Below are 57671 nucleotides of genomic sequence, written 5' to 3' on the forward strand. Positions count from 1 at the left end.
GCGGACGTGGCGGAGGAACTGGTGCGCTTTCGCCGGCTGCCGGATGTGGAGTACCGGGAGGAGTGGGAGGGCGCGCGGGAGGTGCGGGCCGCCGCGGACGACTCCCGCCGCGGCCGCCTGGGTCTCGGTCCCTTCCGGCTACGAGAGGACGGCACCGGCTCCGAGAGTGGGAGCGGGCCGGGTGTGCAGTTGACGATCGACACCCAGGCCGACACCTACGAGCAGGCGGCTGCGGCGCTGCGGGCCGCGTACGGAAGGCCGCGCCCGTAGCCGCGTCCGCAGGCGTCACAGCGGGTAGGTCCCGGGGATGGCGAAGAAGAAGAGGACGAAGTCTGGCCCCTTAGCCGGGCCGGCCCGGCTGACACGCGAGCAGCTGTTGGACGGCGTACCCGGACCTGACGGAGTGTGGATCGGGGCCGCGGTGCCGGGGGAGGCCGGTACCGTGACCGCGCTGCTGAAGACAGCCGCCGACGACCTGGAGACCGGTCACCTTGAGGCGCTCGCCCGAGGAGCGTGCGGGACATGGCTGCTGGACGCTCTCGATGGCGCTGACCTGGGTGAACTGCTCGTGCGGGCAGCGACAGGTGGGGAACTTCAGCGGGCGGCGGGCGAACTGTCTCTGCCGCTGGTCGCGAGGGACAGCGAGAGCAACGTCGTCGGCGCGCTGCTTGGCGTTCCCTCGGGAACGGTCATCTCCGGGCTCGCCCGGCTGCCCGGCAGCCGGCAGGCCGTCCTGCTGTCGATGCTGGCGTACGCGAAGATCAAAGCGGTAGCCGTGTCCGAGGACGCCCGCCGACGTGGGATCGGGGCGGCACTGCTCGCGCGGTGCGTGCAGGTGTACTGGCAGCTGGACTACACGCTGCTGTTCGGCGAGTTCGACACCGAGCGGGACCTCGGGCCGTACTACACGAGGCAGGGCTTCAGCGTGCTGCAACCCGGGCAGGGCATCGAGGTCGGCACCCTGCTCACAGGCAACCCGCTTCATCTCGGAGCAGGGCCGGGCCTGACCTTCTTCCACCGATGGCGGCCGCAGGCGGTGTAACGGGGGCGTGAGGGCCGCCCGGCGGTCTCAGCCCGAAGGCTCGTTGGGCGGCTTCAGATCAGAAAGGGAGGGCTGGGGTGCCGAAGCGGTCGGTCCACGTTCTTCATCAGGGGCATCACCCGTTCATGGGTGTCTCCTGCACGGTCGAGCACCCTGACTTCCACGAAGAGGTCCTGGACCTCCTGCATCGCCCTCTCTGAGAGCCAGCCGATGCCGGTCAGGCGGTCCGCACTGATGAAGGCTCCGCGTCCCAAGTGCCTGAAGTCGAAGTGCTCGCCCTTCGCCAGCTGCCGGGTCTCGATGGCCGCCACCGTTTCCTCCTGGGACAGCCAGCGTCCGGGGTTGGCCGACCCGGCAGCGATCGCGACCGGGCTGAACACGATCCAGTACGCGACGTTCTTGATCACCGCCACGTCCTGTGATCCGTTGACGAGCTGGAACGCCCACACCAGCCCGCCCGCCGGGGCATGGTCGTACACGCCACCGACTGAACTGAGCGACGGCCTGACCGTCTGCGCGTACTGAGCGCGGGCGAGCGCGGCCCCTCCCGTCCCCAGCACCGCCGTCAAAGCGCTGCCGGTGTCCAGCAGGCGGAGCCTCCAGGGCCATGACCGTGCGACATGACCGGGAAGGTTCTCCTTGATCAAGCAGAAGACCAGAAGGACGACCGCGACGGCGGTCAGGACCCACAACAGCCGCGAAAACAACCAGCTCCGGTTCACCACACGCTGCTCCGTCTCCACCGATCCCTCCACTGTTTGCTCCGGCATGCCCGGTCCGTGTCCGGTTCCTAAGACGACCGCTGACACGATCCGGTTTTCCAACGGAGAGTCAGGGATGCTGGGGGCACGGGGGCGCTGGCTGTGTGAGGGCGACGGTCACCCTTCCTTCCGGTTGGCTGCTGCCCCTAGTCCTAGGTACTGGCGGCAAGTGTCAGGTCTTGGCTCGGAGAGGGGAGGAGGGGCCGGAGACCAGGGCGTGTGCGCTCAGCGCGTCGGCACTGTCACAGGCGATCGCCAGGCGAATCAAATCGATCACGCATGCCGTTGGGTCACGGCTCATTCGCAACAACCTGATTGTGATGAGTGTCAATCCGGTCAGCCCGCCGGGGTAACACAACCCGCAACGTGCAATTGCGAGATCGCATGAAATTGCACGCCCGCGCACCACACGGCGCCGTCACACCACGCACAAGCGCTCTGAAGCCTCCCACCCCCTGCCACGAGCGCTCAGACTTATGGGCGACCACATGCACCCCACGTCCATGCCCACGCCCCATTGACCTGGGCGGAGCGCGGGGCCCCCTCGCGCAGCGACAGCACCGGCACCCTGGCGTTCCTGGACCGGGAGATTCTCGAGGTCCTCGGGGGAGCGCCGGCCATCGGGATGGGCGCTGCAGAAACCGCGTGACGGCCGCGGCCCGGCCTGCTCCGTCTGCATACGCCGGACTGCGATGAAGCCCGGCGCACCAATCCTGGACCTCAGTCACGCCTTGGACACTGCGGAGCATCCCGGCACTCGGCCGTGTGTGCTGTGCGGCTGCGAGCTGGAACTCATGCCCCTGCTCGAAGGGTTCGGCCACATCGGCCGCCTCGAGACCGGCGACTCCTGACCCGCGGCGGTTTCGGGGACCGGCCTGCCTGTCTTGTGGCGGGCGACTTTCGGGTCAGTTTCTCGATCCTGCGCTGAACGGGGGCGTTGGCGACCCGGCGTGGTCGCTGGGGACGGCCTGGACGTGGATGACGGCCGGTCAGGGGGTGGTGTTGGTAGGGGCTGTGCGCGGTGTCGTGTGAGGGCCGGGTTCTGGGCGTGGGGGCTGGGGGCGGTGGTGCCAGGCGGCGAAGAGGCTGGCCAGGGCGGTGGTGTAGCCGGCGAGTGTCTGCGGGGAGATGTGCGCGACCAGGACGAGGATGCATCCAGTGACCAAGATCGCCAGAAAGACAATCAGATCAACAGGAAACGGGCCACGTACGGTCCGGCGGCTCGGCATGATGGTGCTCCTGAGTACATAGAGGCTTGGTCTCCACGCCGTGTGTGCTGTGTCCAGGTGCTTGCCTGGCGGCGTGTCTCCTCGAGAGTGACCTCCCCGGCAAAAGGTGCGCCACGGGCAACATCGTGTTTCCGCAACTGTCAACTGGGGGGTTGGTCTTGGCTCGTGTTGCTGAGGGAGAAACCGGCGAGGGCGATTCGCCTGCGCCGGCCAAACGCCTGGGTCCGCTCAAATCCGAGGCGTTGAAGAAGGACTATCCGCGAAAGCTGGCGCTCGTGGAGCAGCTCAGGATCCTCGTAGAGGGCACGGGCCGGACGTCCAAGTCCCTTGCCGCGCAGATCCACATCAGCGCGTCGTCCATGTCGAAGCTGCTGTCCGGGAGCCGGCTGCCGCCGCGTCCCGAGATCGAGCAGCTGGTGCGGGTGTGTCACGTGACCGACGAGGTCCGGGCCCAGCTGCTGCGCCTGCACACGGCCGCGCTCGCGGAAGCGCACCCCAGCCTCGCCGACCTGCTGGAGAAAGCCGACGCCTATGAGGAGATGGCTCTGGAGCAGCTGCGGCTGCAGGTCCGGCTGGAGGCGCTGACCACGCAGCAGCACGAGCGCCGGGTAGCCTACGACGTGCTGCGGGTGGAACACGAGGCCACCAGCCGCGCCCTTAACGACGCGCTCGCGCAGGTCCGCGCCCGCCAGGCCGAGTTCGACGCAGCCGGCGCCCGTGCTGCGGCCCTGCTCGAAGCGGAGCAGGAGGCTCGCCGGGCCGATCGGGAGGAACTGCGGCGGCTGCGCGAGCGGATGAGGCGGATGGAGGATCTCCGGCAGGAGGCAGACGAACTGCAGGAGCGGGTGCAGCAGCAGGACGACGAGATCTGCTTCCTTCGTCAGGAGCTGTCGCAGGGCGCTGAGGAACTGCATGCCGTGCGCGCGGACCGCGATCAGGCGCGCTGTGAAACGGTGCAGCTGCGTGAGTATCTGATCGGCCTGCAGTGGGAACTTGCCGCGGCCGAGCGCGGGCAGGCACGCCGTCACGATGAGGAGGGTCTGGTCCGGCAGACCGTCGATCACATTCTGGATCGGTGGGCGCAGCCGGTGTCCGAAGACGAGAGCCTTTCCACTCATCGGGCGGATGCTTTCGGCTGGACGGCGTCGGCAACCGGTCCGGACGGCGAGGACTGGGTGGTTTCCGAGGTGGAAACGGGTGACCTGGCGGCCCCGGCGACACCCGGCTTCGGACCCGGCACCGCAGCGTCCACCGCGCCGGCATGGTCCAGCAGGATCCGGTGGCGGCCGGTGGCGGTCTCGGCACTGTGGAGCGTCCTGGTGTCGGCGGTAGGAGCAGGAGCATGGGCCTTGATCACCCTCCTGCCGCCCCCGCCGGACTGGACCGTCCCGGTCGGCACCACCATGGTCGCCGGGCCCACCGCGACTCGCCGCACGGTGTACGCCGGCGGCACCAACGGCACCGTCTACGCCCTCAACGCCGCCACCGGCCACACCCGGTGGACGAGCCCCACGCACCTGATCCCTCACACGGCCCTCGCCGCCGATGACGACAGCGTGTTCGTCAGCAGTCAGGACGGGAACGTCTCCGCCCTCGACGCCGCCACCGGCCAACCCCGCTGGAGCACCCCCCTGGGCCCCGTCACCGGACCGGTGACGGCCAACGGACTGGTCTTCGCAGCCGACCACAACGGCCACATCCAGGCCCTGAACGCCACCACCGGGCGCCCCCGCTGGAGCGCCCCGGTTGACAAGGACGGGGTGGGCGCAGGCCCCGTTGTCTCCCACGGGATGGTCATCGCGGTCGGCCAGCACGGCCGCGTCCACGCCTTCAACGCGGCCACCGGCCGCAGAACCTGGTCTGCCACTGCCGCCGCCCCGGTGCGCAACGAGCTCACGACCGCGGGCAACAGGATCTTCCTCAGCAGCCAAGACGGGCGCGTCTACGCCCTGGACCTCGCCACCGGCCGCATCCGCTGGAACTCGCACACCGGTCCCGCGCACCTGACGGCGGATAAGGCATACGTCTACGCCTGCACGACAAGCGGAAAGGCCGTCGTGTCCGCACTGGAGGCGGACACCGGACACCAGGGGTGGCGCCACACCGTCTCCCAGCACGCCACCGACACCGCCATCGCGGTGACCGGCGACATCCTGTATGCCGCCGCCGATGGCGAAATCGACGTCCTGTACGCCCCCACGGGCGAATCCGGCTGGGGGCCCGACCTGCCCGCACCCCCCAAGAACAACCAGCACGTCAGCATGGTCCCCGTCGACGGCACCCTCTACGTCAACACCGCACACAGCGTGCGCGCCATCAACATGGGCAACGACCCCTTCCCCGCAGCCGTGCACGGATACGGAGCCGCCGGCCAATGACGGCTATCGGGGAGCTGCAGATACCCAGGCGACGCAATGGCCAACCGACGGAATTCGCTGGCCTGCTGAAACGCAGCTCCCGGAGCGTGGGCATCCCGCGAGGGCGTGTGGAATCTCCCGGTGAACCGCGGTACCTACGGTGCCGGTCAGGGGTCGAACTCGCGGCCGGGCAGGTGAAGGGACGTCGAACCCGGGGTCTGCGGAGGCTCCGGCAACTGCTCCTCCTCCAGGGTCGCGCGAGCAGGTCCGGGGCGATCCATGTTTCCGTCCTCCGACCTCAGACGGCGAGGGGGCTCGAGGTTCCTCCTGCGCGTTTTCGGCCGGCTGGCAGGCTCGAACATGCGCCGCTTTGTGCGCTTTTCGATCGGCATTGGCGGGTTCGTAGGGTTGGGTTCAGGCGCTGGTCCCTCGAAGGCTGTGGTCGGTTCCGTTGCCGGGTGGGATGGTTCGGCGGCGCCCGCGAAGTTTCGCACCGAGTCGGCCAGCTCCTGCAGGCGGTCCACGCTGATGTTGTGCACGGCCTTGCCGACGACACGGGTCGCGTCGTCGGCGAGGGTCAGGAAGGTGGGGTGCAGGATGTACTTGCCCAGTTTGACCGCCACCTCCCACTTCTCGTCGCCGCGGGCCAGGTCAGTGCAGATGGTGGCAGCCCAGCCTTCGGATGAAGCGTGCGGGAGCATGAGCCGCCCGAGGACGTCGAAGGCGTCGGCCGCCTGGCGCTCGCCAAGATGCGGTACCTCGGCCTGACCCGCCAGGCCGAGGTCGGCCTTTGTCCATCGGTGTGCCAGCGCGTGTACGGCGAGTTGGAGAGAGCTACAGACGAATTTCCTCTGCGCTGCGGCCCCGACTGGCGGGTGGGCTGGCCGGTCGAGATCCAGCATCGCGTGTGTCTGCCCCGCCAGGACACCGAGAGCCCATGTCAGCCGTTGCTGGTCTGGAGAGCGTCGCCGCAGTTCTCGGGTGGCGTCGCGGGCGGCCCTCAGCACCCCGCGAGCCAGCTGGTCGAAATGCTCAAGCGACGTGGCGGCCCACTGATTGGGGCCCGTCGGGTCGTCGGTATTCACTCTGCCCCCCTCCTCGGCCGGTCCGCAGTGCGAGCGGGAAAGGCCGGTAAGCCCAGGATGCCCCGTCTGATGCCGTTGTAGCCCCATCGGTGGCGGAACGGTGGGTAGCGCGCCCTGGACCGTCACCGCCTCGGTTCTGCACGGTCCGGCACCCGGACTTCAGCGAGAAGTGCTCGGCCTTCACAGCGGTAGATCAATGAACACACGGTGGCCGTACGGCCCGCTGACCCGGACCCGCCTATTCCGTCACCTCGGTAGCCGCATTTCGTCGGTTCTCCGTGGTGGCCAACCGACGGAATGCGCTGACCTGGTGAAACGCAGCCACTGCCAGGTGACGATCCCGCGTAGAGGCGTGGAGACTGCCGGTGAGGCGCCGTACGCCGACGCTGTTCCTCGTGCTGGGGCACGCGCAGACGTGGGCCCGGAGCTGAGTAACAGCAAACTCGCGGCGCGTCTGGCACGGATATTGCCTGATGTGGCGACGAGCGCGGCGGCTGCGGCTCGGGGGCCAGGGCGGGCAGGGTCTGGTTGCTGGAGGCCGGGTTCGCCGGGTGGATGATGGTTCGGCGGCCCGGCCCGGCACGGTCAGAAGTACTGGTGAGCGCCGGACCTGAGAGGCGGGCGTGGGGGTCAGCTGACGAGCGTGAATACCTGGTGGTCGCCGGGTGAGCCGTCGCCGTGTAGCACGACCGGGGCGAGGAATCCGCCGTGTCCCTCTTCGACGGTCAAGAACAGGTGGTTGACCTCGATGGCGACTTCGAGGTCGCCTAGGTCGTGGATTTGGAACTCCTGGATGGAGTAGCGGTCGTCGCAGTCCCCCTGCACGATGGTGTCGTCGACGGACGGATCACTGTCCAGGACTTCCAGGCACTTGCCGGCGAAGGTCTTGATCCTGACGGAGCCGTCTCCGTCTCCGGTGTCTTGCGTCGTGAAGAGCTGGTTGTCCGTGCCAAGGCAGCGGTACTGCTGGAGCGGGGCGCCGTTGTGCGTACTGGCGTCCGCGATTTCCAGGCATCCCCCGTTGTAAGTCTCGATCCGGAAGGAATCCTGTGCGGCTGCGGGATGTGCGGTGACGACGGTGAGTACGGCCGCGGCGATGAGGGCGGCAGTAGCGGCGAGTCGGTGACCGGCGCGCGTGCAGGCGAGGTTCATGAGGGGCCTTCCCATTCACAACAATTAGTGAATAACTGTACACGTAGAGTAACGGCGATCGTGTCTGGGCGTTCCCCGCGCCGCCGAGGGCGCACGAACGACCCCTTACCGGCACACAGTCCGCATCCAGCGTGCGTTCCCAATCTGGGAACCCAGCGGGGCACTAGCGCCGACGGACGCGCGGCGACCGCCCGGCCCCCTGACCCAGCCTGGGCATTCCGTCACCCCGTGAGCTGCATTTCGTCGGTTCCCCGCAATGGGCAGCAGTGTGACTGAGCACCATGTCGCCCCGCTGGCTCTGTAGCGAGCTCGACCACGGTGAGGCCGATGGGAGGTGAGCGCCCCACGAGCTGGTCGCTCATCCTCTGAGAGGCACCGCAACCGCAGATCTGCGGGCTGTGTCCTCTCCGACATGAGAGTCAACCGACGGCCACAACCGACGCCGGATGAGCGGGAGTTGCGGCTGTGGAAAGTCGGCCGCGCCCTGCTCGTCACCTTCGCCGCGGCCCTCCTGGTCTCCGCAGGAGTCTTCTACGGCCTGATGTACCTGCTGGACGTCCAGGAGATCGACCGCACCGCGAAGCTCGACGCCAGCACGCTCTTCGACCTGGTCAAGCTCTCCTTCGGAGTCGTCGCCGGTGCCGGTGCGCTCGTGGCCCTGGTCGTCGCCTACCGCCGCCAGCGCGTCGATGAAGCAGGCGCCCACCGCGACGCCACCCGCCTGCACACCGAACGCTTCTCCCAGGCCGTCGACAAACTCGGCTCCGACTCACCCGCCGTCCGCCTCGGCGGCGTCCACGCTCTGGCCGGCCTCGCCGACGACGCCCCCGACGACAACCTCCGCCAGACCTGCATCGACGTCCTGTGCGCCTACCTCCAGCTCCCCTTCACCCCCGACTCCGGCGCCGATCCCGCCCACGAGGAGGAACATTTTCGCTACCTGGCCCTGCGCAAGGTCCGCCACACCATCCTGCGCCTCATCGGCGACCACTACCGCCGCCCCAAGGGAACCCATGGCTCCTGGCAGGGCTGTGATCTCGACTTCACAGGCATCACCATTGACTGTGACGTGAGCTTTCAAGGTGCGAGGTTCTGCGGTGGCACGTTGAACTTCGCCCATGTCGTGTTCACCGGAGGCTCAGTGTTCTCTCGCGGGGAGGTGTCATTCAGCGGCGCGGTGTTCTCCGGCAGCGAGGTGTGGTTCGGTGATGCGGCATTCGCCGATGGCACCGTGTCCTTCAGCGATGCGACGTTCTCCGATGGCCTGGTGCATTTCGCCCGATCGAAGTTCTCTGGTGGCGTCGTGTCCTTCGACCGCGCAACGTTCTCCGGCGGCGATGTGTCCTTCAGTGATGCGGTGTTCTCCGGCGGTGCGGTGTCCTTCCGCCATGTGACGGGGTTGGCTCCAAGCGGGCTGCTCACTGCCGTCGGCACGCCTGCTCCTGCGACCGTCACCCTCCCTTCCTACTGGCCGATTCCATAGGTGCCGGGACGCATCGTCTCACCCCCGTCGTGGCTGGCTCCAGGGGACTCTGCTGCCGGGGTCCTGGACGGGGCGCCACACGGGCGCTGAAGGGCTGTCCTGAAGCAGGTCGGTCAACGCGGCCGCGAGGACGGGGACCTCGCGCAGGAAGGCGTACAGGGCCAGCTCTCGGGTGGCCGCGCGCAGGGCGCTGATCCGGTTCTCGATGCCGACAGGGCCGGTCCCGTCCAGGACGAACAGCAGCCGCGGGAACAGCGGATAGCGCCGCCGCCACTCCTCCACCCGCGGCTCCTGCACGGTGGGCTCGCGCCCCGGAAGCGCGGGGATGCAAGCGTGGAGGCGGGCGTACGAGGCGAGTTTGGCGGCGAGGCGCTCGGAGCCCATGGTGGCCCGGTCGACTTCCACGAACGCCCGCAGCATCGACCCGTCGCTGGAAGGGCCGTGCCGGTAGCATAGGAGGGCGTCGGGGATGACCGCGTGCCCGGTGCCGATCGAGTGGTGGACCTCGGTCATCCAGTCCAGGGGCCGGCACACATCGCCGCGGCGGCGGGCGTCTTGCAGGAAGGCCAGCCCTGTCTCGGTCACGGTGAGCCCGTGCCCGACGGCCAGACGCACCGCGGTCGGATCGGACGCCGCCCTGGAGGGCCGCCGCTCACGCAGTTCGGGCCACTCGCACGCGACCTTGCCCCCGTACGCGGTGGGAAACCACACCCGCCTGCGCCCGGTCTGCGGCAGCGTGATCCGCTCGATGAGTCCTTCCTGCCGTAGCCGGGCCAACCGCCGCCGCGTCTGCTCGATCCACACCCCCGGCGCGATCACCCAGTGCATCTGCTCCGTGGTCGCCATCCGGTACTGCACCAGCACCGCCAGCGCCAACCGATCCCCACCACCAACGTCCACACCGATCACCACAACCCTCGCTCCCCTTCCGGTACGGCGCCGGCCTCCTGCCCGCGCCGCGCATACCGGCAAGGTCAGCCGCCGTCCCCGACCACAAGGGCGACCACGAGGGCCCGACCACGGTCACGAAGCGACAACACCTCCGTCGACCAGGCCCACATCTTTTTTGACAATCCGACCGACAAGCCAGCGCACCCACTCGCATGCCCGCCCACAAACCCGCAGGCCACCACACTGGTTGGGCCGTGGTCGCCAGGCCGACATCCCCCTCTGCACACCCCCACACCCCCTAGACGAGAAGAACAGGAGAAAAAGGGAAGGGCGGGGACGGGGCGGCGCGCTTCAGGGGATCGGGGCGCCGTCCTCGCTGCTTGCGCGTCGGCGGGGCCTCCGCGCCGGCCGTCGAACCCCACCGACGGCCTCACCGGTCCGTCTGGTCTCGTGGTGTCACGGGGGTGAGCCGGACGGCGGATCGCTGTTCGCAGGTTCGAGCGGGGCCGACTCGCTTGCGGCCGTCGCGGCCTCGCGCTGTACCCGTTCGAGATGGTCCAGGCCCGTTCCCACATCGGTGACGGTGCCGAGGAGCCGGTCCTCGTGACGCCGGCGCATCGCTTCCGTACGAAAGCGGGAGATGCCGGTGAGTGTCTCGCCAAGGGCTCGGACCGCTGCCGACAACAGGCCGGGCAGTACGAAGGCGAGCGTGAGCCATACCGGGGCATCGCCCATCGCTGCCAGACCAGCGGCAGCGGTGTCGAGGACAGCAGGGAAGCGGGGCAGGGGCATCGTCGAAGCTCCAGAGAAGAAGGACAGCGGATACGAGGGCGGCTCTCGAGAGGGCGGCGCCGGACAGCAGCAGAAGCGGACTCGGCAGGCAATGTGCCGGGTGGCAGTGTTAGCGACGCAAGCCCGGCGATCGCACACCAACGCGGGTCCTGTTTTCGGGTTGGACCCTTCGGCGATCCGCAGCACACAGCGCCTGCCAGGCGGCACGGCCTCCTACGCGTAGGGCGCCTAGCCGCGCAACTAGTGCCTCACTGGTCTCCTGTCGTGTCGGTTAGCCCTTGGAGCCGTGTCGCTGGCGTCAGGCGGAGAGGCGACCACAGCCGGCGCGCGGCGAAAGTTAGAGCGGCCTCGGAGAAGAAAGACAGGACGTCGACGGCGAGCTCAGGGGCGAGGTCACCCATGCCGTGCCTCGCCGACGCGGGAATGCTTAGCTGAATGTGCGTGATTGAACGCGGAAGGTAGCCGTCGTTGGCCATGCTGGTCTCCTGCAGAGGTGCTGCCATCGGTGAACTGCCCGGTGCGGCACCACTGTTGGTGACCGGAAAATCTTGCACAAGGCTAAATAAATGCAGGTCAGCGAGGAAAGAATGCGGATGCTGGCGTGCGGTGGGGGAGCGGGATGGCCGCAGGGGGAGCGGACAGCGGGCCGGAGCAGCCGCAGGGGCGGCGGGGCCGGCCCCGCAAGGCGCTGGACGCACAGCGGCTGGATCCGCAGCGGCTGGCGTTCGTCGAGGCACTGCGCACAGTGTTCTTCGACCGGCTGAAGTCCGAGGGGATCACCTACGCCGACATCAGCCGCGAGCTGGGCAAGGGCGCCTTCAGCCCGACCACGTTGAGCCGGATCGCGGACGGGCAGAAGCTACCGCAGTACGACCAGTACATGGCATTGGTCGCGCTCGTGCCGGCGCTGGTGGGGCAGCCGCTGACCGAGAAGGCAGAAGAGCACCTGTGGCAGCTGTATCTACGGGCCGTTCAGGCCAGGGACCCCAAAGACGTGCCCTACTACCAGTACCTGCGCGACATCGACGACGTCCGCAGACGCCAGCACGCCATGCTGGTGCTCCGCAACTCCCAGCCCCTGCAGACGGACGGCGGCGTTGAAGATGACCCGGACGGCGAGCACCCCGCCGTCCGGTTGCGTGACGAAGCCGCCGCCCTCCTCAGCCAGGTAGCCCGCTCCGGCGTCTTCCTACCGCCCCAGCCGCTGGTGACGCCACCCCCAGGCGCGGTCCGGCCGCCAGCCGTGGACGCGCTCATGGAGCAGACCACGTTCTTGCTGGACGAAGCCGACCGCGCACTGCGCCGCCACCTCGCTCCCCGGCAGACTCCGGGCTTTGTTTCTCGTGACGAAACAACCCCTGACCAGCAACAACAGTCCCAACGTCCCAGGCCGGCACCCGACCCTTCCAGCCTGCTCCCCACCCCGGCAGCGCCGTCGCGAGCGGGGCAACTGCACGCACAGATCTGGTCGGTGGTCCTGGCCGTCGTCTGTGTCGTCCTCGCCGTCGGCTACCTGTTGGACCGCCTGGACTTCCAGCGCGCCCAGGACCCGCCGACCAGCACCAGTAGCTCTGCCGCCGCCACCGGTGGAGCACAACCCTCAAGCGGAGCAGCCGGCGGCGGTAGTGGTGGTGGACAGGCCGTGCCGAGCGACCAGGCCCCCAAGACAGGCACACCGACACCGACACGGAGACGAAGACCTCCCCCGGGACGAACACCAGCACCAGTGCGCCACCCGAGCCGGTCGTGGAGGACATGCAGATCACAGCCGACCCCAGCAGTGGCGTGGTCTTCTGCGAAACCGTCAAATTCACCCTCGCCGTCACCACGAACCAGGCCACCACCGTGGACATCACCTGGACACCCGACGACCGCCTGCAGCAGCAACGCGGCGCTCAGCCGGAAACCCGAACACTGTCCTTCTCCGCTGCGCAGACCGTCCAGGACGTATACACCGTCAACCTCGGCGTGGCACACACCGGGGAACAGCAGAAGGGGACCGTCACCGTGACCGTGTCGGCACCCCACTCAGACAGCGGCAAGCAGGCCACCGGCTCTTTCGATCTTCTCTGCGAACCTGGGTAAAACCGACTGCACCCATAGTCGAAACCATCATTCCCGGCTGCTCTGTGAAGCCCATGGATCATGGCCTTGCGACCATGGTGGCGCTGGAAGGAGGCGGGACGTCGATGGCCGATGCCCGCCGGCTCGCAGCCGACTTCCTGGCCCGCGTGCAGGCCGTGTACGGTCTGCCGGTTTCGCAGCGGGCTCTGGATGCGACCCGGCTGGTGGTCAGTGAGCTGGTCCCCTATTCCCTCATACGCGCCGGGCCCGGTGCTGCTGGATGTGCGGGTCGACGGCGATGTGATGGAGGTGGCGGTGTGGGACGGTGGTCCGGTGCTGCCGGTGGTCTGGGATGCCGACGTGGGCCGGGTGGGCCAGCACGGTCTGGAGATCGTGATGGCGGTCGCTCAGGGTTTTGCGGTGCAGCGGGAGCCGGTCGGTAAACGCATCACCGTCGCATCGCACTCTTTGTTAGTTCCTCCACGGCGTTCACCTCATCATCGGAGCAGGTTGAACGCCTTGCCTGTCTGCGCCCGGCCGGTACCGGTGGTGGAGCCCCCTACGCCTGTGGTCCCACGGGATGACGGCGCGGCCCCGCCGTTGCCGAACAAAGCTGACCTGTCAAGCGACGATGTGGCTCCATCGACTGAAATCGGGGCCAAGATCCCGAAGCTTGATGTCACCAGCCGCATCCATTCGTGCGGACGCAGCTTTCACGAAGGCCCCGGAATCGCTGCCGGCGCTGCTGTAGAGGAAGAGCTGGCTGCCTTCGTCGATAGGAATGGCACTCCAGGGTCGACCTAGCGCGACATTCTTCTTATGGTTGAACGCACCTGCGGCAGTGAATTGTCCAGTTGCCTGAGGGAACGACACCCCATCGCTGTACTGGAAGAGGGCCCAACGACCCGAGAGTGCCGTAATGCTCGACCATTTTCCGAACTGATTGACCGGGAAGCTCACAGTCTGGGAAAAGGCGCCGGAGGAATCGAATTTTCCGATCGCAGCCTGCGTCCCGGTCTCATCGGAAAAGTCGCCGTTGTAGAAAAATACTTCACCCGTCTCGAAGGGAACGATACTGTCCCATTTCCCAAATGTCCCGGCTGGGTAGTCCTTCAGGTTGGTGTAGTTCCCGCTCGTGTCGAATCTGCCGACTTTAGCGGCACCTGTGTCGTAGTTGTAGAAGAATACGCGACCTGCACCAAGTGGCACAACACGGAAGGACTTCGCGAACTGATTGAGTGCATAGTCCTTGAGGTGGAAAAAGCCACCGGCGCCGTCCACTCTGCCCGAAGCCGATACGACGTTTGTGCCCTCATCGTTGTAGAAGAAAAGCACTCCACAGCCCAGGGATGCGATTTGCGTCCACTTTCCGAATTGATTGACAGGGAATGTCTGCAAATGGATGTAGGCGCCGGAAGCGTCGACTTTTCCGGTCGCGGCGGACCTGGTGCTGTAGTCGTAGAAGAACATGATGCCACCTCTTCGAGTTCACGCGAGGGAATATTTTCTCGCGCTCGGAAAGTCGTGGCCGCCACAGTGGCAGTCATTCCGGGGGCATAAGCCTGGCGCTAGTTTTGACTGTACGTCTGCACCCAAATTCCTGCAACAGGTTCCAAATTCAGTTAAATCTGCAATAGATGAAATAGGAACGTTTCTTGCCCGCTGGTTTCTGTAAACTCTTATTAGTTAGTCCCTGCCGTGCGGGCCGGCCCAGCGGCACGGCCCGTCACCGCTTGCCCAGGAAGACCTTCGGCGGCGCGGCCGGAGCCGAGGCCTTCGGAGCAGCCGGGACATTGGCAGCGGGCTGCTTCGCTCGGGCCGCGTCCTCAGCACTCCACATCACGCCCCACCCTCCAAGGCAGCCCACTCCAGACCGAGTTCGGCCAGCTCGCCGCGCCGCTCCGCACTCATCGTGCCGATCCGGCGCCGCGCATTGTCCAGAAAAGCGCCGATCTTGTGCGGCACCCCGTCCACGACCTCCACCGCCTTGCGCGGCACCCGCACATGCCCCTTGCGGGTGCGGCCTTTCGGTGTGGGGTCGGTGGTGGTGAGAGTCGGTGTTGGTGGTCGGGTGGTTGGTGTATTGGTGCTGGTCAGTGGGGTGTTGGGGCGGGATCGGCACTGTCATGAGGTGAGAGGTTGATGGGTGGGATCGCTGTCGTGGGGCTTTATCGCATGACGGCTGATGGTGTCTCAGGTTCGTGAGTTCTTATGCGGTGGGGTGGGCCCGGTCGGTGTGATCGTGGGGTGGACCAAGAGGTAAGGGCCGGCCGGGGGGCTGTGCTGTCCAGGGGGTTGGTGGTGCGTCGTCTGCTGGAGCGGCAGCGGACGGGGGAGTTGTCGACGCGGCATGTGCGTGCGGTTGCTGAGACGGTGGGTGTTTCGGAGCGTACGGTCTGGCGCTGGCTGGAGCAGGCGAAGGCTTCCGGGCGGGTGGAGGCGCCGGTCCGGCAGGGGTATGCGGTGTCGGACGAGGTGTGGGAACTGCTGGGTGAGGCGGGGGCAATGTTTCGGAGCTGAGGCGTCGGCTGGTGGCTGGTGGTGGTGAGGTGCCGGTTCCGTCGATGTCGACGTTGTGCCGGGTGATCCGCAGGGACCGTCGGGCGGGGCGGGCTTTGCTGACCGGGTGGGAGCCGGAGGTGGCCGGGGCGCGCCGGCCGGATGCCCTCAGTGAGCTGGGCCTGAACGTGGTGGCCGAGAAAGGCGTCGGTGGGCAGGTGTTTCTGCGGGAGCAGAAGCACCTGGCGCAGGTCCCGGTCCTGGTTCCGGATGCCCAGGTGGTGCACACACCTGCCGTTCGGTCGGTACTGCGGACGGTCGCGCACGCGGCCGCGGTCGGGGCGGTGGTGTGTTTGTACGGCGACGCCGGCCAGGGCAAGACCGTCGCGCTGCAGTACGCCCTGTCCCAGCTGCCGCATCCGGCCCGGGTCCGTCGCGTCCACGTCGGTGTGCACCCGACGGTTCCCGAGCTGCGCCGAGTACTCGCGGACGCCCTCGAGCTGGGCAGGCGTCTGCCGCGCGGGGCGGGGGAGGCCGACCTGATGCTGGTGAACGCGCTCCGACAGCCCCGTGTGCTGGTACTGGACGAGGCACAGCGTCTTCCGGGGCCGGCACTGGAGTTTCTGCGCGGGCTGTGGGACCACCCGGACACGGACACGGCACTCGTGCTGGCGGGGGCGGGCAGCGAACGGGCGCTGCGCCGGGTGCCCGCGCTGGCCTCTCGGGTGCTGACCTGGGAGTTGGTGCCGCGCCTGAGCTCGCGAGAGGTGGCAACCGTCATGGCTGCCTTCCACCCGCTGTGGGAGGACGTGAGCGAGGACGATGTCGTGTGGGTGGACGAGCATGTGGGCCACGGCAATTTCCGGACGTGGGCGAAGCTGACCTCGCACCTGACCGCCGAGCTCTACGGCGTGAGCCGTCCGGTGGTGGACCGCCGGTTGCTGGAGCGGGCCTGCGCACGGCTCATGGGGCCGCTGTGACCGGCGCGGCGGCCGGGCCGGGAGAGGGCACTTCCCGCTCCGGCGTGCACGGGGACGGTCCGGACACGCGGGGAGGTCTGCCTTCTTCCTCCTTGTCGGCGCTGCGCGGCCCTGCCGTGCGCCGGCTGCTCGCCCTGCGGCAGGACCAGAAACTGACGACGCGGCATGTACGGCTGATGGCTCAGTCGTTGGAAGTGACCGAGCGCACGGTGTGGCGGTGGCTTGCCGCTGCCGAGCGGGATGAGTCCGCGGCCGCGGAGCCCGGGGCGCGGGCCCAGAGCAAAGACCGCTTCTCCGTCACCCCGGAAGTGCGCCGCCTGCTGGCCTTGTGGAAGGGCAACGTCGCGGCAGTCCATCGTGAGCTGATCGCTCGCGCGGCCAAGGGCGAGGGGGAGCCGCCTCCGTCGATTCCGACGCTGCACCGGGCGATCCGCCGGGACTTGACGCCGGGGGAGCGGGCGGGGCTCGCCGGTGGGGAGCGGGCGGCGCGCAAGCATGATGTGTTCCTGGCCCGGCCGCGGGGCTGGCGCAACCAGGTATGGGAGACCGACCACAAGCAGGTCCCGGTGCTGGTCGACGTCGACGGTAAGGCCCGCCGGCCGTGGATCACCTGGTTCACCGATTGCGCGACGAACGCGATCACCGGCGTCGCGGTCACGCCGGTGTATCCGTCGCGGGAGTCGGTGCTTTCCGCGCTGCGCTTCGCGGTCCTGCACGAGGAGCCCTATGGCCCCTTCGGGGGTCTGCCGGAGAAGGTACGGGTGGACCGGGGCAAGGACTTCCTGTCCCGGACGGTGACCGCCGCGTTCGATCTGCTGGACGTGACGGTGGAGGACCTGCCCGCCTACACCCCCCACCTCAAGGGCACCGTGGAGGGCCTGAACCGGGCGGTGGAGAGCATGTTCCTGGCCGCGCTGCCCGGCTACGCCCGCCAGCCGCGCCCCGGCAAACGCCCTTCCCGCCCCAAGGACGAGGCACTGCTCAGCTTCGAGGAGTTCACCGCCCGGCTGCTGGCCTGGACACGGTGGTGGAACACCGAACATCACCCCGCTCCGTTACGGGGCAAGACCCCGCTTGAGGCGTGGCAGGACGATCCCACCCCGCTGCGGGACGTGCCGGCCGCGGATCTGTGGACCTTCACCCTGGAGGATGCCGGCACCCGCACGCTGACCACCCGCGGCATCCGCTTCCGAAAACGCGACTACGTGGGTGCGTGGATGACCGGCCAGGCCGGCATCCAGGTCCGTATCCGCTTCATGCCCCACCACGACCACCGCATCGAGGTCTACCACGCGGCCACCGGCCGCTACCTGGGGCCGGCGGACCTGGCCGACCAGGCCACCGACGAACAGATCAGCGCCGTACGAAGAGCGCGGGCGGCCCGCTCCCGCCGCCTGAAAAAGGACCTTCAGGCCGTCCAGTACGAGCGCTACGCCGCGGTGAACCAGCCCGCCGCACCCCAGTTGCTGGGCGCGCTGACCGGTGCGCAGGCCGAGGCCGAACTCGCCCACGCCGCCGGCACCAGCCTGTCGGATCTGGCCCTGCCGGACCTCATCCCGCCCGCCGCACCCCCGGCCGACTGGCGCACCCCGCCGTCCCTCGCCACCCGCACCGCACCCGGCCGGCCTGCTTCCCACCCCTCCGAACCTGCCCCCGGGCACCTGCCCGGACACACCGCAGACCCTGCTGAACACGGAGACGCCTCGTGACCACGGCCAGCTACCAGTACGTCGCCCTGTCCGATGCGTCTGTGGTCACCACCCGCGCCCTGCTCACCGCCCGGGACAACATCGCCGACACCGTGGATGCCCGCGCCATGATGTGCATCCACGGCGGCGCCGGCTTCGGCAAGACCCTCGCCGTCAACATCTGCCTGCGCGAACTCGAGCATGAGGACGTCCGCAAGATCACCTTCCGAGCTCGTCCCACCGCCCGCGCGGTCCGCTACGAACTGTTCACCGCGCTCGACCTGGCCGGTGAACCACCGCGCCACCCCAGCGAGTTCGACCGCCTGCTGAAGACCGCCCTGGCCGAACGCCCCCGCACCTTCCTCGTGGACGAGGCCCAGTGGCTCAACGGGGAGGCATTCGAGTACTTCCGCTACCTGTGGGACGAACCCTCCACCCAGCTCGCGATCATCTTCGTCGGCGGCGAGGGCTGCCACACCGTGCTGCGCCGCGAACCGATGCTCTCCTCCCGCGTCTTCATCTGGCAGCACTTCACCCGCCTCACCCCCGGCGAGGTCCTCGAGGCCATCCCCCTGTTCCATCCGATCTGGGCCGACACCGACCCCGACGACATCACCTTCGCCGACCAGCACGCCGCACACGGCAACTTCCGTGCCTGGGCCCAGCTGACGGCCCACACCCGTACCGCACTCGCCCGCACCGGCCGTCCCCGGGCGGACCGGGACCTGCTGCGCTGGGCCTTCAGCCGCCTGGCATGACCGCCACGCCCCCTCTTCCCTGCCCGCCCCTACACCCGGGACCTCCGCCACCACCCGACGGAGCGCCTAACCGATGCTCACCTGCCCTCAACCGCCGCCCCCGATGGTGGTGTTCGACCCTGGCGACGACGCCGCACACACCCGCGCCGCCCTGTTCATGCATCATCCGGCAGCCGGCTGCGCCACGGTCCATCCCACTCCTGGCACCGATTCCACCCTCGCCCTCGCCCACAACGTTCTCGAAGCCCTCGGCAAGGCCACACCCGTCCCCGGCTACCGCGCCACCGATCCGGTCCCCGTCTGGACCCTCGCAGCGGCCTGGACTCTGGCATTGCCCGTCACCCACCTGACCGTGCTGCGCGCCCACCTCCTGTCCGCCCGCGCTCTCGGTGACCTGCTCGCCCTGCGCGTCCGTACCGGTGTGCGCCTCCACCTGGTCTGCCACCAGCCCAAGCTTTCCGCCGCCCTCGAGCGGGCCCTGGCACGCACCGGCTACGACATGGCCGACGCTGACGCCGTTCTGCGCCAGGACGACCTGGACCCACCGGACACGCCGCGGCCACGGCAAGCGGCCACGCACAGCGGGGAGTGGATCGACTTGCCGGCCCTGACCACCCTGACCTCCTACGAGTCCAGCCCCGCCTGCGTGTGCTCCCCACCCACCGCGGCCGAGCGTGGCTTCCGCCCACCGCTGCTTCCCATCCGTATCGCCACCCAGGTCGCGCAGCGCCTGTCCCGCACTCCCCACCCCCACATGGCCGCTCATCTCGCAGCAGCCGTCGTCACCGCCGCTTCCACGAGCCAGCTGGACACCGCCCGCGTCCTGGACCTCGCCCTCGACGGCACCACCCTGGCCCTCCACGACTGCCACAACGTGCGCCAAGGCTGCACCACCCACCCCGTACCCGTCTGGGCCCAACCCCTCCTGCGCGCCGCGGCGTTCACTCATCTCCTCGCCGCCGGCGAGCGCGGCAGCACACTGTTCGCCGACCCGCTCGGCGCCCGCGGCCTGCCTTCCTTGAGAGACTTCGCCGAGCACCTCAAGCTCCGTCCGCCCCAGCCCCCGCCTTCGCGGGGAAAGCCCCGCACAGGGCAACAGCAGACGGCCACGATCTGGCCTGTCAGCGGCGCGCACCACGCCCGGCGCTGGACCGCGGAGGAGAACATGCAGGGCTGCCCCCAGCCCCCGGGCTATCGAACCTAGTACTGCCCGGGTACCTCGCGGTGGTTGCTTCTTCTCAAGCAGCTCACGCGCAGCGTCCCTCGCGGTCTCGCAGAGCAGAAAGGGAAAGGGGCTCTTCCCAGCGGAGGTTGTGACCTGGGGTGCCGACCGAAGGTGGTGCGGGGTGGAGGGTGCGCTCTTTGCCGCGGGCTTGGTTCTGCCGATTGTCAGTGGTGCATGGGAGTCTTTGTGTACGTCACCGGCACAACGAGCGGAGAGTACTGAGGTGCATGCCATGACTGTGCGCGTTCGCCATGCAGGCCCTCCCGCGCCGTCGGGGTGCCGGTGGTGCGGTGAGGAGCAGAGCCGGCACGGGCGGCGCTGGGTGTCGTCCGTCGGGGTGCATGCGTGGGAGGAGCCTACGCGTGAGCAGCGCCTGAGCCGGATGCAAGCACGCCGTTCTCTGCGCCGTGGTCAACCCTCGGGCCAGTAGGCCAGACCTGCCTCCCGGGCAACCTTGATCGCATCCTCGAAGGACTTCACCAGGGGACGCGGGACGTCGGCTGCTGTGCGTAGCCGACGGGTGAGCTCGACGACCATGTCTTCCTTGCCGTTGGGCGAGGTGGTGGAGTACTGGCGCAGCAGGCCGTGCAGCGACTTGCTGAACTTCCCTGCCTGGCGCAGATTACCCACGTCCTGGGCGGCCCACTGCCGTTCGTCCTTGCGGGGCCACACGGCGTTCATGGTGTCGGCCCACTGTTCGTCGCTGAAGAGGTCCTCGAGCTCGTTGGGATCTCCGAGGAAGAGACAGTCGGCCTCGGTGAATCCCTGTTTCTTCAGACGGTCGATGTTGAACTGCTTCTGCTTGTCGCGCATCGTGTCGGCGTCGACCAGGAACACCACGGTGCGGTTGTGCTTTTTGAGGAACTTGGCGAAGCTCAGGGCTCCGTCGTTGCCCTTGCAGTCCCACAGGGCGATGCCTGCGGACTGGATGGGGTATCCGAACGCCAGCTTGAAGAGGATGGGCAGGGCTGCGTACTCCGTGGGGCCCTCCACACCGACGAAGCAGCGTTCGTGCAACAGGACACTGTTTCGAAAGCCCAGGGAGAGGGCCATGTTCGACATGAACCGGCGGGTGTCTTCGTCGTCGTCTTCCGCACCGAGGGACTGTACGTAGGCACGTCCGTCCCGGCTGTTGAGGTGCACGATGTCTTGGATGTCGACGCCGTCGATCAGGTTCAGTGAATGGGTGGCGACGATCACGGTGGATTGAGCGGCCGACGCCGACACCTTGATTATCTGCATGATGCGGCGCTGGTGGTCGTAGTCCAGATGGGTGTCGGGCTCGTCATAGGCGATGATCACGCCAGGGCCCTCGTCGGAATCCTCCGACAGCAGTTCCTGACTGGCTTCCCACAGCGCCAGAGAAACTCGGCGTGACCGGCCAGAGCCTGCTGCTGTCAACGACACGGCCCGCTGGCCTGGAGCCGCTGCGGTCAACGACAGGCTGTTGACGGTCGGCCGGAACTGGACGCCCGGATCCACGGTGAAGGCATCGAATGCGCACCGCTCCTCGACCAGCTTCTGCAACCGGATGACGTCGTCTTTGAGGAGAGCGGCAAACTCCTCCTCCAGATCCGTGATCTTCTTCCGGGTCTCCTCCCGCAACGTGTACTCACGCAGCTTGGCCGTCAGGATGCTGCGTACGACCGCTTCGGGAGACTCGGCCGCATCCCCCTTGAAATACAGCAACTGAGGAAGTGCAGAAGCGACCGCCTCGGGCGCCACGACCCAGTCGGTGACTTTGTCGTCGGTGCCGGCGGCGTGCTCCTTGAGCAGCTCTGCCCAGCTGTCCTTCACGTTCGGCTTGCCCTCGGGCAGCTTGAGCCCAAGCTCAGAGGCCAGGTCCCTCAACTCGCCGGCCTTCAGAGGGGCGATGTCCCGCAGGGCCGGATTTCGCGGCACCTCCGTCAACCACTCCAGACAGCTGCGCCCACCCTCCACATGGCGCCGGCGCACCCGCAGAAACGGTCCCGTGTCGAGCGCCTTCTCCTCCGCCGCAGAAAGAGCGAATCTGCCCTCGACCGTGACCGTGCGCTGTTCCTCGTCCTGGTCCGCGGGCAACGCTGCGCGCACGGGCTCGGCCTCGGCGAAATCGGAGATGTCGCTATCGATGATGCTGCGTTCACCGAGCAGGACCGCGATCGCATCCAGCGTCGCTGTCTTCCCACAGTCGTTGTGCCCGGTCAAGATCGTCTGCTTGTGGATCGGAATGCTCTCGACGTGGCCCAACGAACGGAAGTTGCTGACGCTGAGTTCGACGAGTCGCACGCTGCTCCCTTGCAGTACGGCACGAGCGCGTGCGGTGGGCAGCCAGCAACGCGTCGGTGTAACGCCCCCATTTACAACGAGATGGAACTCTAGCGCCTGCCGGGACGTGGGGGAGGGCCATCACTCGAAGGTGTGCTTGGTGGCTCTGGGCTAGGTGTTGCTCTCGAGCGGCAGTCGGGAAGCAACTGCCCATCTGGAGCGCCAAGTCGTCGAACCCACGCGAGTGACCAGAGGACGGAGATCTCCGGCGCGGATCGAAGCGTGATGCTGGAGGTGTGCCATTCGGTCAGGTGGATGAGCGGGTGGGGCCGGGGGCGCGGACGGTGGGGAGGTCGGTGCGTTCGTTGTCGGCGGTGAGGGCGTCGGCGGTGAGGCGCCGGTAGGCGTGGAGGAGTTCCGCTATGGCCTCGGGTGCGGTCTCGGCGGTGGCGACTAGGGCGGCGAGGATCTGGGAGCGGGAGGTTTGTTCGCCGGCGGCGGCTGCGGCGCGGACGAGTATGTCGAGGCGTTGGTTGATGTCGTGAGGCCAGGAGACGAGTGTGTTGCGGCGGGGCTGCTGCCACAGCAGGTCCACGGTTTCCCCCTTTGGCTGTGCCAACTGCCCTATATCAAATATATATTCAGTGCATGGTGACGCTGCTGCAAGGACGCCGGAGGCCGGAGGGCTCGGGAGCTGCTGCTGCGGCCGGGATCCGCATTGCGGGGCGGATACTGCACCCGACTCCCGTCTTCGACACGTACTGGCGCTTCGCTGCGGCACGTCAGGCGGTGTACGAGGCGCGGCTGTCCGGCGGGCCGGGGCCGTGGACGAGTGATCCGATCCTGTCCAGGTACCGGTTCACCAACTGCTACCGGGCCGCGGATCGGGTGAGCCAGGTGTTGATCGCCGATGTCATCTACGGCGGTGAGCAGGAGTGGGAGGAGGTCTTCTTCCGCACTCTGCTGTTCAAGGTCTTCAACAAGGAGTCCACGTGGCGGCTGCTGACCGGTGCGCTGGGCGAGGTGCGCTGGGACGGCTACGACCACCGGGCCTTTGACCGGGTGCTGTCGCGGGCGTTTGCGGCGGGGGAGCGGCTGTACTCGGCCGCCTACATCGTGCCGCCGCCGCAGCTGGGAGCGGAACGTAAGCACCGCAACCATCTGCGGCTGCTGGAGATGATGATGACCTCCGGTGCGCCGGAGAGGGTCCTGGCCGCGCCGACGCTGCGGGATGCCTACGAGGTGCTGCTGGGCTATCCGGCCATCGGCCCGTTCCTGGCGTATCAGTTCGTCATCGACCTCAACTACGCTTCCGCGATGCCGTTTTCGGAGATGGACTTCGTGGTCGCCGGGCCCGGCGCCAGGGACGGGATCCGCAAGTGCTTCGGCTCGGCGGCCGACGGCATCGAGGCCGAGGTCATCCGGTACATGGCCGACACCCAGGACGAGCACTTCGCCCGCCTGGGTTTGTCCTTCCCCGGTCTGCGGGGTCGGCCGCTGCAGCTGATCGACTGCCAGAACCTGTTCTGCGAGGTCGACAAGTACGCGCGTGTCGCCCATCCGGAGGTTGCCGGGATCAGCGGCCGCAGTCGCATCAAGCAGACCTACCGCTCTTCGTCGGTGCCGGTACCGGCCTGGTTTCCGCCCAAGTGGGGTATCAACGAAGCCTGTTGACGCGGGTCTCTACGCGGCCAGGGTCGGGGTGCCGCTCAGCAGCGGCCGGATGGCAGTGAGCGGCCCGTCCAGGTGGGCGTGGCCGGCCACGACGGTCAGTGTGCCGACGGCCAGGCCGGCCTGGGCCGAGATGTAGGCCAGGAGCCGGCCCAGGCCCAGGTAGTTGCCGTAGGCCCGTTCGAACATGTACTGGCTGCGGTAGAGCGCCGCGGCGTGCACCCGGCGATCGCGGTCCAGTTGGAAGGACACGTGGCTCAGGCAGGGAAAGCCCCGGTAGAGGTTGTCGCGGTCGGCGGCGTGCACGAGTAGTTCGGCCGGCACGTCGCCGTCGGCGGGGTGGGCGAGGTCGGCTTCGTAGGCGGCGGTCATCGGTCCCTTGCTTCCGGCCTGCTTGCGCAGCCGCCCGATGATGTTGCCTATCTGGTCGATGTCGGTCTTCTTCGCGCCCGGGTAGGCGACCAGGCGTCCGAAGTAGGTGCCGTGCGCGTTGCCGGGATAGCGCTTGATCCGCAGGTACATGGCCCGGTAGCGGGCCACGAGGCTGGCGTGGTCGGTGGCTCGGGCTGCGAGGTCGGCAGGGAAGAGGGTGCCGGCGACCGTCTCGATGGGCTCGTGCCGTTTGGCGATGCGCAGCCGGTCCAGTTCGGTGCGGAAGCCGGGGTCGTCGGCGGTGGGGTCGGCGATGCGCACCACGGTGTGCAGGCCGGTGCGCGACGGGTTGTCCTTGCGGTCCAGGGCGTTGCAGGCGGCGATCCAGGCGCGGGTGACGTCACCGCCGGTGACATCGAAGCTGATCATGAATCCTCCTGGCACGGTTGATAAGGGTTACCAAGGAGTCCGGCGCGGCAGGAGCGTCAGTCCGGCCAGACGTCGTGCACACCGGCGCGAGGCGCATCACGCACCACCGTCAGCTGCACCGGCTCCTTCCAGCCGGCTGCTGACACATCGAGCACCGCCGGCTCGGAAAGCTCGTCGGTCACCACGGCCGCAGCGGCCGGCTCGGCCGTTGGTGGCGCGTCCGTCCAGCGGGCCAGTCCCTTGGGCAGCGAGACGAACGCGGCCCCGGCGCCGCGGGCGATCAGCACATCACCGGCATCGGCGTGCACTCGCTGCAGGTGGGAAGCGGCGGTGACGACGTGGACCTGGGCATCCGCGGGCAGGGCCGCCCCGCCCGCCAGCGAGCTGCGGAGCGCGGCCGGGGAGATCTTCGCCCACTGGCGGGCCCGGTCGGCGTTCAGCAGACGAAGGTTCTGCAGGTGCCGCACCGTGCCCGCGTACGAGGTGCCCAGTTCCCTCGCCAGCCGGTACACGTGCTCCGGGCTGGCCGGCTGTCCCTGGCAGATCCGGTCGAGGCCGGCCAGCACCGCCGGGCGCGGCATGAGGAACCAGGCGGCGAACGCCTCGGCGGTCTTCTCCTCGTCCGGCCAGCTGCCGTTGCCCCATCGCAGCGCCGGACTGAGGTCGTCGTCGACCGCCGTGCGATGGTGCAGGATGTGATGCCCGAGTTCGTGAGCCGCGGTGTGCCGCTGGGTGACGATGTTCAGGTTGGCGTTGAGCAGCACGGCCGGCCCGTTGTCGGCGGGGGAGAAGTAGACGCCGAACAGGCGCGGCATCGGCTGCGCCATGCCCACCAACCCGGCCGTCTTCACCGCCTGGTGGACAGGCACGTAAGAATTACGGTCGATGCCCAGGTCGCGATGGGCCTGGGCGGCCGCGATCCCGGCTATACGATGCGCCACCCCCCAGTTCACCGCTCCGTGCCCTGGTTCTCGGAGCCTTCCTGTTCCTTCTCCGCCGCGCGTCGCAGCGAGAGGTACTCGGCGAACTCCATCACCGTCTTCTGATCGCCGTCGGTCAACTGGGCCAGCGCCCGGGGCAGTCCGGCCAGGGCGTACTCGCCGGCGTCCGCGTTCTCCTCCTCGGCCAGGAAGTAGGCGACCGGCTGCCGGTACAGGCGGGCCAGCTTCTTCAGCTCCAGGCTGTCCACCCGCCGTTCGCCGCGCTCGATGTCGCTGATCGCCGAACGGGGGATGCCGGTGTTGTCGGAGACGAACTGCTGCGACATGTTGAGGTAGTCACGGGTCCTCTTCAGCCGTTCGCCGAGCTGGGTGAGCTCGGGATCGCGAGCACGGGCATCGGAGGGGGAAGGGGTCATGATTGCTGCCTTTCGATGACGGCCTCCCGCACCGCGCGGGCGAAGGCCTGCACGGACCGGGTGGCCTCGGCCGACTGGCGGTCGGCAGGGATGGCGATGGAGTAGCGCTCCTCCACGCGCGTGAGGATCTCCACGATCAGGAGCGAGTCGACCGGCAACTCCGCTCCACCGTCCTCGAGTTCCGCCCTGACCTCGGCCGCGGACTTCTCCTGCAGCTCGGCCAGGAACTCGATGACGACCGAGACGATGTCGTCGATATCTGGTGTGACGGTACTCAGCGCTCCCCCAATCGTCTGCATTTCCAACGTCGTTGTCCTAGGATACGACAACGTCGGTGAATCCGACAGGCCTGTCCCAAGGTCAGACAAGGAGTGAGTGTGGACTTCCAGCGCTACCAACAAGCCGCCATCAAAACCCTCCAACCCCCCACCGAGGACACCGACCCCGTCCTCGTCCCCCTCCTCGGCCTCGCCGGCGAAGTCGGCTCCCTCACCACCGCCTACAAAAAACACCTGCGTGACGGACCCGCCCACGAGCAGGGCAAACACCAATTACGCGAAGAACTCGGCGACGTCCTGTGGTACATAGCCGCCCTCGCCCACCGCTTCGACCTCGACCTCGACGACATCGCCACCGCCAGCCTGGAAAAGACCAAAGACCGCTGGCGCACCACCCCCGACACCGAACACACCCACTTCGACGACCACTTCCCCGAACACGAACGCCTCCCGCGCCAGACCACCCTCACCTTCACCCCCACCACCCGCGACGACGGCCGCACCGTCATCGTCCTCACCCGCGAAGACGGCAGCCCCGCCGGAGACCCCCTCACCAGCGCCTCCCACATCGAAGACGACTACCGCTTCCACGACGCCTTCCACCTCGCCCACGCCACCGTCCTCGGCTGGTCCCCCGTCACCCGCTTCCTCCTCGACCGCAAACGCAAAAGCGACCCCCACACCGACGAAGCCGAAGACGGCGGCCGCGCCATCGCCATCGAAGAAGGCATCTCCGCCCTCGTCTTCTCCTACGCCGCCCGCCACCGCTACTTCGCCGACATCAAGCACATCGACAACGAACTCCTCACCACCATCAGCCACATGACGGCCCACCTCGAGGTCAGCATCTGCCGCGCCGCGGACTGGGAGCACGCCATCCTCACCGGCTACACCGCCTGGCGCCAGCTGCGTGAACAGAACGGCGGCATCATCCACCTGGACCTCGACCAGCGCCTTCTCACTGTTGACCCGCTCTAACAGGGGGGATGGCTTCGCCTGCCCTGAGCCATCTGGCATGCCAGCGGTCCTTCACAGCAGCCGCAGCAATGCCACCCCCGTAACCCTTCTGGAAGACCCGCAGTGGAGGAAGTGGCGCAAGGCTCTGCCCGCGACGTTGGCCCTGGCTGACACTCGTTCCGCCAGGAAGGCACCGGTGGTCCGGTCGCCGCGTCAGTACGGGCGCAGACAGCGAGGCGCAAGAGGCGGCTACCTAGCCGGCACGGCGCCCGGCATTGCGGTCAGGTACACCCGCTCCCGGGCTGGTGTGTAGTTGGCGTGCGGTACGGGCCCGTGACGGTTGGGCGGGAAGAGGGCGGGTCCGGGTGCGGACGCCGGACTGGACGGCTCCAAGCTGTGGGGCCTGACTCCGCTCGGTCTGGACGCCGCGGCTGAGGTTCTCTCGCGCCCGGCCGGGGAGATGGGCGGTACCGCCCGGGGCGCGGCCCGCTGGGGGCCCCGCACGCCATGGCCGTGAACGAGACGATCATCGCCATCACCCGCACCGTCCCGGAGCCGACCCGGCCCGTACGCCCGGTGGCTGCCGTCCTCATCGGGTCTAGGGAGCCGAATGCCGCAGGAGCAGGGATCAAGGCGGCGGGAGCACAGTGACGTGGGCCAGACCAAGCCGCGCAACCCAGCAGTCTGGGACGCATTCGTGACTGTCGAGTCGGATAGCTGGCGGGCTGTCTGGCCGTCGGCACACGAGCGAGGCCCGGACCGTTATGGTCCGAGCCTCGGGTTGTGCGCCGTCTTCCGTGTACAGCAGTTATGGGGGAATCCCGGCCGAATGTGACGCCGCAGCTTCTACCAGCGCATCCCCAAGTCGGTCAGGGAGCCGCGTCGTTCGGGACTGAGTTTGTCGGCCCGCCGTCGGGCGTTGGAGATGAACGACCCCAGCCCCACCAGCTCCCCGTCGACGTCCTCGCGGTGCTGGCGCGGAACGCGCAGATGCCCCTCCCGCGCGTGGAACTGTCGCGCGGCGGTCATGTTCCGCTCCCACAGCTCATCCTGCGAGCGCCGCACCGGCCCGACCACCTCGCCTTCCGCAGGCGGCTCGAGGCCGATGGTCTCCAGCAGGTACTGCTGCGCCGGCACGAGCCGGTCCCACCCGGCCCGCTGCCCGGTCACCCACGCCCCGAGGTCCCCGCCCTGGACGATCACCTCGCCCGGCCCACCGGGCAGCACGCCCCCGGCTTGGACGTGGGCGCGGGTGAGCCGATAACACCGCTGCCAGGCAACATCCCACCCCTCCGGCGCCCACCCCGGGTCGATCTCGTTGAGCGCCTCCATACGCGCCTCGGAGAGCTCCCCGGCATACGACAGACCGGTCTCCCCGTTCGCACGGCGCACGGCGTTCTCACGGGCCTTCTTGGCGCCAGCCCGAGCGTTCTTGAGAAATACCCCCAGTGGATAGCCGTCCCACACCACGGAGGCGCTGGCCAGGCAGTGGCCGTGGACGGCTGCGTAGTCGCGGGCGACGGCGAGGCCGGCGTCCCACGCGGACGCGTGCACCGCCCACACCATGCCGAACTGCTCCAGCTCGGTCACGCGCTTGGCGTCCAGGGTGCCCTCGCGGTAGTAGCGGCGTTGATCTGCGACCCACACTCCCAGTGGGTGCCCGCCGATGCCCGCTCCCCAGTCTTCAGGGGTGATGTACGTGTACGGCACCCGCAGCTCGCTCTCGCCCATCTCGCGCAGCCACCTTGTGGCGGCCTCGATACCGCGCCGCCAGTACGCGCCCTCGGGGTCGATGACCCGCAGCCGCACGAACTGCGCGAGGGCGGCCGAGTCGCGTTCCTCGCTGAACCGCAACACCCCCGCCGCCGAAGCTCCCACCGCCGGAACGATGTCCTGTGTCACGACCAGTAGTAGATGATGCTGAGTTCGCTTCTTGAAGGCCCCTGAACTGGGGCGCCTCAACTAGAGCCAGATAGCTTTCTTGTGTAGCTGACCTGCTGCTTCTCTGATTTAGGGCTCTCTGAGCTGGTACACCGCAACTTGATTCGGACGTACATCAAGTACTCATGGACGTGTTACGTAGCAGTGGCCGGTGGCCTGGCGTACTGCTTTTCCGGTGGGCAGGCGAGCACGCTGCGCCCTTCACGCACCTGCGACCGGGCATGGTTCCGAGCCCGACTGAACGTTTTGGCCGATCGATCCGACGCCAGTAGTGGTAGATGAACGGCGTTTTCCGAACTCCTTGACGAACTGCGCCAGGTCACCCCGGAGCGGATGACCTGACGAGCGTGGCAGCTCGAGATCGGCCACATCGCGGGATCCGTTCGGTGGGGTCCTGGCATCCGACGAGCGGCTTCCACGCGAGCTTGGCGTCCCAGGAGCGAGCATGCAGCAGTTGACAGGGAGAGCAATCAGCGGCCTCGGTGTGCCCCAGAAGCTGGGCGTGTCCGCGTCTACAGGTGTGAGGGCTTTGTGCTCGGTCCCGCTTGCAGCGATGATCTGCACAGCATGCCGATGGCCGGCCGCAAGTGCGGTGCCCCGACGCCTGGGAGATCGTGTCCTATGCCTGACCTGCCTGCCCCGAGTTCGACGGGTGTCCGTATCGCTGGTGACCGTTACCAGTGGCTGGTCGCCTGGCAGGGGTGTGTCGTCGCGGTGCGGGATGAGGCATTGCACGCGTCCAACCCAGTCGTGGCAGTCGGCGTCGAGGTCGACGACGCGGGAAACTTGGACGACGTCGTCCTGTACCGGCAGGTTCCGCCGCACACTTACATGCAGGTCAAGTACGCCGCCGACAGTTCCACCCCGGTCAACGAGGACTACCTGCTCAAGCCCAGTGACCGCGGTGGCCCGTCGATCCTGCGGAAGATGGCGCAGGCCTGGCAGCAGCTCACCCAGGACGGCACGCCGGTCGATCTCGCGTTGCTGAGCAACCGGTCCCCGGACGCCGAGGACCCGCTGATCTCGTTGAGGGATTCCCGCACCCAACTGCTCGTTCCGAAGGCGGCGCAGCAGGGCCCGAAATCCAAGAAGGGACAGGCGCGCGGGCGCTGGGCCGACGGTGCCGGGCTGAGCGAGGAGGCGCTGCTGGCCCTGCTGAAGGTACTGCGTTTCGACCTCGCGCGGGACGTGACCCACCTGCACGAGCACCTGCAGATGCTGATGTTCGCCGCAGGGCTGCGGTTCGACGAGGAGGCGATGCACTCCGGCGCCGACTGGGTTGCCCGCCAAGTCGCCGACGGGCAACGCACGTTGTCTCTGGCAGAAGTCAGAAAGGCGATCGGGTCTTTGCGTCTGGAAGCCGGGTCCTCACGTGCGGTGGTGTCCATCGCCACTCTGAAGCCCGACCCGATGGCCGAGGACGCCGACTACGCGGTGGACTGGACGGACCGCTTCGAGGGAGCCTCGGCCTACCTGAAGCGGCGTCCGCTGGCCCCGGCAACCTGGGCTCAACTGCAGGCGGACATCGAGGCCGCACCGCATCGGATGCCGCCCAACACCGCAGCGGTCGCCGTCACCGGCAGTCTTCGTCTGGCACCCGCGTTCGTGGTCGGGGCCGCCTTTCGCATGGTGGCCGGCGCGGACTTGGCCGTGGTCCAGAGGGGACAGCTGTGGTCATCCACTGAGGAGTACGAGACGCCGCTGGTGCCGGCTGTCGACGAGCACGCCCTCGATCTCGGACCGGACCTGGCCGTGGCCGTCGCGGTCGCCACTGACCCGACCCAGGACGTGCTGGACTTCCTGCGCGAACAGCAGGTGCCCGTCTCCCGGCTGCTGGTCCTGCGCCCGCCCGGCGGAGCAAGGGACAACTCCGTCCCGGACGCGGCAGTCGCCAACGCGCTGGCCGTCGGCATCCGGGACCTCCTGCGCCCTGCCTGCCGTGCACACCCCGTGATCCACCTCTTCCAGGCCGGGCCCATGGGCCTGTCCCTGCTGCTGGGCAACCGATGGAATCGGCTGCGCCCCACCACCGTGTACGAGGACGTCAACGCGCAGCAGGTGTACGAGAAGGCATTCACCATCGACGCCTGAGATCCCGGCACCCATCAAGAACCTGCCGTCGGCGGCGGTGCGCCCTGTGCCAGGTGCAGGCCGTGGTGGACCGGGGTGAGGCGATCACGGGTCGTCAGCCAGCCCAGTGCCACAGCGATGCAATGGGCTGCGGAAGAACAGCAGCCCCTCCACCGGGGTGGTGCTGTTGAGACACTGCGCCCACTCCTGCTTCCTCGCTGAGCTCGACTGGAGGGGGCCGAGGTCTCTGCCCACTGACCTCAAGCCGGGCTTCCGGCTGCTCCTTGCTGGCCTGCGCAGAGGGCTAGCCCGCGGTGAGATCACCGGAGAGGCTGATCTCGATGGGGCGCTTGAGCTTGCTGCCGTATTTCCAGTCCAGGATGCCGTCGTGCTGGAGGCGTCCGACGACGATGCCCGGGGCGATGCCGGCTCGGCGGGCGAAGGCTGTGATGTTGGTGAAGGGCATGGGGCGCTGGGCGAGTTGCTTGTAGGCGGCCGTGTGCTCGGGCGGGATGAGGGTTTCCCGGGCGAAGGCGTCTGCTTCGTCTTCGCTGCGGTCTCCTTCGGGGGTCGTGTCGTCGTCGCGGTTTGTGTTGTCGATGAAGGTGAGGCGTTTGCCGTGCAGGAGGACATGGCCGAGCTCGTGGAAGACGGTGAACCAGAAGTGGTCGTCCTTCTTGAACCGGCCGCTGAGGGCGACTCCGACCTTTTCCGGGGTGAGCCATCGGGTGACGCCGGAGACGCGGCTGTTGGGGGGCGCGGCAACGAACACCACCGCGACGCCGGCCTGGGCGCACAGACGCGGGATTTCGGTGCGCCAGACGGAGGGTTCCTCGACGGTCAGGGCGCGTAGCTGGGGGAGTAGCTCAAGCAGGGCCGCGCGGTCGTAGGGTGCGCAGGGGATTTCGCGTGCTCTGAGTTCGGCCTGGCGCAGCCAGACGGCGGTGGCGTAGTCGTCGGGTGTGAGGACGGTGGAGCGCCGGAAGGCGGTCCGGTAGCTGCCCCACACGTTCTCCGCGACCTCGGGGTCTGCGACACCGAAGAACGCCAGCAGCTGCTCGAGATTGTCCACCGTGCGCTCTTTGGTCGGCAGGATGCCCCGCTTGACCAGCTCCTGCAGGGAGAAACGGTCGAGCCAGTCGAGGCGGTGGCTGAGGGCTTCACGGCTCTGGGTGCGGCTGACGTGGGTGCGCCAGGCGGCCTCCATCTGGTTCCACAGCGAAGCCGGGATTCCGACGGCCCGCTCCAGCAGAAGGGCAGTCTCGGGGGTGAGGACGGCGCTGCCCTGGACGATCTGGTTGATGTGCTTGGTCGACAGCCCGGTGCGGCGGGCGAGGTCGGCCTGGGGGATGCCGAGGGCGTCGAGCTGTTCTTTCAGCGTGTCGCCCGGGGGCAGGACTTCATCCGGTGCGAACGGGTGCGGGGCGGAGGGCGGAGTCACGTGAGTGCCTCTCGGTCGGCGAGGCTGCGGGGCGGGCCTGGTGGCGGGGTCAGGGGCGGTGGATTGCTGCGACGATCACAGCGCGTACGGCGTGCTCGTTCAGGGTGCCGTCGTCGAGGGTGTCGGGCGGGTCGTCGCGCGGGCGGACCACGAGATCGCCGTGATCACCGAGCGACACCAGCAGAGTGAAGCAGTCCCCGTTGGCTGCGGGCCGCAGCCGCGCGGCCGCAACGTGCCGCAGGTCAGCCAGGTGGTGGGCGGCCGACATCTGGCCAAGACGCCGGAGCAGGGTGATCGCTCCGTCGGGGCCTAAACGGTCCCTGCGGGCGGGGCCGCTGTTGCAGACATGGGCGAGTTCGGCGTCCTCAAAGACGATCTCCACCAGCGACCTCAGAATCCCTTTCCGTGTACCTACTGCTTCCATGTTATCCTCCCGATCAAGGTCGACAAATTTCCATGTACCTACTGGGTAAAGGAAACTCTGGATTAGGGTGTGGCCTTTGTTCCGCAGGCCACCGCAGGAGAGATCGGAAGGACAGCTCATGGCAGGTAAGAGCAGCGCATCCAACGGTAAGCGGGGCCGCAGCGCCATCACGGGCCGGTTCGTGAAGCAGGCCACCGTGAAGCGGCACCCGAAGACAACGACCAATGAGAGCGCTGCCAAGGGCGGCAGGAAGAAGTAGGCCACCAGCCCCTTGCGACCGGCCTCGCATTGTCAGTGGTGTGAGGCAAGCTCAGCAGGCCAATGCAGACACAAACCACGATCGGAGGGCCCGATGGCTCACCTCAAGCAGCAGTTCAAGGACGCGCTGAGCTCCATCGAGCCCGGCGACGATAAGACCAATGCACCAGAGGCGCATCGCCTCGTCCGTGACGCCCTCGAGGCTGACTCCAAGCTCGCCGAGTACGGCGTCAGCCCGATCCTGATCGGCTCCTACAAGCGCAACGTGTCGATCCGCAGGATCAAGGACGTCGATGTGTTCGTGCGTCTTGCCGATGTCCCTAGGGATGTCACGTCGACGGACATCCTCGACAGGTTCTTCAAGGTCCTGCATGCGGAGTTCGGCACCGACTCCGACGGGCACCGGCGTACCAAGCGTCAGGACCGGAGTCTGCAGGTCTCCTTCCCGGCGTACGACCTCTATGTCGACGCGGTGCCCGCCCGTCCTTACGGTGACGGGACGTGGGAGATCCCGCAAAAGGGCGACGCGAACGAGTGGGTGCGCACTAACCCTGACGGGCTGACGGAGCTGTCGAGCGCGATGAATGCGGACCACGACGAGTACTACGTACCGACCGTCAAGCTGCTTCGCCAGACTCGTCGTGCCCTGCTCGGCACGAAGAAGCCCGGCGGATTCTTCATCGAGATGGCCGTCTACCAGGCGTTCGCCTCAGGAGCAGTCTCGGGCAACGACCAGGCGGAGTACTACGTCCGCGCACTCCGGGAGGTCAGCAGGATCATCGATGATTTCGTGACCTACGGCATCGCGGTGACCGACCCGACCCTGCCCGGGCACACCATCCGCATCCGGGCGACCGACGATGAACTGGACACCGCGCGTACGCGGTTCACCGACGCCGCTGCGTCGGCAGAAGCTGCGCTCACCGAGGAGGACGCGGGCCAGGCCGCGCTGGCGTTCCGGAAACTGCTGGGAACGAATGGCGATGGGGACACGGTCTTCCCGATGCCCCCCGGCTTCAACGAGGACGGCAGCAAGAAGGCATCCGCGATCTCGCCCGGCGCCCGCGTCGTGCCTGCCGGCAAGAGGACCTTCGGGTGACCTCTGTCGGCTTCGACGAGTACGTCGCCCACGCACGGCAGCACTTCGAGGAGGGCCTGATCCGCGCGGGATTCCGCGAGGTTGAAGCAGGATGGGAAGGGCCGGTCCCGCACTCGGCGGTCACGACCCGCGTCGTGATCGACCTGCCGCCCCGTTTCCCGTTTCGGCCGCCGAGGGTGGCGCCGGTCGACCACGACGCGGTGCCCTGGTCCTGGCACCGCGACCCTGACGGCGGTTTGTGCCTGGTCGCTGAAGATGATCATGAAGGGTTGTGGTGGATGGAGGCATCGGCGTTCCTGGAACACGTCACAGCGTGGTTCGAGCACGCGGACACCGGCTGGACGGACGATCGGCCCGACCTCGACCTTGACCGGTACTTCCATCAGTCTACGGACCGGCGCCTCTACCTCTACGACGACCTCGGCCAGTACCTCAACCGCTCTGTCCGCTTCAGCCCGGCCGGCAACAACACGATGCGGATCAGGCACGGCACCCGCCCCAGGAAGGCCCTCAAGCACAGCAAGGACCGCTTTGGGTACGTGGCCGACCTCGGCGAGGTGGACGTGCCGCCGCGAACCTGGGCAGACATCTCCGCCCGGCTCGACTCGAACGCGGAGCTGGACCGCATAATTCGTCAGCAGTCCGTCGCAGTCGTCGTGCTGGTCTACCGACGCGGTACCCACGAGGGCGCGATCGTGCTGGACGTAGCGCCCACGAAGGAGGACGGCACGGCCGTCACACGTCTGCGTTCGGGCGCAGACACCGAGGCCGCCCGCTCCGCTCGCGCAGGCGTCCTGGCCCCCGCACTGCGTGAATCCAGGGTCGCAGTGGTCGGCCTCGGCGCTTTGGGCTCGTTCATCGCCGACATGCTGGTGCGCTCCGGGGTCCGTCACCTCACTCTCATCGACGACGATGTCGTCATGCCGGGAAACCTCGTCCGCCACCTCGTGGGCCCCGATACGATCGGACTGCCGAAAGTCGAAGCGGTCAAGCGACACCTCGTCAGGCAGAACGAGGCGCTGGCCGGTGGCATCGTCATCATCAATGGCGCGCTTACCTCGGGCACCGACGCGGTGGACCATCTGCGGAACCACGACCTCGTCGTGAACGCCACCGCCGACTTCGCCACCACCGCCCTCCTGCACGTGAGCGCCCGGACAGTGGGCACACGGGTCCTGTCCGCAGCGCTTCAAAACGACGGCAGGACCTATCGCATCGACGTACTGCCACCGCTCGACGATGCCGCACCACTGCCGCCTTCGACGACCAGAGCCGACACCGAGGCACCGCCCCTGTTCGAAGCAGGCTGCGGAAGCCCTATCTCCCCAACGCCGCCCCACGCGGTGATCGAGGCAGCAGCGGTAACCGTCCGCCACGCCATCGGCCTCCTCGTGGACCGCCCTCTCCATCCTGCTGGGGAGACGCGGCACCTCCACTCCGCCTCACAAGGGAGCCACCAGTGACCCGGCCGGCACCACGGATCGAGCTGCGCCAGGAGGCATACGAGGTCATTGCGTCCGCGACCGCCCGGCATCTGCCGCGGGAAACGGGTGGCATCCTCCTCGGCTACCGGGAAGACGCCAACGTCGCTGTCACCCATGCCCTCGTGGTTGACGGACAAGGAGCGTCCACCCACCGGTACGTGCGCGATGACGTCAAGGCGAACGCGCTCCTCGCAGAGTTCCTTGCAGAGCGAGCGGATGACGATCCAACCGGCTACGTCGGCGAGTGGCACAGCCATCCCGCACCGTCCGGACCGAGTTCGACAGATGTTGCTGCGATGCGGGCGACGGCCCGGGAGCACGACGGCCCGGTCGCACTCCTCGTTTACGCTCCCGGCGGGGCGGATCCCTTCTCCGGGCTCATCATCCGGCGCCAACGATGGGGATACGTCACCAGCAAGGCAGCAACGGTCCTTCCGCCACCACAGAGATTCGAGGCGCTGGGGCCGCTACCCGAGGGCGCGGTTCGGCGTGATGGCGCGGTGTTCATCTCCTACCGGCAGTCGGACGGCTCCCCGCAGGCCGACTCGATCGAGAACTTGCTCAGGGCCGCCGGTCTCGTCGTGTGGAGAGACCGTACCGACCTGCGCCCAGGCACGACGATCGATCGCCTCGAGCAGGCCCTGACCACCGGGCTTTCGGCAGCCGTGCTCGTCGTGACACCGGAGATCGTCTACAGCGACATCGTTCGAGAACGTGAGCTGCCTCGGCTGCTCCAACTGGACGAGGACCCTGCCTTCAGCCTGTGCATCGCGAACAAGATCGCCAGAGCGGGAAGCGATGCACAGTGCGACTACAACGCACCGGATCGACTCCTGAGACTCGCTCCCTCCCGCATCCTCGCCGACAAGAAGCAAAGCAACATGCTCCAGCCGTCCGGCGAGAGCGAGATCGTGCGGGACCTGCTGATGCACCGAGTCGAACAGCGTAGGTCCGCCATCCGCAGCGAGAACCGCCCCTTCACGATCCGAGTCCAGACCCGCCCTGCACCCTTCGCCATAGACGCGGGCGAGGACGACCTGCACATCCGCATCAGATCCGCCGACGACGGCCGTCTGCCGTCACAAGAGGGACTCCAGCTCCTACAGACCACGCTGCCCCTGACCAGCGACGCCGTATATGCCACCGGCGCGCAAACGGTGCGCGTCTTCGGCGGAGCTCACCTGTCGGTAGCTCTGGCCTTGGGCGCCGCCCTGCCCGAGACCAGGATCGGCAATGTTGAGGTGGTCGATGCCCATGGCGCTCTGTGGACGTCCACCCAAGCTGGTGACGACCCACTGACCAGCGAACTTCATACGCAACCAGTTAATCTCGAACAAACGGATACCTGCGACAGCCACGACCGCGTCGCGATCTTTGTCAGTCTGACTGCTGCTCCAGATCAGACCGCATTCGAGCAGCTCCTGCACGAGTCCAGCGACGGCTTCGCGGCCGCCGCCGTAGTCTCCGTCGTCGGCGAGAACCGGCTCGACCCGCGCGAGGCCGCACGCCTCAGTGCGGCTGCCGCGCAACAGATCAAAGCGCTGGCCGCACGCAGCGGCCGTGCGGAGGTGCATCTCGCTTTCCACGGCCCGTACACGATGGCTCTACTCGTAGGGCGATACCTCAACACGCTGCGCACCGTCGTCTACGAGTGGGACGGTGCAACCCCTGGCAGGCCCCGCTACACCCCAGCTCTCGTGCTTGAGCCAGGTGTCACCGGCGGACCGATCACCGAGACCCTCCTCGGCCTCTAGGCGTGGCGTCGGGACAGACCCCCCGCGATGATCAGCCAGCCTTGGCCCGGGGGCGTTGTCAGTGGTGGGTCTTACGGTGGTGGACGAGCAGCCATCGATGCTTGTTGCGGTCGCGGCACCCGATCCGGGAGCCTGTGGCCGCGGCGTGCACCCGGGCTGGACGACACGCCCGAGGAGGCACGCCACCATGGGGATCGACGACGCATTCGACGCGTTCCAGAAGACCGTCAACGAGGACATCGACAAGACCAGACTGGCCCGCGAGCGCCGGGACCTGTTCAAGGCCGCCCTCGGCGGTGAACCGGATGTCCTGGAGACGTTCGGCTCGGGCTCGCTGAGCCGCAGCACGCAGCTCAAGCCCATCCACGACGTGGACATCATCGCCATCTACGATCCCGACGAGCACCCCGAGTGGGGAAACGACGGACCGAGCGCCGAAGACGCCCTCAAGCACATCCGCGGCCAGGTCAACCGGCTGCTGAGCCAGAGCAGCGGCACCCACGGCAACGTGGTGAGGCACACCCTGCTGCGCAACCACGCGGTCAAGTGCTTCCTCGACGACCCGGACGACCCGGAAGCCTTCACCGTCGACGTCATGGCCGCGCTGCGCCAGGCGGACGGCTCGCTGCTCATCCCCGAGAAACTCACCACCCGGTGGGTGCCGGCCGACCCGAAGTACCTCATCGCGCAGGTGGCCGACCACCACCGCGACTGGTCGCACTTCCGGCCGCTGGTGAGGGTGCTCAAGCAGTGGCGGCACACAGCCCCGGTCGAGGGGCGCATCAAGTCCCTCGTCATGGAGGTCCTCGCCCTGAACTGCATGCCCAGGTCCGGCAACCGGTCCGAGGGACTGAAGACGTTCTTCACCGCCGCCGCGGTCCAGGTCAACGAGGGCGTGTGGGATCCGGCTGGCCTGTGCGGGGAGATCCAGCCGGACCTGGACCGTGCGGGCCTGTCCGCGGCGTTCGCCGAGGCCGCGGACGTCGCCGAGCGGGCCTGTGCGGCGGCGGCCGAGGGCGACACCGACGACGCCCTGCGGCTGTGGCAGGCGATCCTTGGCGAGGACTTCCCGGCTCCCGCCGCTCCGGCCAAGGCCGCCACGCTGATCACCGCGCCCGCGCTCATCACCCCGCGCCCCATCAAGGACGCGCCCCAGGGATGACGACCGCGCCCACCCCCGCTGGCACTGCGCCCAACTACTCCTGGTGGGCCAGCGAACCGCGCCGGCTGCACCGCGACCGCGAGGAGATCGCCGCCCACTTCCCCGGCCTCGCCTGGAGTGAGGAAGGAGCTGGCAGCTGGGAGGGAACACTGCCACGGTGGCCGTTCGACCGGCCTGAGCCCGCGCACCTCACCAGCTGGATCGGCGAGGAAGGACTCAGGCTGCGTGTGGAGTACAGCCAGGCCTACCCCATGGTGGCGCCCCGGCTCGTCCCGCTGGACCCGCTGCCCAAACCGTATGAGTGGACCCAGACCCGCTGGCACGTCAACGGCGATGCCACCCTGTGCCTGCTCCGCGAGGCCGCCCTGTGGACCGGCCGCGACTCGATCGTTGACCTGCTGCTCAAGGCAGCAGGCTGGCGAGTCGAGTACGCCCTCATGAAACACAACAAGATCGAGCGGATGAGCGACAACGGCATCGTCGACGACGACCGCTTCGACCGCCTCCTCACCCAGCCTCCGGCCCCGCCCGACAACACCGAGCCCAGCGACCAGGCCACAGCCGGACAGGACGGCCCGGCATGCTGATCCTCATCCCACAGCAGGCCGCGGAAAAGGTGCGCTCTCTGGGATCGTGGGGGCGGTTGTCCCTGCGCATCAATGACCCGGAACAGTTTGCTGTTGTCCGGGGCCTGTCGCAGCAGGGCCAGGCGATCTTTCCGGTGGAACCGTCACCCGAGCACCGTCTGCTGGCCAGCTACCCGGCCGTCTCGACTGGCTGGTGGCTGAGCGTCAGTCCTGACCTGCACTTGATGTGGCTGGCCCTGATGGCACGACGCGGTACCTCTCTCACCCTCGACGCTTTCAGGGCCGCCGTGCCCAGCGGCTACAAGGCACCCGGAGCGCCGGGCTACCTAGCCATCACCCACGCCCCAGGGCTGAAGGACGCCTACCCCGAACACGGGCTCCCGGACCTCCTTGCCTGGCACGTCACGCCCGGCGGTGCGCAACCCATCGCCGTGTCCGTCGAACCCGACATCACCGGTATCCGGCAACTGGACGACCACTGGCCCGTGCACGAACTGCAGAGCAAGCGGATCATGCTCGTCGGAGCAGGAAGCATCGGCTCGGCCACCGCACACGCCCTCGCCGGCTACGGCATCGGCTCTCTCACCCTCATCGACCCCGACCGGCTCGCCTGGCACAACCTCGTCCGGCACACCAGCGCACGCAAGCACATCGGCCGGCACAAGGTCACCGCTCTCGCCGAGGAACTCACCGCTCTGCGCCCCGACACGAAAGTCGCCGCCCACGCCCTTGACGTCATCGAACACGCCGACCGGATCCGGGCCCTCCTCACGGACACCAACCTTGTCGTCTGCGCGGCAGACGGGGTGGCCGCGCGCCGTGTCACCGGCCACCTGGCCCGCCGCGCCGGTCTCACGGCCGTGCTCGCCTGTGTCCTGGAAGGCGGCGCCCTCGGCGAGATCCTCCGCCTGCGCCCCTGGCCGCATCACGGCTGCCTCACCTGCCAGCGCCACAACCTCGCCGACGCCGGTGGCCTCGATCCCGAGCCCACACTGGATGCCGGCTACGGCACCGGCACGACCCACCGGCCGATGACCGCCGTCGGCACCGACCTGCACCTGATCGCCCACCTCGCGGCCAAGACCGCCGTCGCAACACTCCTCGAACGCGCCGGACACCCCGACCAACGCCTGCCGGGCGAACACGCCCTGCTCGGCCTGCGCCGCCAACCCGACTGGGCCCCACCCTTCGACCTCGACCGCACTGCCGAACTGCGCTGGCTCGACGCCACCCCGCCCCGAACCGGTTGCCCCACCTGCGAAACACCATGACCCAGCAGCCCGTCACCACCGTCCACCTCACCGCGCAGGCCACCTCCGTCATCACCACGGAGCTGCGCACGGCCGACCACACCACAGAGACCGGAGGCATCCTGCTGGGACACCACACCCACGACACCGTCACCATCCACCACGCCGGGGCCCCCGGCCCCGACGCCGTCCGCACCCCCACCTACTTCCTGCGCGACCTGGCCCACGCGCAGGCCCTCGCCGACCGGGCGTTCACGGCCGACGGCAGTGTCTGGGTCGGCGAATGGCATACCCACCCCACCAGTCGGCCAGTCCCCAGCGCACGCGACATCGCCACCTACCGGCAACTCCTCGACGACCCGGAGCTCGGATTCCACAGCGTCATCGCGGTCATCCTCGCCCGTTCCGAACGCCGCTGGGTCGGCGCGGCCTGGACAGCCCGGCACGACCGGATCACGCCGGTGCAGCTGCGGCTCGACGATCCCGTCGGGTGATGCCCGCAGGACACCCCGCGGCTAGAGCGAGCGGCGCCGTACGGCACCACTCACGATCAGGATCTTGTGGACGGACCAGTCCGCGTGACAGGGCTCGCAGACCGTCTTGATCCAACCTCCGGGCAAGTCCTTGCGTGCCCGCTGGCCAACTGCCCCGCAGAATTCGCACGTGGCGGCCGCCTCCGTCACAGACGCCGCCACCAACGCCATCGCCGCGTCGGGCACGGACTGCGCGCCGGCGGTGACATGGATACGCAAGCCGCCGAGCTTCTCCGACACATCAGTGACCCGGTAACCGGGCACGGCCACGTTGAGCTGCGCGTGCAGGCGTTCCAGCAGAGGATGCCAGCCCGGTCCGACGGCACGCAGCCGCTCGGGGATCTGCGCTCCTGCCCCAGCGATCCGGTTCCCTTGGTCCTCCACGCAGGCATCATCTCTCACACGACCTGACCTGCAAGACAGCGCTACGGCAGGCTGGTTTCGCCGAACTGGATGAATCTCCGACTGCCAGCGCCAGGCGAAGTTCCGGTGCGACGCCGACAAGATCTGCCCAGGCACTGCTCGGCCTCTTGGCGAAGGTACGCGGGCGCGGTCGGCCAGCCCGGTGCGCGGCTGGTAGCACGAGCGGTTTGTGTCGACGTCCTTCGGCGCGCAGGGCGCAAAGCCGCCGGATGTCCTGCCGCCCTCATGATCCTTGTGGCGCCGGATGGGCTAGGACCAGTCGTCGTCGGAGTCGGTGCGGCCGACGAGCATGTCGTCGAGGAGCTCCTTGGTGATGGCTTCGGTCCCGTCCTCGATGGCCTGCTGGGCGGTCTGGCAAAGGAGTTGGTCGAGGGTGTCCATGTAGCCCCCGGTGCGCTCGTGGAGTTCCTCCTCGAACTCGAGGAGCGCTTCTGCGCCGGGCACGTGGTTGTAAAGGCGCAGGTTTTCGTCGTAGCGCAGCAGGACACTGCGCCAGTCTTCTTCCTCCCCTTTGGAGAAGGGGATGGGGCGGATCCACATCACGGGCAGGGTGCTGCGGAACTGCTCGGAGGTGCGGGGCCGTTCGCCGCGGCGGCGGTTGTGGAGGCCTTCGTTGACGATGTCGGTGGCGCCGCGGCCGCAGTAGATGATGGAAACCCGCAGGCGGGCCTGGAGGCAGTCGAAGTAGTCGAAGGCTGCGGCCAGGTCATTGTCGTGGATGCGGTTGATGCCGTCGATGAGGATCAGCGAGGTGCGGCTTTCCCGCATGGCGTGGACGACGGGCTCGGTCATGTCGGTGCTGCGGTAGGTGCGTTTGTCGAGGTTGATGGTGTGGTCCATGTCGAAGAAGTCCGCGAACGGCAGCGACCAGTCGAGATTGTGCTCGTGACGTGGAGGGACGTTGATATAGACGACGGGGGTCCATTCGTCATCCGGCCGCCGTTCCAGCTCCAGGATGCCCTGGTAGGCGCGGGCGATCTGCAGCAGCAGGGTGGTCTTGCCGGCGCACCCGTCGATGATCATGCTCATGCGCTTACCGGCGGGCCGGAACCGGTTGGTGCGCAGGGCGCGCCGGGCGTCCTTCAGGCCTCTCGTCACATCCGGGGTGGACACAGGCAGCAGTTCCCCGTGGTACATCATCCGCGGGTCGGTGTCGGTGACCTCCGTGCCCTGGGGCGCGCAGTCCTGCAGGTCTGGAGGCTCAAGGCGGCGGTGCACGAAGTCCATCAACCCCGCGCGCACCGTGAGCAGTTCGGGATCCAGCGGAGTGAACAGGGCAGACCGGGATGCGGAGGCGACCGGCTTTTGGATGGGGTGGGCCGTGTCCATTCAGTTCTCCTGAAGCTCGTCGCCGGATGATCCCGACTGGGTTTCGGGCTCGGACTCGGGTGTCTGGGGAGGGGGAGCGGAGAGTGCACGGAAGATGTCCCCGGCCGACCCTGCCAGGCTGTGTGGGCCGCCCGGAACCGGGCGGCGTCGTCGCAGCCGGGCCGGCGAGGTGGCGTCCTCCGGTGTCGACGCGGGCACGGGTGCAGTTGTGGGCAATGCGGCGCGCTGGCCGGGGAAGAGGTCCTTGGCAGCGATGTTCAGGGACGGCGCCGGCGTCACGCTGCCCGGAGTGGCCGGCACGATCCCGGCATACGGGCCGACGGGTGGTTCGGGTGCCGGGGCGGGCTGCGGGACGAACGCGGCCGCGGGAGTACTGCGGCGTGTGGAGGAGGGGCCGTTGCGGGCGCGGGTCAGCAACTCGTCCACGGCCCGGGCGATGTCCTCCTCGCTGTCCTCCCGCCCGGTGCGCTCCGTGACCAGGAGGGCGGCCTGCTCCCACAGATACTGAGTCCAGGCGTCGTTGATCAGATGCTGGTACTTGAAGTCGAAGGGCACCCACGGGCTGCGGGACGGCTCGTCTTTGACTGTGTGGTCATACAGCCACACCCGGCTGGGCTCGTAGGGGTTGTAGTAGACCGACCAGCGCCGACCCCGCCCCTTGATGCCGGTGCGGCGGTTTTTGAAGTCGCGAATGCGGTGGCTGACATAGGTCCGGTTGTCGATCTTGATGCCGTCGCGGGTGACGATGCGCTTGGCGTGGAGCAGCAGTTTGCGGCTCTCGTCGAGGGTGACCGGGCGCGGCACGCCGCCCTCCGTGGCCACCGCGGCCGCATACATCTGGTTCGGGGTGAGTACCAGGCCGGGCCAGAACGGTGAGCGCAGGCCTTCGTGCGGGCTTTGCTGATATTCGGTGGCCACCCACTCGTGCCACAGATCCTGTAGTTCGTTCAGCGACCACAGCCGTCCCTTGCCGACGTTCTTGCCCCGGGCGGTGGGGTGGTTGCCGGTGTAGTTGGCGACGAACTGGCAGAACTCGCTCTTGATCGTGGCGTTGGCACGCTCGATGACTGCCTTGTCGGTGGCGGTGCGTTCCCGGGCGGGCTCCACGTCGATCTGCAGCATGCTGCACGCGTCCCTGAAGTGACGGGACTTGAAGATCCTGGCGTTGTCGACGACGACCGTCTTGGGGCGGATTACCGGGCGGGCAGCGGCGCCGGCCATCCGCGGATCACTGGCCAGCATCCGGGCATACGGCAGGTCGGAATTCTCCGCCAGCGCTACGGGCGCCCAACCGGGGCGCGCGGCCAGCGGCGCCATCGCTTGCGCCAACAGCAGAGTGGCATCCAGCGCCTTGGTGCCGCGCCCGCCGCGGCGCCGACTGCCCGGTCCTTTCTTACGGCCCGGAGACTTCGGCACGATCATCCCGGCGCCGAAGCTGCGCGAGAGCACGTCGATGCCGTAGGTCAGCTCCACCGACACGGGACGTCCGTCGTCCCCGCGTGCGAGGACATCCAGGCCGGTGGAGTCGATCTGCACGCGTTCGCCCAGCAGCGTCACCGGCACCGGCGCGTAGGGAGGCTCCGGGGCATCGGCCTGCGTGCCGCCCGCGGCGTTCGACGAGGCCTTCGAGATTCCCATCCGCTTCAGCAGGTCGTAGAAGGTGGAGCGGGCCGGCATCAGGTCGCGGTACTCCTCCGGATAGCTGCGGCGCAGGGCCGCACGCACCCGCTTGCGCAGCCGGGACCACGTGCCCGCTGATTCGCCCTCCTGAGCCTTGTCCTCCTGGCGGATCACCTTCAGCACCCGCTCGTCCACGTTCCCGAACGGGCTGCCGGTGCGCAGCCACCGCCGGTCGATGAGACCGAGCAGCCCCTCCTTCTCGTAGGCCAGGCACTTGCGCTGCACGGTGGCGACGGATCCCGAAAGCCCGGCCGCCTGCAGCTCGGCGGCCTTCAACGCGTAACGCGCGGTGCGGGTGGTGACCGCCACGTCGTAGCCGCGCCGCGGCGTGAACGACCCCTCCGGAACCCGGACCGGGCGCCCAGTCAGCACCTCCCGGACGTGCCTCTCCCAGCAGCGCACATCCTTCAGCTGCTGGGGGGACAGACGGTCCAGCAGCGACAGATCTGCCACCGGCACCGGCTCCTGCGGCACCCCATGAACCATCAGCACCGCGAAGTCCGGGGCCGAGACGAGATGGGAGACCAGCGCCAGCGCGTCCTGCCCGGCCTCGTCCATCGCCGCCAGGTGCACGGTGGCGCCCTGCACCGCTCCCACCAGGTAGCGGCCGGACTTCCAGCGGACCGTCATCCCCGGCTGCAGCGTGGGCGCCGTCTGCGCCGGGGCATCCGCAGGCACGGCCCAGGGGGCTTTCATGCGGCCACTCCGGCCGCCCAGACCAGGCTGTCGGGCGTCAGCGGCTGCTCCCAGTGGGTCGTCAGCTCACCCGTCCACAGCAGGTGCCAGCTATAGGCCCGGCCATGTTCCGGCAAGAGATCCACCGCATCGGCGGCCTCGGCCACGGACAGCGGCCGGGCGAACGCCTCAAGCAGCAGGCTGCGCGCCCTGTCGTTGGCGCACTCGTCGTGGCGGAACTGGGAGACGAGATACACGTTGCGGCGCAGCTGGCCACCCGGGGCCAGGGCGACGTCCACCTGCCAGCCCGCCTCCGAAGCGGCTTCCCGCGCAGCGGTCACCTCGTGTGCGTCCGGCTCGGTACCGGAGGGGGAGTAAAGGTAGAGCAGCTGCTGCTTGTCGACCGTGCGGGCCATGAACGCCGGATGCACCACACCCGAATCCGACCCGTCCTGCCACTCGAGCTGCAGGCACGGCGCGGCCAGGTAGGCGATGCGCGGGTCGCGGTCGAGAAACATGGCCGCACAGGCGTGCTCCGCTGACCTGCAGCTGATGTCCTTCTTGGTGGTCGACGACCACCACTGCCGCACCTTCGACTTCCGCCCCTTGTAGGCCCGTTGCTCATGCAGCACCGGCCACTCCTCCACCGGAAGCCCCCGCAGAGCGCGGGCCGCCACGAGGTGCTCACGGCCGATGTCGTCGCGGTGACGTACCTGCACTTCCACCGGCTGCTCCCCTCGCACCGTGTCATACGGCTGGCGTCTTCGGCACGACACTCAAGCATCTGGGCGCGGCCGCCACGGCGTAGCCAAGAGACCGGTGTTCACTCGAACGGGTGGAGCGAGTTTGCGTTCTTGGTGCTGCGTGCGCTAACGCACGCAGCACCGGAGTGGCAAGGCCGTGGAGCTTCCCCTGGAATCCGCAGAGATCATCCAGCTCACCGATCTGCTGCTGTGCCAGGTCGACCGGGCCCAACGGCGCCTGCAGGAACGGGACCAAGAGCAAGGGGTAGCGGCTGGTCAGAGGAACAACCGGTCCATGGTGTTGGGTAGACGCACCCACGGCAGGCAGGAGAGCTCTTCCACCGCGGCCAGGCAGGACGGCAGTTCGTGCCCCGTAGCCCGCCGTACCACGTTGCTGGGAGGCGATTGATCGCTGAACAATTCCGGGATGCCGCGGCTCAGCGGCTGGTGCTGGCTGTGCCACTCCTTGAGTGGCCTCGCGAAGGTGAAGCCGTGCCGCCGGGTCGCCCGCTCCAGCCACTCCCGGTAGTCGGCTTGCCCGAGTTCTCCGTACAAGCGGCGCACCTCCAGCCAGGCCAGATCCTGCGTCAGCAGGGACAGCCGACTCAGCTGCGCCAGCGGCCGCACCCGCTGTTCACCCAACTGCTTTGCCAACGCGGCCCATTCCTCCGTCCGTGCCGGGTCCTCGAGGTAGCCAGAGCGCACAAGGATGGAGCAGGCGTCCGCGAACACCCACCGTGCGGCCGGGCCGAGATGCTTGCCAAGACGGTTGAGGCGCTGCTGCGCGCGGACGACGTCCTTGAGGTTGCTCAGATCGATGTACGGATGCTGTGTACTGCGGGAGTTGTCGGTCCAGCGGTGATGGCGCAGGCACACGTGCCAAGGGTCGGGCAGGATCAGCCAGGCGGGGGAGCGGGTGCCGCGCTGCGCCGCGCACAGCGAGCAGGCCTGGACGATGTAGCCGGCGCGCGCATCCCACGGCCACTCCCAGTCGTCCTTGTCACCGTCGGACATCAGGAACTCATCGCGCAGGCCGACCAGACGCTTTTGCATCTCGGCCACCGTGTACCCCGCCAGGTTGGCCAGGCGCTCGCGCGCATAGCGGCTCAGGTACATCTCGGTGTACTGCGGCTCGACCGGCAGCATCGGGCCGATGCCCATGCTGCGCAGCACGCCTTCCACCGGCAGATTGTTGCGGGCGGCCAGGCGCGTCACGTACGAGCCGGTGGACTCGCCGGCAAGGAAACGCAGCCGCAAGTGCAGGCGCCGCCGCCCCAGCCGTTCGTCCCGCTGCTCCGCCATGATGCACTCCCGGGAGTCCGCTGACCGGACTTCCATCCAACTCCCGTCGTCGGCACCGGACAGGGCAGGCACCGCAAACAATCGGAATCCGACTCAACCCGGCCTTCGTGCCAGTCTCATACGTGCAAATGCAGAGAAAGCAGAACAGCTGTGGTCAACATCGGCCGGGCCCTGGGGGGAAGCTGCCACGCTCGCTCTCATCAGCAGGCGCTGGGGGCCTCCTCCCGCTCCCTGGCAGAAGGAGGGAGACCGCGCGTCACATGTCCGACCGTGCTCAACTGCGCCCTCACCAAGAAGAAGCCGTCGGTGCAGGAGTGGATGCCTTGCTGCACAGAAGGCTGGCAGCCGCGACGATCATCGCTGCCTGCGGCACCGGTAAAACCCTCATCGGCAAGCGCATCGCCGAGCACTTCACCGCACGCGGCCCCGTTCTCGTCCTGGTCCCCACCCTGGAACTGCTGATCCAGACGGCAGCCCGCTGGCTCGCCGACGGCAGCTTCGACCAGCTCATCGGCATGTGCTCACTGCCCGGGATTCACGACCGCAGACTCCGCGGCCACCTCCTGCTCACCTCAGACCCACAGGCACTGGCACGCCGTGTCGCCAAGGGCGGCCGCACCGCCGTCTTCGCCACCTACGCATCGCTGCCCGCCATCGGCGACGCCCACCGCGCCCACGGTCTGCCACGGTGGCCGTTCGCCCTGGCCGATGAGGCCCACCGCACCAGCGGCGACTGGGACAAACGTTGGGGACTCATCCACGACGACCGCATCATCCCGACCGCGCACCGCCTGTACATGACCGCCACACCCCGCAACTGGCGCGCGCCCACCCGCACACAAGCACGCCCCCGCATCGAACGGCTCGCCTCGATGGACGACCCCACCGTCTACGGCCCCGTCGTCTACCGCCTGGACCTGGCCCAAGCGATCGAACGAGGCATCCTCGCCGACTACCAACTCGTCATCCCCGAAGTCCGCGACCCCAGGCTGCGCGACATCCTCCACGACTGCCGGCCCACCCCGCACCTGGACGGACTGCGCCTGGCCACGATGCAGGCAGCGCTGCTGACGGCCATGGCCGAACACGACGTGCGCCGGGTGTTGACCTTCCACGGCCGCATCGCCGCCGCCCGCGGCTTCGCCAACTCGCTGCCCGAGACCGCCGCGGCCCTCGCCGACCACACCGGCATCCGCAATCCCTGGGCGCGCGCCCTGTACTGCCGCCAGCCCGCCTGGCAACGCCAGCAGTACTTCCAGGAGTTCGCCCACTTCTCCGCCCTCGCCCCCGGCAGCGTCGCTGACAGCCACGATGGCGCCGTCCTGTCCAGCGTCCGCGTGCTGAGCGAGGGCGTCGACGCCCCCGACACCGACGGCATCTTCATCGCCGATCCCCGCCGCAGCCCCAGCACCATCGCCCAGACCGTCGGCCGGTCCCTGCGCAAACCCCCCGGCCAGGCCAAACGCGCCTCGATCTTCCTGCCCGTCTACATCGCTCCCGGCCAGCCCGTCCAAGAGGCCATGAAATCCTCCGAGTTCTCCGATTTCTGGGCATTCTTCAACGGACTGGCCGTCTATGACACCAAGCTCTACCAGCGGTTCGGCCTCCGCATGAAGAAACGGCCCCAGCCCATCCCGGCCCGCCCCCACCGCGCCGCCGAAGTCAACCGCACCCTGGCCCTGCGCACCCACCAGCCACCCCACAACGCCTACTGGAACGACGGCTGGCAGGCCGCCCAGGCCTTCCGCACCCACCACGGTCATCTGAACATCCCCAGCGAGCACGTCACCCATGACGGCCTGGCCCTGGGCCAGTGGATCGGCCAGCAGCGCTCCTTGTACGCCGCGGGCGCCCTGCCGGCAGCCCGCATCGCTGCCCTGACCAGCCTGGGCATCTCCTGGCCGCACCCGCCCGACAGCTTCGAACATCGCCTGAACCGGGCCACCGCCTACGCCACTCGCCACGGCACACTCGCCCTGGGTAAACACGCCCACGGAGGCGACCGCGCCGTCGCCGCCTGGCTGGAGACCATGCGCCGCCGCGCGGATACCGGCCAGCTTGCCCCCGCCCGCATCGCTGCCCTCAACTCCGTGGACCCCTTCTGGAATCCACCGTGGAGCCTGCGCTGGCAATACACCTATGTCCAGATCCGCCACCGTCTGACGGGCAGCACGTGGCGATGCACCTACCACCGCAACGACAGCCTCGACTCTGCCTGGGACAGCTGGTTGGACCGGCAGATCACCAACTACCACCTGCTCGATGCGCAGCAAAAACACCTGCTGGATGCCCTGGCCCGGGCCTGCCCCGACGCACACCCGCACAGCATGCTGCTGACCCGGCCCCCCAGCCTGCGAGCCCGGGCCTTCAACCGCGGTCTGCGCGCGGCACGCCAGTACCACCAGCGGCATGGTCATCTCCAGGTACCGGCAGACCATGCCGAAGACGTAGACGGTGACGAGGTTATGCTCGGCACCTGGCTGGCACGACGCTGCCGCGACAGCGCACAAATGACCCCCGACCAGCGCACCGCCCTTGACGTCATGGGGTTTGAACTCCTGCCAGCCTTCCTGGCTCCCCTGCCCTGCGATGCCGCAGCGTGACACCTATGGCAGCAACCCGTCAGCGGCCCGATTGGCCCTGCGGCGCAGCATCGGCAACGAAGTAGAACACCCGGCTGCCCCGCTTGGCCCGCTGCACCCGACCCTGCTTCACCAGAGCTTCCAGGACATGCCGCATGGCAGGCTCCTTGATCCTGCGCTTGGGATGAGCCCGGCGCAGAACCGCAGCCACATCATTGGAAGAGCGAGGCACTCCGTGCCGCTGTAGCTCGCCGACGACCAGATTCCGCAGGGTCGGCTCCATCCCGGCCGGGCCGACGGGCTGCTCGCCAACGCCGCCGCGCGAAGCGCCGTCCTGGACGGGACCGGCCAGGACGGCAGCGTCGCCGTTGCCACCCTCCGCGACCGGAAACGGGGGCAGTTGTTCCTGCCTGCTCGACAGCCACGCCTGGTCACGTTCCAGGAGGCGAAGCTGATCCTGCAACGCGGCAACTTCCAGCTCGATTCGCTCACGTTCCTTCGCGATGAGCTCCAACTCTGCCGTCATCATGGCGGTGTACTTGGCGCGCAAGGACACAGGTTCCGGCATGAATCCGCCCTTCATGACGTTGCACGGTGCCGATCCGACGCTATCGGCGGCCACCGCGCCCGGGACCCGGAAGCACAGGGGAAGCCGTTTGGCGCCCGCATCGGCTCAACTTCGCTTCCTCAACCTGCTGCAGCATGCCGGTATTTGCACTACTCCTGTCACATTGAGGAAGAGTTGAGAGGCTGCAACTCTGCGCGTCCGTTGTGAGCTCGGGGGCGGGCATCGCCATAGGGGGCTGAGGACCGGCTAGCTCGCGACCGGGTTGGATGCATGCCTGGATTTTGGCGGTCTATCCTCAGCGTCGGCGGCGCCATACCGCTGGGTGCTCTGTGCGTAGGTGATTGCAGTGCAAGGAGAAGGCGGGGACGTGCGAGAGCTGCAATATCTGTCAATAGCGAAGCTCGATGACTTCTACGAGCCGTCGCGAAGGAAGCTCACCGATCGCGCCGTTGACGCCGAGGCCAGCGTGCTGGGTGTGAGCGCTCGCGTCGCCTTGGGGGATGGGACGCCGACGGAGCCAACGCCTGCCGAACGACTGGAGTCCGTCCTGGAGCATCTCAGCGAACAGTGCTGGGCGCGCACGTGGGAGCCCGCGGCCTGCGCGCACTTGGGACTCGACGCCTGGCTGGAGTTCCGGGGCCCGTTCCGCTACGGCGCGGCAGTCAGCGATGTCGGATATGACGACCGCGGCGTGTTCGTCTACGCCTCACTGGAAGAACATCGCTGCCCGCACCGCGACGGCGAGTTCTGCCCTAACATCGAACTGCTGCTGTGCGGATCAATGCAGCACGTGAGAGACCACCGCGATCACCCGCCGACCAGGATGGGCTCCGGCTCGGACTGGCTGCATGACATGGCAGCCGAACTCGTCCAACGCGAGGCAGAGGGGGATACGGCGCCCCCCGAAGCATTGGCCTCCGCCAACCTGCATGATCAAGAGTTTGCAGCCAGGTCAGCCTTCTCCATGATCTCGCACTTCTACCGGACTCCTGGGTATCTACGCGGGCATGCCCGCGTGCTGTGCAACTTTCCCCCCGAGCGGCTGCGGCACCGGATGATCGTGGCCACCCCCTTGTACGTGGAGGCGGGCGTGCAGCCGGCTCCATCGACATCCCAGGTAGGGGTGCCTGAGCGTCGCAGGCGCTGGTGGCGACTGCCAGGCCTGCGCTCCGCCTCTCACGAATCGGATACCGTTTGAGCGTGTACTTCTGCCGTGGCGGACTCGAAGGTGATGGGATCGGGGACCTCGCTGAGGCGCTTGCGCATCCGTTCGCGACGCCAGCCAGTCCGATCTGAGTCCGGCAGGAGTGTGCACGCCGTCGCAGATCACCGGCCTTGCGGGCGCCTCGCGTCTCGAAGGTGGCGCTCTGCCCAGGCGCGCACTCCGGGCTGGACGAGCGGGTCGTGGGAGAGGATCTCCAGTGCTTGGAGCCCCCGCCAGTCGTGGCTTTCCGCGAGCACCATCGCGGCCTTGAGGCGTATTCCGGCGTGGGCCCGGTCTTCAAGGGCGGCCGCGGCTTTGTGGGTCTTTGCCGCCGGGCGGATGCGGGGACAGGATGAGGGCTGACTGACCGATGTCACCAGATGGGAGGACCGTATGCGGTGGACGACTGAGGAGCTGACCGCCATCCGCGAGCATGCCGCCGTCCTGGGTGTCTCGACGCAGGATTACATCCGGCAATCCGCCGTCAGCCGAGCTGTGGACTGGCAGCGGCAACAGGCCGCGTTCCGTGAGATGGCCCGACGGCGCGGGACGAGCGTCGAGCAGCTCCTTCAGCAGGGCATGCTCACAGACGACACCGTCTGACCGCTGCCCGGTAGGGGATAGCGCCGCCGGAGGCGGATGGCTGGTTCGTATCGTGCGAGCCACCACAGAAAAGGGTACACATGTTCTATTCAGGGGGAAGCTGTGACGGCCCGCGGCGACGGATGGTTGGATGCCATGTCTGGCGGCCTGAGGGCTCGTTGGACACGCCACAGGCTGAACGGCCAGGCCTGCGGGCGGCCGTGACCGCAGGGGAGGAGGAGCCGACGGGTGAGTGACCGCAGTTCGATCGAGTGGACCGAGGCGACGTGGAATCCCACGACCGGCTGCGACCGGGTCTCGGACGGATGCGACAACTGCTACGCCCTGACGCTGGCGAAGCGGCTCAAGGCCATGGGATCGGCGAAGTACCAGAACGACGGCGACCCCCGCACGTCCGGCCCCGGCTTCGGCCTCACCGTCCACCCCGACGCGCTGCGGGTGCCTCTGGGCTGGAAGGCGCCGCGCACAGTGTTCGTGAACTCGATGTCGGACCTCTTCCACGCCCACGTCCCGCTGGACTACGTCAAGCAGGTCTTCGACGTCATCGCACAGACCCCGCAGCACACCTATCAGGTACTCACGAAGCGGGCGCGCCGACTGCGGCAGGTCGCCGACCGGCTTGAGTGGCCGGCCAACCTGTGGATGGGCGTGTCCGTGGAGAGCGCGAAGGAACTGCCGCGCATCGACGACCTGCGGCAGGTTCCAGCCGCGGTGCGGTTCCTGTCGTGCGAGCCGCTGCTGGGGCCTTTGGACGGGCTGGACCTGACGGGCATTCACTGGGTGATCGCCGGAGGCGAGTCCGGCCCCCGCTTCCGCCCGATGGAGCAGGAGTGGGTCACACAGATCCGGGACGCCTGCCTGCAGGCCGATGTGGCCTTCTTCTTCAAACAGTGGGGCGGCCGGACCCCGAAGGCATCCGGCCGACACCTTCAGGGCCGGACCTGGGACCAGATGCCTATGCCCGAACCTGTGCCTGCAGGCTGATCCGGCTCTTCGTCGTGAGCTTGCCCGGCGACTGGACGGCGATCACACCGTCCTGCCGCATCTGCCGGGCCGCCTGCAAGGCGTGCTTCGGCATCCAGCGGGCGGTCTCCGCCAGCAGCCACTCGCCGATCGCCTCCACCGTGGTGGCCCCGGCACCCAGGCGCTGGGCGACCAGTTCGGCCAGCTCGTCGTCGATCAGACCCGCGGCCTGGAACAGGTCGAGCTGGCCGTCCGCTTTGGCACCTCGGGTACGGGGGTCGCGAAAGCTCTCGCCATCGAGGCCGTCGACCTTCCACATGGCGTCCTTCATCGCTTTCAGGCCCGCGGTGCTGCCGGTGCCGAAGACGAGGTAGAGGGGCTGCCCGGTGCGGGGGACGAGCTCGAACTGCAGCTGATAGCCGAACCCGGCCCGGCGCAGCGCGTCCCGGTAGGTGCGCAGCCACGCGCGCCACTTCTCGTCGGGGCCCAGCTCGTCGGCGGCCGCGGTCCAAAAGCCGCGGCCGCCGAAGACCGTGTCGAGGATGTCGGCGTTGAGCTCCTCGCGGCGGCTGAACCAGTTGGGGCCGAAGGTGGTGATGACTTCACTGGAGCGGTTGCGGGCGATGCGGGACATCACGTGCAGCGGCACGTTGACGCTGCCCCAGCTGTCGAAGATCCCCAGGATCGGATGGCCCCAGGCGCCGAGCTCGTCAAGGACCGCGAGGCTGTCGCGGCCTGCTTCACCGCGCCGGACCTCCACGCGTACCGGCAGATCCTTGAGCGGCCCGAAGCGGGAGACGAGTTCCGCCACGAGGTGCTCGTGGCGCGCGCGGTCCTTCTCGATGAATATCAAATGCACCCGCCGGGGACTGAGGTGCATGCGGTCGACCGCGTGATGACCGAGCAGGCGGTCCAGGATGAACACCGGTGAGCCCGGCTCGCCGTCCTCGTAGCGGCCCGGGCCGGCGAACGCGTCCAGGAGCGTGACCCGGGGCCGGGAGTAGCCGGTGCTCTGGGAGGTCTGCAGCAGGATCGGCCACCAGGCGTCCAGGTACCGCTGGTACAACCGGTGCTTGGCCGCGGTCGCCGGCTCCAGCTTCCATAAGACGCCCATCCGTGCCCCCTGTTCAGGATCGCCACGGTCGACGGCTGGCGCGTGCCAGTCGCATCCCCTGGTAACAGATGGTGTGCGCAACGACGTTCAGCGTAAAGACCGCGTATCAGCCGCTGGGGGAGCGGGGCTCGCTGGGATGAGACTGCCGCGACAGGCTGGACGCACATGTGGCTCTGATCACCTTCTGACCGGCCTGCGGCGCGCGGACGGGCCGACCACCACCCCTTGGCTACATTGATCGCGACCAAGATCTCCAGGGGGTAAGTGTGAGACCTGCCAGACTGGCTCTGCCCGCCATCGCAAGCGCACTCACTGTGCTTCTTTCACCGGCGACGGCGGTCAGCGCCACTGAGCCCACTTCATCTGACATCAACTACACGGCGACCTACACCCCGTTGGAACAAGCGGGTTCCCTTGCGGCTGAAGCGCAGGGCGCCGCTGGGGATGCCGCCCGCGCCTCAAACCCTCGTCCCCCGGGCGGGGGTGACTTCAACTATCACGACGTGACGCATGATGAGTGCGTCCGGCACGGCAACAGTGCGGGCAAGCCTGAATGGGTCAAGAACCACTTCGCTCTGTGCCGACGAGGAACCGTTCAGGTCGTCGGCATAGACCAGCGGACCGGCACGCCCGTGGGCACGCTCACCTATGTCGAGACGATCATCGGCTACGCCTACCAGGGTGAGCGGAGCATCTCCTTCGACCAGTACTTCGAAGACATCCAGACCACCGGCACCATCAAGGACTCGACGACGTTCCTGATCAACCGGTGGAACCAGTCGAGTGGCACCGGGCCCATCCTGCACAAGGGCCAGAAGCACGGGGGCGTCACGCAGATCTCGGGCGGCTTCCGCGGCGAGGTCGGGGCGGCGCAGGAAGACGCCAGCATCAAGGGCTGGAAGAGGGAAAGCATGGAGCTGCTGACCTTCGACGAGGACGCAGCGTCAGGAACCGGCCGGGACAAGGTCCACAAGTTCGATTTCGTGCCCGCAACGTTCTTCATCTCCCAGGACAAGAAGAACGTTCAGCTACCCGAGCCCAAGATCAGCGTCCGGTTCGACAGCGCCTCCTACGAGAAATACAAGAAGGGCAGCATCTTCACCAACACTCGCAGCACACTGACGTACGACCGCAGCAACGCCGCCGTCAACGAGACCGCCCAGCACATCTACGACGCGCAGAACCATCCCGAGAACACCGTCCCCGCCAAGACGGGCAAGAAGATCCCCGGCGCCCCCGCGGCGAAGCCCCTGCACCGGATCTTCTACGACACCACGCTGCGCAGGCAGAACCGCGACACGGCCCGAGCGGTCTGCCAGGCGAACTGGCCGAACTACTCCAGCCAAAGCAAGGACTGTGACGAGTACCCCTTCGCCACCACCAAGGAAGGGGCCTACAAGGCTCAGGGGAACTTCTCCGCACGAGCGCTGGACAAGACCGACAACCAGAAGGCCGGGTCTCAGCTCTCCGCCTGGTACAACGACGCTCGCATCCTCGATGGCGACGCCTTCTACGTACAAGTGAAGTAGCAGTCCGCGCAGGCGGGGCGGTTCCTTTAGGGAGCCCCGCCTGCGCGCTCAACGCCACAACTGGATCACGAACCGTTCGAAGAGCCGGTACGTCTCCAGCTCTTCCTCCGGATCCTCTTCTTGAGGCCCTACCCACACGCGCACTTGATACGGCCCTGCATCCGCCAGCTCGTACTCGTCCCCGGCGGGCTCACGCATCAGGTTGACCAGCTGGACCTGTTCAGAATCGAAACTGACCAGGGCTGCTTCTCCCATACTTCGAAACGCGTCCCCGGGGGACGCGTCCGGCGGCGAGTCCCATAGCTCCACTCTCACCCGGGCCATCTGGTCTTCGAGCACGGATGCAACCACGACAGAGCCTTCGTGGACGAGAAACGACGCGTTCTCCGGGATCCGGGAGAACGGATCCTCGATCTCAGGGTCGGTGTCGATCAACGCGAACAGGTGCCGTTCCATCAGCACCGTCGCGCCAAAGGAATCAACCAGCCCCACCTCGTACCTCCCGCCACTATGCGCAAGGGCAGTCTGCCAAGCACGTGACGGATCAGCCAAACGACGCCGATGCCGAGACAGGATCCTGCCGACTCTGCAACAGCCCGTCTGCGACGACACCGCCGGGCTCTCCGCGCTCCGCCGGGAGATCGTCCGGCTGGAAGGCGGCCGCCTCCAACATAAGCGCGGCGCACTGCAGATGCACTGCCTTGAAGGGGTCGGCGATGGCCGCGCAAAGCCGGGGTCCGTGAAGGGTTTCGTCCAGCCGATGAAGCTCTCGTGAACCGCTCCGGGTCTGATGGAGGCTCGATTCCCTGAGAAGATCGAGTCATGGCACGTCCGTCCCCTTACCCCGCTGAGCTTCGCGATGGTGCGGTGCGCATGGTTGCGGAAATCCGACCGAACTACCCGACCGAGTGGGCCGCGATGAAGGCAGTGGCGGCGAAGCTGGGTATCGGTGCGGCAGAGACGGTGCGGACCTGGGTCCGCAAGGCCGAGGTGGATGCCGGCCAGCGGCCCGGCACGACGTCCGAGGAGGCTGTAGAGATCAAGCGGCTGCGAGCCGAGAACGACGAGCTGCGTCGGGCGAACGAGATCCTCAAAGCGACCTCGGCTTTCTTCGCGGCCGAGCTCGACCGGACGTCTAAACGCTCGTAGCGTTCATCGACGTTCACCGCGAGGTGTTCGGAGTCGAGCCGATCTGCCGAGTCCTGACCAGCCACGGACTGAAGATCGCGACGAGCACCTACAACGCCGCCAAGAGCCGCAACCCCCACCGCCCGGTCGGTCCGTGACGCCGAGCTGAAAACGCAGATCAGCCGCGTCCACACGGAGAATTTCAGCGTCTACGGAGTGCGGAAGGTCTGGCGGCAGCTGCACCGCGAAGGCATACCGGCGGCCCGCTGCACGGTCGCCCGGCTGATGCGCGACCTCGGTCTCCAAGGCGCCCGACGCGGGAAGAAGATCCGCACCACTGTCCGCGACGACGGCCACGAGCGGGCCGCTGACCTGCTCAGGCGTGACTTCACCGCGTCTCGCCCGAGTGAGCGGTGGGTCGCCGACTTCACCTATGTCGCCACCTGGTCCGGGATCGTCTACGTCGCCTTCGTCGTGGACGTGTACTCCCGGGCGATCGTCGGCTGGT

The 57671-nt window shown here is 67.9% G+C and carries 50 protein-coding genes and 2 pseudogenes (2 of these 52 only partly in view); 28 read left to right on the plus strand and 24 right to left on the minus strand.

All coding sequences use genetic code 11. The features are described 5' to 3' along the window. On the plus strand, positions 1-270 hold the 3' portion of the coding sequence (locus D1369_RS42195; RefSeq protein ID WP_007379140.1) for a DUF6292 family protein. It extends 195 nt beyond the left edge of the window; 270 of the gene's 465 nt are visible here — the last part of the coding sequence; its start codon lies beyond the left edge, outside the window; the stop codon is at positions 268-270. 172 nt (positions 271-442) lie between these two features. Beyond that, on the plus strand, positions 443-1042 hold the full coding sequence (locus D1369_RS42200; protein ID WP_240436156.1) for a GNAT family N-acetyltransferase: 600 nt from the start codon (positions 443-445) through the stop codon (positions 1040-1042). A 53-nt stretch (positions 1043-1095) separates the two neighbouring features. Here D1369_RS42200 and D1369_RS42205 read toward each other — a convergent pair whose 3' ends face one another. Continuing rightward, positions 1096-1785: a hypothetical protein gene (locus D1369_RS42205; protein ID WP_037898519.1), complete on the minus strand. Its 690-nt coding sequence runs from the start codon at positions 1783-1785 to the stop codon at positions 1096-1098. 1372 nt (positions 1786-3157) lie between these two features. On the opposite strand from D1369_RS42205, the gene D1369_RS42210 reads away from it, so the two are divergent. Beyond that, positions 3158-5410, plus strand: a complete 2253-nt coding sequence (locus tag D1369_RS42210) for a PQQ-binding-like beta-propeller repeat protein (protein ID WP_162951056.1) — start codon at positions 3158-3160, stop codon at positions 5408-5410. A 146-nt stretch (positions 5411-5556) separates the two neighbouring features. Here the strand turns inward: D1369_RS42210 and D1369_RS42215 are convergent, their stop codons facing one another. Both D1369_RS42215 and D1369_RS42220 read right to left on the minus strand, forming a co-directional pair. Next, a complete protein-coding gene (locus tag D1369_RS42215; RefSeq protein WP_007379135.1) occupies positions 5557-6474 on the minus strand; it encodes a hypothetical protein in 918 nt (305 codons plus the stop codon). Between the two features lie 630 nt (positions 6475-7104). Continuing rightward, on the minus strand, positions 7105-7626 hold the full coding sequence (locus tag D1369_RS42220; protein ID WP_037898517.1) for an RICIN domain-containing protein: 522 nt from the start codon (positions 7624-7626) through the stop codon (positions 7105-7107). A gap of 541 nt (positions 7627-8167) precedes the next feature. Between D1369_RS42220 and D1369_RS42225 the strand changes: the two genes are divergently transcribed. Then, positions 8168-9109, plus strand: a complete 942-nt coding sequence (locus tag D1369_RS42225; protein ID WP_237557566.1) for a pentapeptide repeat-containing protein — start codon at positions 8168-8170, stop codon at positions 9107-9109. Positions 9110-9127: 18 nt separating this feature from the next. On the opposite strand, the gene D1369_RS42230 is transcribed toward D1369_RS42225, so the two are convergent. Then, positions 9128-10021 carry a replication-relaxation family protein gene (locus tag D1369_RS42230; protein WP_007379132.1) on the minus strand — a complete coding sequence of 298 codons (894 nt, stop codon included), beginning with the start codon at positions 10019-10021 and terminating at the stop codon, positions 9128-9130. Positions 10022-10456: 435 nt separating this feature from the next. Then, positions 10457-10792 carry a hypothetical protein gene (locus tag D1369_RS43340; RefSeq protein WP_007379131.1) on the minus strand — a complete coding sequence of 112 codons (336 nt, stop codon included), beginning with the start codon at positions 10790-10792 and terminating at the stop codon, positions 10457-10459. A 1746-nt stretch (positions 10793-12538) separates the two neighbouring features. Between D1369_RS43340 and D1369_RS42240 the strand changes: the two genes are divergently transcribed. Both D1369_RS42240 and D1369_RS44390 read left to right on the plus strand, forming a co-directional pair. Further along, positions 12539-12877 carry a hypothetical protein gene (locus D1369_RS42240; protein ID WP_118083090.1) on the plus strand — a complete coding sequence of 113 codons (339 nt, stop codon included), beginning with the start codon at positions 12539-12541 and terminating at the stop codon, positions 12875-12877. A 53-nt stretch (positions 12878-12930) separates the two neighbouring features. Beyond that, positions 12931-13309, plus strand: a pseudogene (locus D1369_RS44390) (ATP-binding protein); the annotation flags it as partial. Positions 13310-13477: 168 nt separating this feature from the next. Here D1369_RS44390 and D1369_RS43345 read toward each other — a convergent pair. Together D1369_RS43345 and D1369_RS42250 are read right to left on the minus strand one after the other, a co-directional pair. Further along, positions 13478-14326, minus strand: coding sequence for a hypothetical protein (locus D1369_RS43345; protein WP_162951058.1), 849 nt, complete (start codon positions 14324-14326; stop codon positions 13478-13480). A gap of 369 nt (positions 14327-14695) precedes the next feature. Next, positions 14696-14854 (minus strand): helicase, encoded by a 159-nt coding sequence (locus D1369_RS42250; protein ID WP_118083091.1) that lies wholly within the window; start codon positions 14852-14854, stop codon positions 14696-14698. Positions 14855-15157: 303 nt separating this feature from the next. Between D1369_RS42250 and D1369_RS42255 the strand changes: the two genes are divergently transcribed. The 5 genes from D1369_RS42255 to D1369_RS42275 all read left to right on the plus strand — a co-directional run bounded on the left by D1369_RS42255 (position 15158) and on the right by D1369_RS42275 (position 19985). Continuing rightward, positions 15158-15376 carry a helix-turn-helix domain-containing protein gene (locus D1369_RS42255; RefSeq protein WP_162951059.1) on the plus strand — a complete coding sequence of 73 codons (219 nt, stop codon included), beginning with the start codon at positions 15158-15160 and terminating at the stop codon, positions 15374-15376. Positions 15377-15495: 119 nt separating this feature from the next. Further along, positions 15496-16335: an ATP-binding protein gene (locus D1369_RS44675; protein WP_162951060.1), complete on the plus strand. Its 840-nt coding sequence runs from the start codon at positions 15496-15498 to the stop codon at positions 16333-16335. Positions 16336-16427: 92 nt separating this feature from the next. Beyond that, positions 16428-18044 carry a Mu transposase C-terminal domain-containing protein gene (locus D1369_RS42265; RefSeq protein ID WP_240436157.1) on the plus strand — a complete coding sequence of 539 codons (1617 nt, stop codon included), beginning with the start codon at positions 16428-16430 and terminating at the stop codon, positions 18042-18044. Further along, positions 18041-18781: an ATP-binding protein gene (locus D1369_RS42270; RefSeq protein WP_205574514.1), complete on the plus strand. Its 741-nt coding sequence runs from the start codon at positions 18041-18043 to the stop codon at positions 18779-18781. Before D1369_RS42265 ends, D1369_RS42270 begins: the two co-directional genes overlap by 4 nt. Before the next feature lie 73 nt (positions 18782-18854). Next, the gene (locus tag D1369_RS42275; protein ID WP_118083094.1) at positions 18855-19985 is read left to right on the plus strand and encodes a hypothetical protein; all 1131 of its coding nucleotides are present in this window, start codon (positions 18855-18857) and stop codon (positions 19983-19985) included. Between the two features lie 432 nt (positions 19986-20417). On the opposite strand, the gene D1369_RS42285 is transcribed toward D1369_RS42275, so the two are convergent. Continuing rightward, positions 20418-22274: an AAA family ATPase gene (locus D1369_RS42285; protein ID WP_007387205.1), complete on the minus strand. Its 1857-nt coding sequence runs from the start codon at positions 22272-22274 to the stop codon at positions 20418-20420. Between the two features lie 286 nt (positions 22275-22560). Then, positions 22561-22848: a hypothetical protein gene (locus D1369_RS42290; RefSeq protein ID WP_007387206.1), complete on the minus strand. Its 288-nt coding sequence runs from the start codon at positions 22846-22848 to the stop codon at positions 22561-22563. Between the two features lie 53 nt (positions 22849-22901). Here D1369_RS42290 and D1369_RS42295 point away from each other — a divergent pair, with 53 nt between their 5' ends. Next, a complete protein-coding gene (locus D1369_RS42295; RefSeq protein ID WP_007387207.1) occupies positions 22902-23927 on the plus strand; it encodes a nucleotide kinase domain-containing protein in 1026 nt (341 codons plus the stop codon). 9 nt (positions 23928-23936) lie between these two features. Here the strand turns inward: D1369_RS42295 and D1369_RS42300 are convergent, their stop codons facing one another. Genes D1369_RS42300 through D1369_RS42315 form a run of 4 tightly spaced genes read right to left on the minus strand, consistent with a single transcriptional unit; the run spans position 23937 to position 26381 of the window. Beyond that, positions 23937-24725 (minus strand): hypothetical protein, encoded by a 789-nt coding sequence (locus tag D1369_RS42300; RefSeq protein ID WP_037902667.1) that lies wholly within the window; start codon positions 24723-24725, stop codon positions 23937-23939. Between the two features lie 56 nt (positions 24726-24781). Next, positions 24782-25666 carry an ImmA/IrrE family metallo-endopeptidase gene (locus D1369_RS42305; protein ID WP_240436158.1) on the minus strand — a complete coding sequence of 295 codons (885 nt, stop codon included), beginning with the start codon at positions 25664-25666 and terminating at the stop codon, positions 24782-24784. A gap of 8 nt (positions 25667-25674) precedes the next feature. Further along, complete coding sequence (locus tag D1369_RS42310; RefSeq protein ID WP_007387210.1) at positions 25675-26082, minus strand: helix-turn-helix transcriptional regulator; 408 nt, start codon at positions 26080-26082, stop codon at positions 25675-25677. After that, positions 26079-26381, minus strand: coding sequence for a phosphopantetheine-binding protein (locus D1369_RS42315; RefSeq protein ID WP_037902669.1), 303 nt, complete (start codon positions 26379-26381; stop codon positions 26079-26081). Before D1369_RS42315 ends, D1369_RS42310 begins: the two co-directional genes overlap by 4 nt. A gap of 78 nt (positions 26382-26459) precedes the next feature. Here D1369_RS42315 and D1369_RS42320 point away from each other — a divergent pair, with 78 nt between their 5' ends. Continuing rightward, positions 26460-27338, plus strand: a complete 879-nt coding sequence (locus D1369_RS42320) for a nucleoside triphosphate pyrophosphohydrolase family protein (RefSeq protein ID WP_037902671.1) — start codon at positions 26460-26462, stop codon at positions 27336-27338. A gap of 492 nt (positions 27339-27830) precedes the next feature. After that, entirely contained in the window at positions 27831-27968 is a 138-nt protein-coding gene (locus D1369_RS43350; RefSeq protein ID WP_158680199.1) for a hypothetical protein, read from the plus strand. Positions 27969-28163: 195 nt separating this feature from the next. On the opposite strand, the gene D1369_RS42325 is transcribed toward D1369_RS43350, so the two are convergent. Beyond that, the gene (locus D1369_RS42325; RefSeq protein ID WP_240436159.1) at positions 28164-29219 is read right to left on the minus strand and encodes a helicase associated domain-containing protein; all 1056 of its coding nucleotides are present in this window, start codon (positions 29217-29219) and stop codon (positions 28164-28166) included. Positions 29220-29879: 660 nt separating this feature from the next. Between D1369_RS42325 and D1369_RS42330 the strand changes: the two genes are divergently transcribed. Continuing rightward, entirely contained in the window at positions 29880-31349 is a 1470-nt protein-coding gene (locus D1369_RS42330) for an SAVED domain-containing protein (protein ID WP_007387214.1), read from the plus strand. A gap of 283 nt (positions 31350-31632) precedes the next feature. On the opposite strand, the gene D1369_RS42335 is transcribed toward D1369_RS42330, so the two are convergent. Then, positions 31633-32769 (minus strand): ImmA/IrrE family metallo-endopeptidase, encoded by a 1137-nt coding sequence (locus D1369_RS42335; protein ID WP_007387215.1) that lies wholly within the window; start codon positions 32767-32769, stop codon positions 31633-31635. Positions 32770-32818: 49 nt separating this feature from the next. Then, entirely contained in the window at positions 32819-33457 is a 639-nt protein-coding gene (locus tag D1369_RS44405) for a hypothetical protein (protein WP_007387216.1), read from the minus strand. A gap of 88 nt (positions 33458-33545) precedes the next feature. On the opposite strand from D1369_RS44405, the gene D1369_RS42345 reads away from it, so the two are divergent. From D1369_RS42345 to D1369_RS42375, 7 genes are all read left to right on the plus strand, one after another. Beyond that, complete coding sequence (locus tag D1369_RS42345; RefSeq protein ID WP_037902679.1) at positions 33546-34550, plus strand: nucleotidyltransferase; 1005 nt, start codon at positions 33546-33548, stop codon at positions 34548-34550. 134 nt (positions 34551-34684) lie between these two features. Next, positions 34685-36013: a ThiF family adenylyltransferase gene (locus D1369_RS42350; RefSeq protein ID WP_240436160.1), complete on the plus strand. Its 1329-nt coding sequence runs from the start codon at positions 34685-34687 to the stop codon at positions 36011-36013. Continuing rightward, positions 36010-37788 carry an SAVED domain-containing protein gene (locus tag D1369_RS42355; RefSeq protein WP_007387219.1) on the plus strand — a complete coding sequence of 593 codons (1779 nt, stop codon included), beginning with the start codon at positions 36010-36012 and terminating at the stop codon, positions 37786-37788. The genes D1369_RS42350 and D1369_RS42355 overlap by 4 nt, the downstream gene beginning before the upstream one ends. A 187-nt stretch (positions 37789-37975) precedes the next feature. Beyond that, a complete protein-coding gene (locus D1369_RS42360) occupies positions 37976-38950 on the plus strand; it encodes a hypothetical protein (RefSeq protein WP_037902682.1) in 975 nt (324 codons plus the stop codon). Continuing rightward, positions 38947-39537: a hypothetical protein gene (locus D1369_RS42365; RefSeq protein ID WP_007387221.1), complete on the plus strand. Its 591-nt coding sequence runs from the start codon at positions 38947-38949 to the stop codon at positions 39535-39537. Before D1369_RS42360 ends, D1369_RS42365 begins: the two co-directional genes overlap by 4 nt. After that, complete coding sequence (locus D1369_RS42370; RefSeq protein ID WP_037902689.1) at positions 39531-40808, plus strand: ThiF family adenylyltransferase; 1278 nt, start codon at positions 39531-39533, stop codon at positions 40806-40808. Before D1369_RS42365 ends, D1369_RS42370 begins: the two co-directional genes overlap by 7 nt. After that, on the plus strand, positions 40805-41281 hold the full coding sequence (locus D1369_RS42375) for a Mov34/MPN/PAD-1 family protein (RefSeq protein ID WP_007387223.1): 477 nt from the start codon (positions 40805-40807) through the stop codon (positions 41279-41281). The genes D1369_RS42370 and D1369_RS42375 overlap by 4 nt, the downstream gene beginning before the upstream one ends. A 21-nt stretch (positions 41282-41302) precedes the next feature. Here the strand turns inward: D1369_RS42375 and D1369_RS42380 are convergent, their stop codons facing one another. From D1369_RS42380 to D1369_RS42400, 5 genes are all read right to left on the minus strand, one after another. Continuing rightward, positions 41303-41704, minus strand: coding sequence for a hypothetical protein (locus D1369_RS42380; RefSeq protein WP_007387224.1), 402 nt, complete (start codon positions 41702-41704; stop codon positions 41303-41305). 288 nt (positions 41705-41992) lie between these two features. Next, positions 41993-43072: a hypothetical protein gene (locus tag D1369_RS42385; RefSeq protein WP_007387225.1), complete on the minus strand. Its 1080-nt coding sequence runs from the start codon at positions 43070-43072 to the stop codon at positions 41993-41995. Next, complete coding sequence (locus D1369_RS42390) at positions 43073-45448, minus strand: Mu transposase C-terminal domain-containing protein (protein ID WP_063649659.1); 2376 nt, start codon at positions 45446-45448, stop codon at positions 43073-43075. After that, complete coding sequence (locus tag D1369_RS42395) at positions 45445-46152, minus strand: hypothetical protein (RefSeq protein WP_106433562.1); 708 nt, start codon at positions 46150-46152, stop codon at positions 45445-45447. The genes D1369_RS42390 and D1369_RS42395 overlap by 4 nt, the downstream gene beginning before the upstream one ends. Before the next feature lie 294 nt (positions 46153-46446). Then, the gene (locus D1369_RS42400; protein ID WP_237557726.1) at positions 46447-47472 is read right to left on the minus strand and encodes a TniQ family protein; all 1026 of its coding nucleotides are present in this window, start codon (positions 47470-47472) and stop codon (positions 46447-46449) included. Between the two features lie 260 nt (positions 47473-47732). On the opposite strand from D1369_RS42400, the gene D1369_RS42405 reads away from it, so the two are divergent. Beyond that, a complete protein-coding gene (locus D1369_RS42405; RefSeq protein WP_037902691.1) occupies positions 47733-50075 on the plus strand; it encodes a DEAD/DEAH box helicase in 2343 nt (780 codons plus the stop codon). 19 nt (positions 50076-50094) lie between these two features. Here the strand turns inward: D1369_RS42405 and D1369_RS43355 are convergent, their stop codons facing one another. After that, entirely contained in the window at positions 50095-50637 is a 543-nt protein-coding gene (locus D1369_RS43355; RefSeq protein ID WP_007387230.1) for a hypothetical protein, read from the minus strand. A 352-nt stretch (positions 50638-50989) separates the two neighbouring features. On the opposite strand from D1369_RS43355, the gene D1369_RS42415 reads away from it, so the two are divergent. The 3 genes from D1369_RS42415 to D1369_RS42425 all read left to right on the plus strand — a co-directional run bounded on the left by D1369_RS42415 (position 50990) and on the right by D1369_RS42425 (position 53413). Further along, positions 50990-51820 (plus strand): SAVMC3_10250 family protein, encoded by an 831-nt coding sequence (locus tag D1369_RS42415; protein WP_106433564.1) that lies wholly within the window; start codon positions 50990-50992, stop codon positions 51818-51820. Positions 51821-52219: 399 nt separating this feature from the next. Further along, positions 52220-52429 (plus strand): hypothetical protein, encoded by a 210-nt coding sequence (locus D1369_RS42420; protein WP_007387233.1) that lies wholly within the window; start codon positions 52220-52222, stop codon positions 52427-52429. A 228-nt stretch (positions 52430-52657) separates the two neighbouring features. Continuing rightward, positions 52658-53413: a phage Gp37/Gp68 family protein gene (locus D1369_RS42425; RefSeq protein WP_007387234.1), complete on the plus strand. Its 756-nt coding sequence runs from the start codon at positions 52658-52660 to the stop codon at positions 53411-53413. Here the strand turns inward: D1369_RS42425 and D1369_RS42430 are convergent. Then, positions 53385-54506 (minus strand): three-Cys-motif partner protein TcmP, encoded by a 1122-nt coding sequence (locus tag D1369_RS42430; protein ID WP_007387235.1) that lies wholly within the window; start codon positions 54504-54506, stop codon positions 53385-53387. The genes D1369_RS42425 and D1369_RS42430 overlap by 29 nt on opposite strands. 503 nt (positions 54507-55009) lie before the next feature. Here D1369_RS42430 and D1369_RS42435 point away from each other — a divergent pair. Further along, the gene (locus tag D1369_RS42435) at positions 55010-56035 is read left to right on the plus strand and encodes a NucA/NucB deoxyribonuclease domain-containing protein (RefSeq protein ID WP_158680200.1); all 1026 of its coding nucleotides are present in this window, start codon (positions 55010-55012) and stop codon (positions 56033-56035) included. 48 nt (positions 56036-56083) lie between these two features. Here D1369_RS42435 and D1369_RS42440 read toward each other — a convergent pair whose 3' ends face one another. Further along, positions 56084-56527 (minus strand): hypothetical protein, encoded by a 444-nt coding sequence (locus tag D1369_RS42440; RefSeq protein ID WP_007387237.1) that lies wholly within the window; start codon positions 56525-56527, stop codon positions 56084-56086. Positions 56528-56857: 330 nt separating this feature from the next. Here D1369_RS42440 and D1369_RS42445 point away from each other — a divergent pair. Beyond that, a pseudogene (locus tag D1369_RS42445) lies at positions 56858-57671 on the plus strand (IS3 family transposase) (it continues 430 nt past the right edge of the window).

This window comes from Streptomyces sp. CC0208, assembly GCF_003443735.1.
GTDB classification, from domain to species: Bacteria; Actinomycetota; Actinomycetes; order Streptomycetales; family Streptomycetaceae; genus Streptomyces; species Streptomyces sviceus.

Excerpts from the sequence above, each read along its gene's own strand:
- D1369_RS42220 (WP_037898517.1), bottom strand. The coding sequence starts at position 7,626 with ATGAACCTCGCCTGCACGCGCGCCGGTCACCGACTCGCCGCTACTGCC.
- D1369_RS42225 (WP_237557566.1), top strand. The coding sequence starts at position 8,168 with ATGTACCTGCTGGACGTCCAGGAGATCGACCGCACCGCGAAGCTCGAC.
- D1369_RS43340 (WP_007379131.1), bottom strand. The coding sequence starts at position 10,792 with ATGCCCCTGCCCCGCTTCCCTGCTGTCCTCGACACCGCTGCCGCTGGT.
- D1369_RS43345 (WP_162951058.1), bottom strand. The coding sequence starts at position 14,326 with ATGTTCTTCTACGACTACAGCACCAGGTCCGCCGCGACCGGAAAAGTC.
- D1369_RS42275 (WP_118083094.1), top strand. The coding sequence starts at position 18,855 with ATGCTCACCTGCCCTCAACCGCCGCCCCCGATGGTGGTGTTCGACCCT.
- D1369_RS42295 (WP_007387207.1), top strand. The coding sequence starts at position 22,902 with ATGGTGACGCTGCTGCAAGGACGCCGGAGGCCGGAGGGCTCGGGAGCT.
- D1369_RS42300 (WP_037902667.1), bottom strand. The coding sequence starts at position 24,725 with ATGATCAGCTTCGATGTCACCGGCGGTGACGTCACCCGCGCCTGGATC.
- D1369_RS42310 (WP_007387210.1), bottom strand. The coding sequence starts at position 26,082 with ATGACCCCTTCCCCCTCCGATGCCCGTGCTCGCGATCCCGAGCTCACC.
- D1369_RS42315 (WP_037902669.1), bottom strand. The coding sequence starts at position 26,381 with ATGCAGACGATTGGGGGAGCGCTGAGTACCGTCACACCAGATATCGAC.
- D1369_RS42330 (WP_007387214.1), top strand. The coding sequence starts at position 29,880 with ATGCCTGACCTGCCTGCCCCGAGTTCGACGGGTGTCCGTATCGCTGGT.
- D1369_RS42345 (WP_037902679.1), top strand. The coding sequence starts at position 33,546 with ATGGCTCACCTCAAGCAGCAGTTCAAGGACGCGCTGAGCTCCATCGAG.
- D1369_RS42360 (WP_037902682.1), top strand. The coding sequence starts at position 37,976 with ATGGGGATCGACGACGCATTCGACGCGTTCCAGAAGACCGTCAACGAG.
- D1369_RS42365 (WP_007387221.1), top strand. The coding sequence starts at position 38,947 with ATGACGACCGCGCCCACCCCCGCTGGCACTGCGCCCAACTACTCCTGG.
- D1369_RS42370 (WP_037902689.1), top strand. The coding sequence starts at position 39,531 with ATGCTGATCCTCATCCCACAGCAGGCCGCGGAAAAGGTGCGCTCTCTG.
- D1369_RS42375 (WP_007387223.1), top strand. The coding sequence starts at position 40,805 with ATGACCCAGCAGCCCGTCACCACCGTCCACCTCACCGCGCAGGCCACC.
- D1369_RS42385 (WP_007387225.1), bottom strand. The coding sequence starts at position 43,072 with ATGGACACGGCCCACCCCATCCAAAAGCCGGTCGCCTCCGCATCCCGG.
- D1369_RS42390 (WP_063649659.1), bottom strand. The coding sequence starts at position 45,448 with ATGAAAGCCCCCTGGGCCGTGCCTGCGGATGCCCCGGCGCAGACGGCG.
- D1369_RS42400 (WP_237557726.1), bottom strand. The coding sequence starts at position 47,472 with ATGGCGGAGCAGCGGGACGAACGGCTGGGGCGGCGGCGCCTGCACTTG.
- D1369_RS42405 (WP_037902691.1), top strand. The coding sequence starts at position 47,733 with ATGTCCGACCGTGCTCAACTGCGCCCTCACCAAGAAGAAGCCGTCGGT.
- D1369_RS43355 (WP_007387230.1), bottom strand. The coding sequence starts at position 50,637 with ATGAAGGGCGGATTCATGCCGGAACCTGTGTCCTTGCGCGCCAAGTAC.
- D1369_RS42420 (WP_007387233.1), top strand. The coding sequence starts at position 52,220 with ATGCGGTGGACGACTGAGGAGCTGACCGCCATCCGCGAGCATGCCGCC.
- D1369_RS42430 (WP_007387235.1), bottom strand. The coding sequence starts at position 54,506 with ATGGGCGTCTTATGGAAGCTGGAGCCGGCGACCGCGGCCAAGCACCGG.